The sequence below is a fragment of the Sphaerisporangium sp. TRM90804 genome (assembly GCF_029846175.1).
Taxonomy (GTDB): Bacteria; Actinomycetota; Actinomycetes; order Streptosporangiales; family Streptosporangiaceae; genus Sphaerisporangium.
Map to the genome: position 1 here is coordinate 1 of NZ_JARWAC010000026.1, position 57,290 is coordinate 57,290.

Annotated in this window: 45 protein-coding genes and 1 riboswitch (1 of these 46 running past the window's edge); of the genes, 26 read left to right on the forward strand and 19 right to left on the reverse strand. The window is 73.6% G+C overall.

Translation table 11 applies throughout. The features are described from left to right. The first annotated feature begins 237 nt into the window (after positions 1-237). Entirely contained in the window at positions 238-528 is a 291-nt protein-coding gene (locus tag PYR91_RS28815) for a YiaA/YiaB family inner membrane protein (RefSeq protein ID WP_279784786.1), read from the forward strand. Between the two features lie 7 nt (positions 529-535). Here PYR91_RS28815 and PYR91_RS28820 read toward each other — a convergent pair whose 3' ends face one another. Then, positions 536-1,183, reverse strand: a complete 648-nt coding sequence (locus tag PYR91_RS28820; RefSeq protein WP_279784787.1) for a response regulator transcription factor — start codon at positions 1,181-1,183, stop codon at positions 536-538. Continuing rightward, positions 1,180-2,358 carry a DUF5931 domain-containing protein gene (locus tag PYR91_RS28825; protein ID WP_279784789.1) on the reverse strand — a complete coding sequence of 393 codons (1,179 nt, stop codon included), beginning with the start codon at positions 2,356-2,358 and terminating at the stop codon, positions 1,180-1,182. The genes PYR91_RS28820 and PYR91_RS28825 overlap by 4 nt, the downstream gene beginning before the upstream one ends. 344 nt (positions 2,359-2,702) lie before the next feature. On the opposite strand from PYR91_RS28825, the gene PYR91_RS28830 reads away from it, so the two are divergent. After that, complete coding sequence (locus PYR91_RS28830) at positions 2,703-3,926, forward strand: glycosyltransferase (protein ID WP_279784791.1); 1,224 nt, start codon at positions 2,703-2,705, stop codon at positions 3,924-3,926. A 138-nt stretch (positions 3,927-4,064) separates the two neighbouring features. Here the strand turns inward: PYR91_RS28830 and PYR91_RS28835 are convergent, their stop codons facing one another. Continuing rightward, the gene (locus PYR91_RS28835) at positions 4,065-4,958 is read right to left on the reverse strand and encodes a phosphorothioated DNA-binding restriction endonuclease (protein ID WP_279784793.1); all 894 of its coding nucleotides are present in this window, start codon (positions 4,956-4,958) and stop codon (positions 4,065-4,067) included. Between the two features lie 180 nt (positions 4,959-5,138). Beyond that, on the reverse strand, positions 5,139-6,131 hold the full coding sequence (locus PYR91_RS28840; protein ID WP_279784795.1) for a WYL domain-containing protein: 993 nt from the start codon (positions 6,129-6,131) through the stop codon (positions 5,139-5,141). A gap of 95 nt (positions 6,132-6,226) precedes the next feature. Between PYR91_RS28840 and PYR91_RS28845 the strand changes: the two genes are divergently transcribed. Continuing rightward, positions 6,227-6,805, forward strand: coding sequence for a DinB family protein (locus PYR91_RS28845; RefSeq protein ID WP_279784797.1), 579 nt, complete (start codon positions 6,227-6,229; stop codon positions 6,803-6,805). Between the two features lie 69 nt (positions 6,806-6,874). Here the strand turns inward: PYR91_RS28845 and PYR91_RS28850 are convergent, their stop codons facing one another. After that, complete coding sequence (locus PYR91_RS28850) at positions 6,875-7,930, reverse strand: methyltransferase (protein ID WP_279784799.1); 1,056 nt, start codon at positions 7,928-7,930, stop codon at positions 6,875-6,877. Positions 7,931-8,246: 316 nt separating this feature from the next. On the opposite strand from PYR91_RS28850, the gene PYR91_RS28855 reads away from it, so the two are divergent. Next, positions 8,247-9,068 carry a hypothetical protein gene (locus PYR91_RS28855; RefSeq protein WP_279784801.1) on the forward strand — a complete coding sequence of 274 codons (822 nt, stop codon included), beginning with the start codon at positions 8,247-8,249 and terminating at the stop codon, positions 9,066-9,068. Between the two features lie 95 nt (positions 9,069-9,163). Here the strand turns inward: PYR91_RS28855 and PYR91_RS28860 are convergent, their stop codons facing one another. Next, positions 9,164-10,180, reverse strand: coding sequence for a LacI family DNA-binding transcriptional regulator (locus PYR91_RS28860; protein ID WP_279784803.1), 1,017 nt, complete (start codon positions 10,178-10,180; stop codon positions 9,164-9,166). A 188-nt stretch (positions 10,181-10,368) separates the two neighbouring features. On the opposite strand from PYR91_RS28860, the gene PYR91_RS28865 reads away from it, so the two are divergent. From PYR91_RS28865 to PYR91_RS28880, 4 genes are read left to right on the forward strand one after another with little or no spacing between them, the layout of a single operon-like run. Then, on the forward strand, positions 10,369-11,883 hold the full coding sequence (locus tag PYR91_RS28865) for an alpha-N-arabinofuranosidase (protein ID WP_279784805.1): 1,515 nt from the start codon (positions 10,369-10,371) through the stop codon (positions 11,881-11,883). Between the two features lie 3 nt (positions 11,884-11,886). Continuing rightward, a complete protein-coding gene (locus tag PYR91_RS28870; protein ID WP_279784807.1) occupies positions 11,887-13,227 on the forward strand; it encodes a substrate-binding domain-containing protein in 1,341 nt (446 codons plus the stop codon). Beyond that, positions 13,224-14,162, forward strand: a complete 939-nt coding sequence (locus tag PYR91_RS28875; protein WP_279784809.1) for a sugar ABC transporter permease — start codon at positions 13,224-13,226, stop codon at positions 14,160-14,162. The genes PYR91_RS28870 and PYR91_RS28875 overlap by 4 nt, the downstream gene beginning before the upstream one ends. Then, positions 14,159-14,998 (forward strand): carbohydrate ABC transporter permease, encoded by an 840-nt coding sequence (locus PYR91_RS28880; RefSeq protein WP_279784811.1) that lies wholly within the window; start codon positions 14,159-14,161, stop codon positions 14,996-14,998. Before PYR91_RS28875 ends, PYR91_RS28880 begins: the two co-directional genes overlap by 4 nt. 63 nt (positions 14,999-15,061) lie before the next feature. On the opposite strand, the gene PYR91_RS28885 is transcribed toward PYR91_RS28880, so the two are convergent. Next, on the reverse strand, positions 15,062-17,722 hold the full coding sequence (locus tag PYR91_RS28885) for an exo 1,3/1,4-beta-D-glucan glucohydrolase (RefSeq protein ID WP_279784812.1): 2,661 nt from the start codon (positions 17,720-17,722) through the stop codon (positions 15,062-15,064). Positions 17,723-18,105: 383 nt separating this feature from the next. On the opposite strand from PYR91_RS28885, the gene PYR91_RS28890 reads away from it, so the two are divergent. Next, positions 18,106-18,600, forward strand: a complete 495-nt coding sequence (locus PYR91_RS28890) for a lytic polysaccharide monooxygenase (protein WP_279785105.1) — start codon at positions 18,106-18,108, stop codon at positions 18,598-18,600. A gap of 121 nt (positions 18,601-18,721) precedes the next feature. Then, complete coding sequence (locus PYR91_RS28895; protein ID WP_279784814.1) at positions 18,722-19,897, forward strand: oxidoreductase; 1,176 nt, start codon at positions 18,722-18,724, stop codon at positions 19,895-19,897. A gap of 200 nt (positions 19,898-20,097) precedes the next feature. On the opposite strand, the gene PYR91_RS28900 is transcribed toward PYR91_RS28895, so the two are convergent. Then, positions 20,098-20,709, reverse strand: coding sequence for a helix-turn-helix domain-containing protein (locus PYR91_RS28900; protein WP_279784816.1), 612 nt, complete (start codon positions 20,707-20,709; stop codon positions 20,098-20,100). A gap of 130 nt (positions 20,710-20,839) precedes the next feature. On the opposite strand from PYR91_RS28900, the gene PYR91_RS28905 reads away from it, so the two are divergent. After that, positions 20,840-21,673 carry a class I SAM-dependent methyltransferase gene (locus PYR91_RS28905; protein WP_279784818.1) on the forward strand — a complete coding sequence of 278 codons (834 nt, stop codon included), beginning with the start codon at positions 20,840-20,842 and terminating at the stop codon, positions 21,671-21,673. An 88-nt stretch (positions 21,674-21,761) separates the two neighbouring features. Here the strand turns inward: PYR91_RS28905 and PYR91_RS28910 are convergent, their stop codons facing one another. After that, a complete protein-coding gene (locus PYR91_RS28910) occupies positions 21,762-23,087 on the reverse strand; it encodes a HAMP domain-containing sensor histidine kinase (RefSeq protein ID WP_279784820.1) in 1,326 nt (441 codons plus the stop codon). Positions 23,088-23,313: 226 nt separating this feature from the next. Then, positions 23,314-23,808: a hypothetical protein gene (locus PYR91_RS28915; protein ID WP_279784822.1), complete on the reverse strand. Its 495-nt coding sequence runs from the start codon at positions 23,806-23,808 to the stop codon at positions 23,314-23,316. Positions 23,809-23,966: 158 nt separating this feature from the next. Here PYR91_RS28915 and PYR91_RS28920 point away from each other — a divergent pair, with 158 nt between their 5' ends. The 6 genes from PYR91_RS28920 (at position 23,967) to PYR91_RS28945 (ending at position 30,878) form a co-directional block, all read left to right on the forward strand. After that, the gene (locus PYR91_RS28920; RefSeq protein WP_279784823.1) at positions 23,967-25,178 is read left to right on the forward strand and encodes a hypothetical protein; all 1,212 of its coding nucleotides are present in this window, start codon (positions 23,967-23,969) and stop codon (positions 25,176-25,178) included. A gap of 234 nt (positions 25,179-25,412) precedes the next feature. Next, positions 25,413-26,531 carry an LLM class flavin-dependent oxidoreductase gene (locus tag PYR91_RS28925; RefSeq protein ID WP_279785107.1) on the forward strand — a complete coding sequence of 373 codons (1,119 nt, stop codon included), beginning with the start codon at positions 25,413-25,415 and terminating at the stop codon, positions 26,529-26,531. A gap of 28 nt (positions 26,532-26,559) precedes the next feature. After that, positions 26,560-27,222, forward strand: coding sequence for an FMN reductase (locus tag PYR91_RS28930; protein ID WP_279784825.1), 663 nt, complete (start codon positions 26,560-26,562; stop codon positions 27,220-27,222). A gap of 138 nt (positions 27,223-27,360) precedes the next feature. Beyond that, on the forward strand, positions 27,361-27,819 hold the full coding sequence (locus PYR91_RS28935; RefSeq protein WP_279784827.1) for a nucleoside deaminase: 459 nt from the start codon (positions 27,361-27,363) through the stop codon (positions 27,817-27,819). A gap of 325 nt (positions 27,820-28,144) precedes the next feature. After that, positions 28,145-30,013, forward strand: a complete 1,869-nt coding sequence (locus PYR91_RS28940; RefSeq protein ID WP_279784829.1) for a glycoside hydrolase family 9 protein — start codon at positions 28,145-28,147, stop codon at positions 30,011-30,013. 115 nt (positions 30,014-30,128) lie between these two features. Further along, the gene (locus tag PYR91_RS28945; RefSeq protein WP_279784831.1) at positions 30,129-30,878 is read left to right on the forward strand and encodes a ribonuclease HII; all 750 of its coding nucleotides are present in this window, start codon (positions 30,129-30,131) and stop codon (positions 30,876-30,878) included. Between the two features lie 175 nt (positions 30,879-31,053). Here PYR91_RS28945 and PYR91_RS28950 read toward each other — a convergent pair whose 3' ends face one another. Then, complete coding sequence (locus PYR91_RS28950; RefSeq protein WP_279784833.1) at positions 31,054-31,752, reverse strand: STAS domain-containing protein; 699 nt, start codon at positions 31,750-31,752, stop codon at positions 31,054-31,056. A gap of 216 nt (positions 31,753-31,968) precedes the next feature. On the opposite strand from PYR91_RS28950, the gene PYR91_RS28955 reads away from it, so the two are divergent. From PYR91_RS28955 to PYR91_RS28965, 3 genes are all read left to right on the forward strand, one after another. After that, a complete protein-coding gene (locus PYR91_RS28955; RefSeq protein WP_279784835.1) occupies positions 31,969-33,006 on the forward strand; it encodes a chemotaxis protein CheB in 1,038 nt (345 codons plus the stop codon). A 9-nt stretch (positions 33,007-33,015) separates the two neighbouring features. Beyond that, positions 33,016-34,854: a CheR family methyltransferase gene (locus PYR91_RS28960; protein ID WP_279784837.1), complete on the forward strand. Its 1,839-nt coding sequence runs from the start codon at positions 33,016-33,018 to the stop codon at positions 34,852-34,854. 186 nt (positions 34,855-35,040) lie between these two features. Continuing rightward, positions 35,041-35,799 carry a DUF2071 domain-containing protein gene (locus tag PYR91_RS28965; protein WP_279784839.1) on the forward strand — a complete coding sequence of 253 codons (759 nt, stop codon included), beginning with the start codon at positions 35,041-35,043 and terminating at the stop codon, positions 35,797-35,799. 131 nt (positions 35,800-35,930) lie between these two features. On the opposite strand, the gene PYR91_RS28970 is transcribed toward PYR91_RS28965, so the two are convergent. Both PYR91_RS28970 and PYR91_RS28975 read right to left on the reverse strand, forming a co-directional pair. Next, entirely contained in the window at positions 35,931-37,424 is a 1,494-nt protein-coding gene (locus PYR91_RS28970; RefSeq protein WP_279784841.1) for an amidohydrolase family protein, read from the reverse strand. A 134-nt stretch (positions 37,425-37,558) separates the two neighbouring features. Beyond that, complete coding sequence (locus PYR91_RS28975) at positions 37,559-38,680, reverse strand: MBL fold metallo-hydrolase (protein WP_279784843.1); 1,122 nt, start codon at positions 38,678-38,680, stop codon at positions 37,559-37,561. Positions 38,681-38,866: 186 nt separating this feature from the next. Here PYR91_RS28975 and PYR91_RS28980 point away from each other — a divergent pair, with 186 nt between their 5' ends. After that, positions 38,867-39,568: a hypothetical protein gene (locus PYR91_RS28980; protein WP_279784845.1), complete on the forward strand. Its 702-nt coding sequence runs from the start codon at positions 38,867-38,869 to the stop codon at positions 39,566-39,568. Positions 39,569-39,771: 203 nt separating this feature from the next. Beyond that, a complete protein-coding gene (locus tag PYR91_RS28985; RefSeq protein ID WP_279784846.1) occupies positions 39,772-43,077 on the forward strand; it encodes a BTAD domain-containing putative transcriptional regulator in 3,306 nt (1,101 codons plus the stop codon). On the opposite strand, the gene PYR91_RS28990 is transcribed toward PYR91_RS28985, so the two are convergent. The 4 genes from PYR91_RS28990 to PYR91_RS29005 all read right to left on the reverse strand — a co-directional run bounded on the left by PYR91_RS28990 (position 43,065) and on the right by PYR91_RS29005 (position 51,338). Next, positions 43,065-45,908, reverse strand: coding sequence for a LuxR C-terminal-related transcriptional regulator (locus PYR91_RS28990; protein ID WP_279784848.1), 2,844 nt, complete (start codon positions 45,906-45,908; stop codon positions 43,065-43,067). The genes PYR91_RS28985 and PYR91_RS28990 overlap by 13 nt on opposite strands. 87 nt (positions 45,909-45,995) lie before the next feature. Beyond that, the gene (locus PYR91_RS28995; protein ID WP_279784850.1) at positions 45,996-48,830 is read right to left on the reverse strand and encodes an AAA family ATPase; all 2,835 of its coding nucleotides are present in this window, start codon (positions 48,828-48,830) and stop codon (positions 45,996-45,998) included. 96 nt (positions 48,831-48,926) lie between these two features. Further along, positions 48,927-49,796, reverse strand: a complete 870-nt coding sequence (locus PYR91_RS29000; protein WP_279784852.1) for an NAD(P)-binding domain-containing protein — start codon at positions 49,794-49,796, stop codon at positions 48,927-48,929. Positions 49,797-50,156: 360 nt separating this feature from the next. After that, positions 50,157-51,338 (reverse strand): monodechloroaminopyrrolnitrin synthase PrnB family protein, encoded by a 1,182-nt coding sequence (locus tag PYR91_RS29005; protein WP_279784854.1) that lies wholly within the window; start codon positions 51,336-51,338, stop codon positions 50,157-50,159. 823 nt (positions 51,339-52,161) lie between these two features. On the opposite strand from PYR91_RS29005, the gene PYR91_RS29010 reads away from it, so the two are divergent. Further along, complete coding sequence (locus tag PYR91_RS29010) at positions 52,162-52,704, forward strand: GNAT family N-acetyltransferase (RefSeq protein WP_279784856.1); 543 nt, start codon at positions 52,162-52,164, stop codon at positions 52,702-52,704. 210 nt (positions 52,705-52,914) lie between these two features. Next, the gene (locus PYR91_RS29015) at positions 52,915-53,493 is read left to right on the forward strand and encodes a hypothetical protein (protein WP_279784857.1); all 579 of its coding nucleotides are present in this window, start codon (positions 52,915-52,917) and stop codon (positions 53,491-53,493) included. Positions 53,494-53,503: 10 nt separating this feature from the next. On the opposite strand, the gene PYR91_RS29020 is transcribed toward PYR91_RS29015, so the two are convergent. Beyond that, on the reverse strand, positions 53,504-54,355 hold the full coding sequence (locus PYR91_RS29020; protein ID WP_279785109.1) for a tetrahydrofolate dehydrogenase/cyclohydrolase catalytic domain-containing protein: 852 nt from the start codon (positions 54,353-54,355) through the stop codon (positions 53,504-53,506). Between the two features lie 25 nt (positions 54,356-54,380). Then, positions 54,381-54,464, reverse strand: a riboswitch (ZMP/ZTP riboswitch). 169 nt (positions 54,465-54,633) lie between these two features. Between PYR91_RS29020 and PYR91_RS29025 the strand changes: the two genes are divergently transcribed. Beyond that, positions 54,634-54,999, forward strand: a complete 366-nt coding sequence (locus PYR91_RS29025; RefSeq protein WP_279784860.1) for a hypothetical protein — start codon at positions 54,634-54,636, stop codon at positions 54,997-54,999. 148 nt (positions 55,000-55,147) lie between these two features. Then, on the forward strand, positions 55,148-56,146 hold the full coding sequence (locus tag PYR91_RS29030) for an RNA polymerase subunit sigma-70 (protein WP_279784862.1): 999 nt from the start codon (positions 55,148-55,150) through the stop codon (positions 56,144-56,146). 107 nt (positions 56,147-56,253) lie between these two features. On the opposite strand, the gene PYR91_RS29035 is transcribed toward PYR91_RS29030, so the two are convergent. Next, positions 56,254-57,290: the 3' portion of an acyl-CoA dehydrogenase family protein gene (locus PYR91_RS29035; RefSeq protein WP_279784864.1), read on the reverse strand. Its footprint extends 190 nt past the window's final position; 1,037 of the gene's 1,227 nt are visible here — the last part of the coding sequence; the start codon falls outside the window, past its right edge — the gene reads right to left on this strand; its stop codon occupies positions 56,254-56,256.

Consider the following 57,290-nt stretch of genomic DNA (forward strand, 5'->3'; position numbering starts at 1 on the left):
GCAAGCCCTCCACCACGGCGAACCGCCCCACCGGCCAGAGTGCCCACCCCTCGGCCAGGCGCCCGCCCCCACGACACAGAACCCGCCCCCTGTAGCCGATCCCTGCGCGCCCGCGCGGGGGCGAGCATCCCAGGCCGAGCGTCAGCACCCCGCTCAGGCCGTCTCGGGACGGTACTCAGGCGGGGTCGGGTAGGCGTACTCAGGCGCGCGGACCGCGAGCACCGCATGCTCGAAGCCATGAGCAAGCCTGTGCAGCCGACGATGACCACCGCGTACTTCCTCCAGTGCGTCATCTCCTTCGGGGCCGCCCTCACCAGCGTCGCGATCGGCGTCTACCACCTCCCGGTCGACGGCTGGGTTCGCGCGTTCCTCACCGTCGCCGTGCTGTACGCGGTCACCTCCTCGTTCGGCCTCGCCAAGTGCGTGCGCGACCGGCAGGAGGTCGAGAACATGTCGAGCCGCATCGACCAGGCGCGCCTGGACCGGCTGCTGTCCGAGCACGACCCGTACAAGACCGAGGCCGCCTGAGGCAGGCCTACTCGTCGTCGAGGCCGCGTTCGATCGCGTACCGGACGAGCTCCGCCCTGTTGTGCAACTGCAGCTTGTTCAGCGTGTTCTGCACGTGGTTCTGCACCGTGCGGTGGGACAGCACGAGCCGCTCGGCGATCTGCCGGTACGAGAGGCCCTTGGCGACCAGGCGCAGCACCTCGGTCTCGCGGTTGGTCAGGCGCGGGCCGTCGTCCGGCGGGGTCTGCTCGGCGAGGCGCCGGTACTCCCCCAGCACCAGCCCGGCCAGGCCGGGCGTGAACACCGGCTCGCCCTCGGCGGTGCGCCGCACGGCGTCCAGGAACTCCGGCCTGCTGGCCGACTTGACGAGGTACCCGGACGCGCCCGCCTTGACCGCCTCCAGCACGTCCTGCTGCTCGCCGCTGGCCGTCAGCACGAGCACGCGCGGCGGGTGCGGAAGGGCGGCCAGCGCCCGGGCGACCTCGACGCCGGGCAGGTCGGGCAGCCGCAGGTCGAGGATGACGACGTCGGGGCGCACGGCGCCGGCGATCCGCAGCGCCTGACGGCCCTCGCCCGCCGTCGCGACCACGTCGTACTCGGCCTCGCCGAGGTCGCGGGCGATGGAGTCGCGCCACATCGGGTGATCGTCTACCACCATCACACGCGGCCCGCTCATGACGCCCCCCGCGTGCCGAGCAGCCGGGTGACGGCCGTGCTCACGGAGCGGGGACGGCCCGCGCGCGGCGTGACGGGGACGCTGAGCTCGACCTCGGTGCCCTGGCCGGGAACGGACAGGAAACGCACCGTGCCGCCCACGTTGGCGAGCCGGCCGCGCATCGACTGGGCGACGCCGAGCCGGCCCGCGGCCCGCGCCTCTTCCAGGCGTCCCGGCGGGATTCCGGGGCCCTCGTCGCGCACGGTCACGGTCACGGCGCCGGTGTCGCCCTCGACGAGCACCCAGGCCCTGGTGCCCGAGGGGCAGTGCCGTCGTACGTTGTCCAGGGCCGCGCCGGCCGCCGCCTCCAGCTCGCGCGCGTGGTGCGCGGGCAGCAGCAGCGGCTCAGACGCCGTCACCGTCGAGACGGTGACGGCCTCCGACTCGAACCGTCGCAGCAGGCGCGCCACGTCGGCCGAGCCGTCCTCCGACGGGCCGATGCCGGCCGGTTCGCTCCGGACCAGTTCGCGCAACGCCCTCTCCTGTTCCCCCGCGAGCCGCCCCAGCTCGGCGGACTCGCCGCCGATCTCCATGCCGCGGCGTTGCACCATCGTCAGCACCTGGAGCACCGAGTCGTGGATGTCGCGGGCGAGCCGTTGGCGCTCACGCCCGGCCGCCTCCATCTCGGCCACCCGCTGCAGCCGTTCCTCGGCCTGCTTGACGAGCTGGACCACATGCCCCACCGCCACGCCGGCCAGCACGAGCAGGACGGCCCCGTTCAGCGGGACGAACCGGTCGAACCCCCGCAGCCACAGATCGGCCGCCGCCACGACGATCGCCGTCACCCCGGCCGCGCGGCGCCCGGCGTAGACGGCCCAGGCGAGGACGGGGCCGCCGACCCAGGTGGCGGTGACCGGCATGACGCCCGCGGGCCCGGCGTCCGGGCCCTGGACGTACGTCGACGACAGCAGGCAGCCGACGGTGACGAGCACGTCGAGCACCAGCACGCCCCTGCGGTATCCGAGCGAGTACGCGAAGGTGCTGACGGCCGTCCAGGCGGCCATCACGCCGATGACCAGCCATCCGAGGACCGGCCGCTCGTAGCCTCCGGCGTGGGCCAGCAGCATCGCCGCGTAGACCAGGGACGCCGCCTGGTACACCGCGACGGCGCGCCAGAACGGCCGTTCGATGCCCATGCAGCCCCATCACCGCTCGTGAGCGCCGGTCTCCTGACGAGTCCGGCGTCGATCCCCGCTCCCGACTATAGGAGGAAGCGCGCGTGGATCAGGAGGGGTTTCGGCCCCTGGCCGGAGCGGACGTTCTCAGCCCCGCGGAACGACGGGACCCGTGCCGGACGCGACACCCGATCTCCCCGCCACCTTCAACGTATGGCACAGCCCGGGGCTTGTGGCAAGCCCCCGGTGCTGGTCCACAATTCGGGGCCGGAAGCCGACCGGGGGCCGGCGAAACCGAGGCCGGCGGGAATGCGGGTGCCCGTTCACCATGCCCTGGGCCGACCGTGACGAGGAGGATGGTTTCGATGCGTGTGCTGCTGTCGACGATCGGGTCGCGTGGCGATGTGCAGCCGGTGGTGGCGCTGGCGGTGCGGTTGAGGGCACTCGGCGGGGACGTCCGCGTGTGCGCGCCGCCCGACTTCGGGGACTGGATCGGCGATCTCCGGATCCCGTTCGTCCCGCTCGGCCCCGAGCTGCGCGGCACCGGGAAGGCCGCTCCGACGGCGGCCCCGCCCTCGCCCGAGCAGCGGCGTCAGATGGTGACGGCCACGGTCGCCACCCAGTTCGAGACGCTGTCGGCGGCGGCGGAAGGCTGTGACGTCATCGTGACGGGCGGATACCTGGTGCCGGCCGCCCGCTCGGTGGCCGAGCGCAGGGGCGTCCGCTACGTCTTCGCCGGTTACTGCCCGGCGGCCCTGCCCTCCCGGCACCACGCCCCGCCCCCGCTGCCGATGCTGGGCGATCCTCCGGTGGAGGACGCCGACAACGGCGCGCTCTGGGCCCGGGACGCGCGGCGCTGGAACGACACGTGGGGCGAGGCGCTCAACTCCCACCGGGCGCCGCTCGGCCTGCCGCCGGTCACCGACGTCCGCGGCCACCTGTTCACCGACCGGCCCTGGCTCGCCGCCGACCCGGTACTCGGCCCCTGGCCGGAGCCCGGGGACCCGCGGGTGCTGCAGACGGGCGCGTGGATCCTGCCGGACGAGCGGCCGCTGTCCGCGGAGCTGGAGGCGTTCCTCCGGGCCGGCGAGCCACCCGTCTATTTCGGCTTCGGCAGCATCCGCGCCCCGCACGACCTCGCCAAGACGATGGTCGAGGCGGCCCGCGCGCTCGGCCGCCGCGCGATCGTGCTGCGCGGCTGGGCCGACCTGGCGCCGCTGGACGGCGAACCCGACTGCCTGTCCATCGGAGAGGTGAACCAGCAGGCACTCTTCCGGCGCGTCGCGGCGGTCGTCCATCACGGCGGCGCGGGCACCACCACCGCCGCCGCGCGGGCGGGCGTGCCCCAGGTCGTCATCCCCCAGCACTTCGACCAGCACTACTGGGCACGACGCGTGGCCGGCCTCGGCGCCGGAACCGCGCACGCGCCCGGCGCCCCGACCACCGCCTCCCTCACCGAGGCCCTCCGCCACGCCCTCCAGCCGGACGTGGCCGCCCGCGCCACGGCCCTCGCCGGCGAGATCCGCACCGACGGCGCGGACGCCGCCGCCCGGCGGCTGCTCGCCCCGGACTTCCGTCGCTCCTCCTGAACGGCTCTCCAGCGATTCTCCGGCGGGCGGGCCGCGCACCGCTCCCCGGGTTCGGCGACGGGAAGCGCGCGCGGGCCCTCGGCCCAGCACCAGACCTTGTAGTCGAAGCCCGGCGCGCACGGGTGCACCGGCTGATGCTCAGGCGCCGCGGGCGGGCGTGCGGAAGACCTGCCGGCCGTGCCAGTCGATGTGGCCGGGCTCGACGGCGTCCATGCCCGGCTGCGGAGCGCGCAGCGGCCGTCCGGCCAGGGACAGCACCATCTCCCTGGCCGAGGCCGATCGGCCGACGAACCTGGCCGAGACGGTGATGGTGCGATCGGACGTCATGCCCAGCACGCCCTTGTCGAACAGCTTGTGGTGGATGACGCACAGGCACAGCCCGTTGGCCAGGTCGTCCGGCCCGTCGAAGGCCCACCAGCGCACGTGGGCCGCGTCCAGGCCGACGGCCACGCCGTCCAGCCAGCCGTCGTAGGCGCAGAACGCGCAGGCGTACTCGTACGCCATGAGCACCTTGTCGCGGAAGGCCGGATCACGGCGCGCGGGCCCGACGGCGGCCGGCTCCACCGGGGCCGTCTCCAATGCGTCCAGGTCGAGCCCGGCCATCCGGCAGATCTCCTCGTGCAGCGAAGGCGGGAAGTTCGTGTCCAGCAGGAAGCGGGCGATGCCCGCCGCCAGCCGGGGATCCTCCGTCAGATCCCGCGCGAGGTCGGGGTGCAGACGCCCGGCCGCCCGGCCGTCACGCAGGAGCCCCAGCCCGGACCCCGGACTGCCGGGCCCGTCGGCGGTGTCCACCAACCACAGCCCGTCGCTGGTCAGGTGGTGGAACGGGTATCCGGGGCTGGTCTCACGCGACGGGCCGTACTCCTTGAGCAGCCGCCTGAGATCGGCCTCCGCGCCGCTGAACGAGATCGGCACGTTCCCGTCCCGTTGAAAGCGCCCCAGCACGTACAGCAGCAGAAGCGGCTTGTGCGGCGCGCGCTCCCCACCCCGGGCCCAGCGCCGAATCCCAGCGATCCGGGCAATCCACTCCATGGCCGCCCAGTGTAGGGCGATCATGCCCGATGCCGTTTCCACGGAACGGCCGGGCCCGCGACCTCGGCCGGGACGAGTGACAGCGGTCGCTCCCGGCGTCCCCTGCCGCAGAACACGCGAAATCGTCCGAGGCGGGCACGGGCGTCGTCTCGCGGGGGCGGCGTCGATCGCTCGGACCGCCTACTCGGTGTCCGAGCCGGTCGCGGCGCGGGCGTAGCGGCGGGCCAGGTGGGCGTAGGCGTCCCTGAGCTCGGCCGGGCCGACGACCTCGATGTCGGCGTCGAACCTGCCGATGGTGGCGGCCAGGCCGTGCCAGGACCACGAGCCCAGGACGAGCCGGCAGCGGCCGGGGCCGAGTTCCTCGACGATTGCGTCCCAGGTGTGGCGGGACACGAACGCGGCCGGGAGGTCGAGGATCACCTCGCCGCGGCAGGGCCAGTCGCCGCCGTCGGTGCCGCGGAACCTGCCGGCCACGAAGGCGGCCACGTCACCCCCGGGCAGCTCGCGCGGGGTGAAGCGGGGCCCGGTGGGGGTGCGCGGGGTGATCCGGTCGACGCGGAAGGTGCGCCAGTCCTCGCGTTCGAGGTCCCAGGCGACGAGGTACCAGCGCCCGCCCCAGGTGACGAGGTGGTGCGGCTGCGCCCGGCGCGGCGGGGCCGGCGCGCCGTCGTCGTCTCCCACCGGCGCGGACGCGGGGGTGTAGTCGAAGCGCAGCACCTCGCGGGCGTGGACGGCGGCGCTGAGTGCCATGAGCACGCCGCTGTCGACCTGCGGGCCCGCCCGGTGCCGCGCGACGGCGGTGACCTGCAGGGTGTCGATCCGGTGGCGCAGCCGCGCGGGCATGACCTGCCGGACGGTGTTCAGCGCGCGCGCCGCGGCCTCGCCGATGCCCGCGCCGGTGGCGGTGGCCATCTGCAGGGCGATGGCCAGGGCCACGGCCTGCTCGTCGTCGAACAGCAGCGGGGGCAGCTCGCTGCCGGCGTCGAGCCGGTACCCGCCGTCGGGCCCCTTGAAGGCCACGATGGGATAACCGAGCTCGCGCAGGCGGTCGACGTCACGGCGCACGGTGCGCGGGCTGATGTCCAGCCGCTCGGCCAGCAGCGCCCCCGGCCAGTCGCGGCGTGCCTGGAGCAGCGAGAGCAACGACAGCAGTCGCGCTGAGGTCTTCGGCATGTTCCCCATACTGCCTCCAGAAGCGGTCACAACCTGGCCGCTTCTCCTGCGATCGTCATCGCGTACCCGAGAACGACCGGAAGGACCCGCACGCGATGACCATCAACACCTCGACGTCCCCGACCCTCGACGCCGAGCGGGCCGACCTGCTCGACCAGCTCGCGGCCGTGCGGTCCGGCCTGCTCACCACCGTGCGCGGGCTCGGCGACGAGCAGGCGGGCGAGCGTCCGACGGCCTCGGCGCTGTGCCTGGGCGGTCTCGTCAAGCACGTCGCGTCCATGGAGGCGCAGTGGCTGAGGTTCGTGCTGGAGGGCCCCTCCGCCATGAACTATGACCTGCCCGAGGGGGTGACCTGGGAGGACTTCGCGTCGGGCACCGCCCGTGAGTACCCGAAGTGGGCGATCGATCATCAGAGCGACTTCCAGATGCTGCCCGGCGAGACGCTGACCGGCATCCTCCAGCGCTACGAGCAGATCGCCGCCCGCACCGCGGAGATCGTCGCCACCGTCCCCGACCTGTCCGCCACCCACCCGCTGCCGGCGGCCCCCTGGCACGAGCCGGGGACGGCGTACAGCGTGCGCCGCGTGCTGACCCACGTCATCGCCGAGACCGCCCAGCACGCCGGCCACGCGGACATCCTGCGCGAAACCCTAGACGGCCAGACCTCGACCTGAGCGATGCCGAAGTCGGGGGCCGGACCGGCCACCGTCCCGGCCGGTGTCCCCCGGTGATGAAGCTCGTGGTCAGTCGCCCGGTGGGGTGCAGTCGAGGATGACGTGCCCGAGCGGGGTGGTGTGAACGCCGGCGACGTCGAGCCCGGCTTCGGTGGCGATGGCGACGTAGTCCTCCGCTGCGCGCTCGCGGCCGCCGCTGAGCACGAGCATGCGCAGGTTCATCTCGGCGAACATGGCGGGGTCGTCACCGGAACCCCCGGGGGTCTCGATCACGACGACCCGTCCGTGCCGCCCGGCCGCCTCGGCGCACCGGCGCAGGACCCACCGGGCGTCGTCGTCGCCCCAGTCGTGCAGCACCCGCCGGAGCACGTACACATCGCCCCCGGTGGGCAGCGGTTCGAAGAAGCTCTGCCCGGCGAACTCGCACCGCGTCTCCAGGCCACGCTCGGCCAGGTACCGCCGGCCCCGCTCCACCGTGTCCGGCAGATCCACGAGCGTGGCCCGGACGCCGGGGTTGGCGCGCAGCACTTCGGCGAGCAGGGCGCCGGCGCCGCCGCCGACGTCGACCACATGCCGCGCACCCGACCAGTCGTACCCCTCGGCCGCGTCGGCGACGTAGTCGGCCCCGTCGGCCATCATCGCGTCGAACGACCCGCTGATCTGCGAGTTGAGCGCGAGATACCGCCAGAACGGGGCGCCGAAGACCGTCTCCCAGGCCGGTTCCCCGGTGCGGACCGTGTGCAGCAACCCCGTGAAGGCCAGATCCATCCGCCCGCCGAACCCGTCCAGGTCGAGCCGCGCCCGCATCCCGGAAGGATGCCCGGCCGCCAGCAGCGCGGCGGGCTCGTTGACCGCGAACCTGCCCGGCTCGGGCTCGACGAAGACTCCGTGGCACACCAGGTGCCGCAACACCCGCCCCAGGGCGTCGACGTCGGTGACGGACCGCCGCGCCAACTCCTCGACGCTCACCACGTCGTCGCCCATCAGATCGCTCAGCCCCAGCGAGGCCGCGACCCGCACCGCCATCGGCGTGACCAGATCCGTCACAGGCGCCAGCACCTCCCACGCCGCCTCCCAGGCCGACGCCCGCCCCCGCTCCCCGCGCCCGCCCTCAGCACTGGTCAAGGCCAATCCCCCTCCCCGCACCGGATGCTGGCCGAAAGCTACCACGCGCTCAACCGCCCGGACCCGAACGAACGAGACCCCAGCCGCCTTGCGGCCGATCCACCCGCTCGGCGCGATCAGAGCGGCGTCCGGGTCGTCCGGCATCCGCCCACGGTCAGACGTTCGCATCCGTCTGGGGACGGAACACTCACCCGTGGATGGCGGCCAAGATGCGTCCCGGGCCAGACGCGCTGACACGGCACCGCCCAGCAGCATGTTCATGCGTCCGGCGAATCTCGCCGAGACGCGTCGGCACCGACACTGCGGGTGGGCATACATGAACGTTGAGACCGGCGGGCGGATCGCGCGATGGCGGCAGGCCGGCGCTGAGCGGCGGGCCGCCAACGCCGCTGCCAACCTGGGGCGGCAGCCTCCGTTTCCCGGGCGGTGGGTGAGCGGCGTGGCGCTGATCTGCGGGCCCATTCTGCTCATGACCGGGATTCTGCTGCGCTCACAGTTCCACTACTTCTTCCCGGACCAGCTCGCCGCCTACACCCGGCACCCCACCCTCATCACCGTCTCCTACGCCTGCTTCGCCTCCGGGGTCGTCCTGCTGTGGCCGGCGGTCATGACACTGGCGCAGCGGATCGCCGCCACCAGCCCGCTGTGGGGGATCTGGGGCGGCTGCCTGGTGATCGTCGGGCTGTTCACCCGCACCTTCCAGTTCGGCACCGACCATCTGGCCTTCCACCTCACCGACAGCCTCGGCCTGCAAACCATGATCAACGCCATCGACGCCTACTACCTGGCATGGCGCGACACCCACTGGCACCCGTTCAGGTCGCTGTCCGGACCGGCCTTCTTCGGCTGGATGGTGCTGGCCATCGGCGCCTACCGCTCCGGCGCTCTCGGGCTGGGCCGGTCGATCGCGCTCGGCCTGATGTCGGCGCTCGCCATCGGCACGCTCAAAGGCACCGAACCGCAGTCCGTCATCGCCGCGGGCGGCCTCTGCGTCGCGCTCATCCCCCTGGGCATCTCGCTGCTCCGCAGCGGCCCCCCGCCGAGCAGGCGTGCCATCATCTGGATCATCGTCCTCGTCGCATGGCTCGTCTTCGGCGCGACCCTCGGCCCGACCCTGGCCCCGTTCACCCGAGGCTGACGACGGCTCGCCCTCACCGGGTACACCGGAACAGACCCCGCGCGGTGACCTGGAGATCTGCGGTCCAGGAGGTCTGGAACTGGAGAAGGCGCTGGTCAGGGGGTGGGGGGCGGGGTGGGGACGGTGCTTTCTCTGATGAGGAGGCGGTAGTCGGCGCGCATTTCCCAGGGGGGGCGGTGGATGGAGCCGTCGACTCGCTGTTTGAGGAGGTTGACGGCTATCTGGGCCAGCTGCGCCTTGTCGGGGGCGACGGTGGTGAGGGTGGGGGTGCTGAACCTGCCGTCTTCGATGTCGTCGAGGCCGGCCACGGCGATGTCCTGGGGGACGCGCAGGCCTGACGACAGGATGGTGCGCAGGGCGCCCAGGGCCAGCAGGTCGTTGAAGCAGAAGACGGCGTCGGGGGGGTCGCCGGAGGCGAGGACGGCGGCCATGGCGGCGGCGCCGTCGGCGCGGCGGTAGCGGTCGACCTTGATGACGTGCTCGGGCAGGCCGTGGGCGCTCATGGCCTCGCGGTAGCCGGCCAGGCGCAGGGGGGCGGTGCCGCTGTCGGCGTTGTCCTGGGCGCCGAGGGCGACCACCCGGGTGCGGCCGAGGTCGATGAGGTGCTCGGTGACGTCCCGGGCGGCGCGCACGTTGTCGATGGCGACGTGGTCGGCCGGGCCGTCGTGGATGCGCTCCCCCAGCAGCACCAGCGCCGTGTCGTCGGTACGCCCGGCCAGCTCGTCGGCGCCGATGGCGGCCGGGCTGAGGATGAGGCCGTCGACGCGGTGGTCGCGCACGCCGTCGATCACCTGGCGTTCGCGGGCCAGGTCGCCGCCGGTGCGCTCGATGACGACGATCCAGCGGTGCTCGGCGGCGGCGTCGATCACGAAGCGGGACAGCTCGGCGAAGTAGGGCTCGTCGATCTCCGGCAGGGCGAGCGCGATCACGCCGGTGCGGCCCTGGCGCAGGTTGCGCGCCGACAGGTTGGGCCGGTAGTCGAGCTTGGACAGTGCCTGCTCGACCTTGGCCCGCGTGACGGGTGAGACGTGGGTGTAGCCGTTCACCACGTTGGAGACGGTCTTCACCGAGACGCCGGCCAGGTTCGCGACGTCGCGCAGGCTGGCTCCCACCGCGCCCCCTTCCCTCGAACACCCGGCCACGCGGCGGCGCCGGGCGGGTCATACCCCTGCTCAACGGCCGGAACAGGCCGCGGCATCGATCGTAACGTGACGGTCTCGCTCCTCGTCCACCGGTTTACAACGTTGAAACAACGTTGTACAAAGCAGAACAAACGTCTCACGACAGGATGGTCCAGGCCTTGGCCACAACAGCTCGCCTCACCCTTGATCCCTCGTTCCGGATCGGCCGGGTGGAGCCGCGCCTGTTCGGCTCGTTCGTCGAGCACATGGGCCGCAGCGTCTACACCGGCGTGTTCGAGCCCGGACACCCGCTGGCCGACGCCGACGGCTTCCGCACCGACGTGCTGGAGCTGACCCGGGAGCTGGGCGTCACGCTGGTGCGCTACCCCGGCGGGAACTTCGTCTCCAACTACCGCTGGGAGGACGGCGTCGGCCCGGTGGAGGAGCGCCCCGAGCGCCTGGACTTCGCCTGGCGCAGCCGCGAGGACAACAGCTTCGGGCTCAACGAGTTCATGGCCTGGGCCGCCAAGGCCGGCGTCGAGCCGATGATGGCGCTCAACCTGGGCACCCGGGGCGTGGCCGAGGCGCTGGAGCTGGTGGAGTACGCCAACTACCCCGGCGGCACCCGCCTGTCGGAGCTGCGCCGCTCGCACGGCGTGGACAAGCCGCACGACGTCCGCCTGTGGTGCCTGGGCAACGAGCTGGACGGCCCCTGGCAGATGGGCCACAAGACGGCCGCCGAGTACGGGCGGCTGGCCGCCGAGACCGCCAGGGCGCTCAAGCGCTTCGACCCCGGCCTGTCGCTGGTGGCCTGCGGAAGCTCCAACAGCGGCATCGCCACCTTCGGCTCCTGGGAGGCCGAGGTGCTGGAGGCCACCTACGGGATGGTCGACTACATCTCGCTGCACGCCTACTACGACCCCTCCGACGGGGACGTCGACTCCTTCCTGGCCAGCGGCGCCGACATGGAGCACATGATCAAGTCGATCGCGGCGACCGCCGACCACGTCGGCGCCAAGCTGCGCGACCGCAGGAAGATCATGTTGTCGTTCGACGAGTGGAACGTCTGGTACCAGAGCCGCTTCGGCGGGGAGTCGTCGCTGGAGTGGTCGCGGCACCCTCGGCTGATCGAGGACGCCTACGACGTCACCGACGCCGTCGTGGTCGGCAGCCTGCTCATCACGCTGCTGCGCAACGCCGACCGGGTGGGCGTCGCCTGCCAGGCCCAGCTCGCCAACGTGATCGCGCCGATCATGACCGAGCCCGGCGGCCCGGCGTGGCGGCAGACGATCTTCCACCCGTTCGCGCTGACCGCGCGGCACGCCCGGGGGCGGGTGCTGCGCGTCGAGCCCGACTCCCCCACGATCACCACGGGCAGGTACGGCGACGTGCCCGCGCTGTGGGCGACCGCCACACACGACGAGGCGACCGGCGAGATCACCCTGTTCGCCGTCAACCGCGACCGGCACGGCCCCTGTGAGGTGGAGATCACCCTCCCCGGCGGCATGCGCGTGGCCGAGCACCTGGAGCTGGCCGACGACGACCCGACCGCACGCAACTCCGCAGGTCAGCCCGACCGTGTCGTCCCCCGGGCCGGTGCCGGCACGAGCCTCGACGGCGGTCGCGGCACGCTCCGCCTTCCGCCCGTTTCATGGAGTATCGTCCGTTTCGCTCCCCTTGTCCCCCAGGAGTAGCTCATGACCAGCCCACTGTCCCGCCGCTCGTTCCTCGGCATGTCCGGCGCCGTCGGCCTCACCGCGGCCCTGGCCGCCTGCGGCGGCGGCTCCAAGATCGGGGCCGGCTCCGGCGCCCCCGCCCCGGCGGCGCCCACCTTCTCCGGCGGCGAGTACGCCGGGCCCAAGGTGAGCCTGGACTTCTGGAACGGCTTCACCGGCGGGGACGGCCCGCACATGCGCTCCATGCTGGCGGCGTTCAACAAGGAGTACTCCGGCCGCATCGAGGTGCGCAACGTCACCCGGCGCTGGGAGGACCTCTACCCGGCGATGCCCACGGCCATCAGCGCGGGCAAGGGCCCGGACGTCGCGGTCATCCACAACGACTGGATCGGCAGCTTCGCCGCCCGCCAGGTGCTCACCCCCCTGGACGACGTCGTGTCCGCGCTGAAGCTGACCGAGTCGGACTTCATCCCCGCCGTGTGGCAGGCGGGCGTCTACGGCGGCAAGCGCTTCAGCGTCCCCCTGGACGTGCACTGCCTGGGCGACTACTGGAACGCCGCCCACCTGGACAAGATCGGCCTCAAGGAGGCCCCCGCCGACAAGGCGACCTACGAGCAGGCGCTCGGCGAGCTGACCGAGGCCGGGATCGCCGACCCGTTCTGGATGCCCAGCAAGTGGCCAGCCCACCTGATGTTCATGTCGCTGGTGTGGCAGTTCGGCGGCGAGCTGTACAGCGAGGACGGCGCCAAGGCCCTGTGGGGCTCGGAGCAGGCGACGGCGGCGCTGTCGTGGATGGTCGAGCAGATCGACAAGGGCAACAGCCCGGGCAAGGTCGCGATCGACACCCAGTACGCCGCCTTCAAGAACGACAAGACCAGTTTCACCTGGGACGGCATCTGGCAGATCAACGACCTGAAGACCAACGCGCCCAACCTGCGCTGGGGCCTGTCGCCCATCCCGGTCATCGGCGAGAGCGCCGCCGTCTGGAGCGCCTCGCACAACTTCGTCATGACCTCCCAGACGGCCCGCAGCGCCGACAAGATGCAGGCCGCGAAGTTCTTCGTCGACTACATGAGCCGGCGGTCCACCGAGTGGGCCAAGGCCGGCATGATCCCGGCCCGCAACTCCGCGCGGCAGGACCCGGCCGTCGCCGACCTCCCGCAGATCAAGCTCGCCCAGGACCTGACCGCGTTCCACTTCCTGCCCGCGCTTCCCGGCGTCGGCGACGTGCAGTCCAAGGCCCTGGAACTGGCGGTCGCCAAGGCCGTGCTCAAGCAGGCGAGCCCGGCCGACGCGCTGCGGGACGGCGTCGCGAGCGCCGACAAGCTGCTGGCCGAGAACAAGAGGAAGTACGCCCGGTGAGTCTGCTCACCCGGCCCGGCGGCGTGGAGGAGGTGGCCTTCGCCGCCTCCTCCGGGACCTCCGCCCGCCGGATGAACCGGTGGACGCCGTACGCCTTCCTCGCCCCCTACCTGGTGCTGTTCGCCGTCTTCATGGTCCTTCCCATCGGTTTCGGCTTCTGGACCAGCCTGCACGAATGGGACATCACCCTGCCGTCCAAGCCGTTCGTCGGGCTCGGCAACTACGCCGACCTGTTCGACCCCTCCAGCGTGGACGGCTCGCGCTTCTGGACGGCGATGCGGGCGACCGGGATCTTCACCGTGGCGTCGGTGCCGCTGCTCATCGGGCTGCCGCTGCTGGTGGCGCTGCTGATGAACGGCCGGTTCGGCGGCCGCAACGTGTACCGGGCCGTCTACTTCGCGCCGTACGTGCTCGGGGTGGCCGTCGTCGGCTTCGTCTGGCGCTACCTGCTGGACGGCAACATCGGCCTGGTCAACCACTACCTGGGCCTGGACGTGCAGTGGACGACCGACCTGCCGGCCGCGTGGGTCGCGCTGGTGGGCGTCACCGTCTGGTGGACGCTCGGCCTGAACGCGGTCATCTTCCTCGCCGGCCTGCAGGACATCCCACGCGAGCTGTACGAGGCGGCGATGGTGGACGGCGCGGGCCCGCTGGCGCGGTTCCGCTCGGTGACGCTGCCCGGCCTGCGGCCGGTGAGCGTGTTCGTGGTCAACGCCACCATCCTGGCCTCGGCCAACATGTTCGGCCAGTCGTACCTGCTCACGTCGGGAGCCCCCGCCGACCAGACCAAGACCGCGATCTACCTGATCGCCGAGACCGGCCTGCGGCAGTTCGACATGGGCACCGCCTCGTCGATGAGCTTCGTGCTCGCCGGGTTCCTGATGTGCGCGAGCGCCCTGGTGTTCGCCGCCTTCCGCGACAGGGGGCGGCGATGAGCGCCCCGTCGGCCGTGCGGGTGCGGCGCGCCCTGCTGCACCTGGTGCTGGCCGTGGTCGCCGCCCTCTACATCAGCCCGCTGGTGTACATGGTGACCACGTCGTTCAAGACACGCGAGGGGGCCGGGTCGACCACCCCGCAGTGGATCCCCTCCCCCGCCACGACCGGGGCCTACCGGGAGATCCTCGACAGCGCCGACAGCCCGATCATGACGTGGTTCGCCAACAGCCTGATCGCGGCGACCGGCCACGCCGTGCTCGTGCTGGCGACCGCCGCCCCGGCCGCGTACGCGCTGGCGCGCCTGAGCTTCCGCGGCCGTTCGACGATCTTCACGGTGGTGGTGGCGACGCTGTTCGTGCCGCCGGTGGTGCTGCTGGTGCCCAACTTCCTCATCGTCAACGAGCTGGCCTGGGTGGACAGCCTGCCCGCGGTCATCGTCCCCGCCGCGGCCGGCGCCTTCGGGGTGTTCTTCCTGCGGCAGTTCTTCCTCACGCTGCCCGCCGAGCTGGAGGAGGCCGCCGAGCTGGACGGCTGCAACCGGTGGCAGATCTTCACCACCATCGCGCTGCCGCTGGCCAAGCCCGCGCTGGTCACGCTTTTCCTGCTGTCGTTCCTCACCAACTGGAACGACTTCCTGTGGCCGATCTACGTGCTGCTCAGCCCGGACGCGCTGACGCTGCCCGCCGGCCTGGGCAACTTCCAGAGCGCCAACACCATCCGCTACGACCTGCTGATGGCCGGCGCCGTGATCGCCAGCGTGCCGGTGATCCTGCTGTACCTGGTGGCCCAGCGCTGGGTCATCGAGGGCATCTCCCGGTCGGGCCTGAAGGGCTGACCGGAAAGGCGAGGCCCCGCACCGGTGCCGGTGCGGGGCCTGCCGCCGTTCAGCGGTGCGGGGTCAGGGGGAACAGCTCAGGGCGTCGGCGTCCTTGCCCGCCTGGGGCACCCAGCGGACGTTGGCGAACGACGCCGAGAACGTGCCCTCGGTGTAGACCAGGAACGGCGTGTTGACCACCTCCATGTCCAGGCCGCCCGCCGCGAAGCAGGACACCGGGATCTTGACGGTCGACTTGGCGCCCACCGGCAGCCCCCGCAGCGCCGACGTCACGTCGAGCTCGGCGAGACAGGGGTAGACGCAGTGCGCGCTGACGACGGTGCGCGCCGCGGGCGGCTGGTGCACGATCGTGTCGAACACGAGCGCGGCGTCGGCGTTGAGGTAGCCGCGCAGGTCGGTGCCGCCGGCCGGGTTCTGCATGTAGAGCTGCGCGGGCCCGGCGCCGGTCCAGGTGGCCTTCAGGCCGTCCTGCTGCACGTTGACGTCGGCCGGCACCACGGTGATCTCGGCGTGCGCGGCCTCGCCGTCGACGCCGATCTCGGTGCCGCCCCAGTTCTCCGGCGAGCCGATGAAGCTCTTGTACGGCGCGACGTCGGTGCGGTTGAAGACCTCCAGGTCCTCGGTCGCGGTGCCGCCGCCGCCGGTCTGGCCGCAGTTGAACTCCGGCGAGGTCTCGTCCAGCGTGCCGACCGACCCGCTCTGGCCGTAGCGCAGGCCGTAGCCCAGCGGGAACAGCGGGTCGTAACCCTCCTGGCCGGGGTTGAGCGGGGTCTGGCAGGCGCTCTTCGGCCAGGAGTACGACAGCGTGCCGGTGTAGCCGGAGGCGCCGAGCCCGCCGCGCACCAGCAGGTCGGCGACGCCGCCGCCCTCGGTGCCCGGCAGCCACGCGACCACGAAGGCGTCGGAGCGGTTGAGCTCCTTGTTGACGTACATCGGCCGCCCGGTGACGTACACGGTGACCACCGGGGCGCCCTTGCCGCGCACCTTGTCGAGCACCGCCAGGTCGCCGGGGTACAGCTTGGCCGCCTCCAGGGTGCGCCGCGACAGGTCGCCGACGCCCTCGGCGTACGGCGTCTCGCCGATGACCGCGATGACCGCGTCGAAGGCCGAGGGGTCGACGCCGTCGGCCGTCTCGCTGAAGGTGACGTTCCCGGCCCCGAGCACCTCGCGAAGGCCGCCCAGGATGGACGTGCCGTTGGGGAAGTCGGCGTTGGTGTTGCCGGTGCCCTGCCAGGTGAGCGACCACCCGCCGGTCTGGTTCTGCAGGCTGTCGGCGCTCTTGCCGACCACGAGCACCTTGGACCTGGGCGACAGCGGCAGCACCTTGCCGTTGTTCTTGAGCAGCACCTGCGAAGCGCGGACGGCCTCGCGGGCGAGCTTGCGCGCCTCCAGCGCGCCGGCGGAGCCGGCCTTGTGCCGGGCCGAGGGCTTGCGGGCGTCGAACACGCCGGCCCGCAGCTTCACGCGCAGGATGCGGGTGACGGCGTCGTCGATGCGCGCCATCGGGATCTCGCCGCTCTCGACCTGGGCGACGGTGTTGGCGATGAACGCCTTCCAGTCGTTGGGCACCATGACGACGTCGATGCCGGCGTTGACGGCCCGGGCGCAGCCGGCGTTGGTGCAGCCGGCCACCTGGCCGATGCCGTTCCAGTCGGAGACGACGACGCCGTCGAAGCCCATCTTGCCCTTGAGGATGCCGCTGAGGGCGCGCTCGCTGCCGTGCAGCTTGCCCTCGCCGATGCCGAGCTCCTCGTTGGTCCAGCTGTTGAAGCTGACCATCACGCTCTGGGCCCCGGCGGCGAGCGCGCCGTAGTAGCCCTGGCCGTGCAGGTTGATCATCTCGGCCTCGGAGGACGGGTTCACGCCCTGGTCGGTGCCCTTGAGGGTGCCGCCGTCGCCGATGAAGTGCTTGGCGGTCGCGATGACGCCGTCGCGGCCGAGGCGGCGGGAGTCGCCGTCCTGCAGGCCGCGGACCGCCTCGTAGCCGTAGGCGCGGACGATGCGCGGGTCTTCGGAGTAGCCCTCGTAGGTGCGGCCCCAGCGGTCGTCCCTGACGACGGCGAGCGTGGGCGCGAACGCCCAGTCCTGGCCGGTGGCGCGCATCTGCCCGGCGGTGGCCTCCCCGATGTCGCGCACCAGGCAGGGGTCGTGCGCGGCGCCGAGGCCGATGTTGTGCGGGAAGATCGTCGCGCCGTAGACGTTGTTGTTGCCGTGGACGGCGTCGATGCCCCAGATGACGGGGATCTTGGCGCGGGTGGCGAGGGACGCCTCCCAGTAGGCGTCGGCCAGGGTGAGCCACGCCTGCGGCGAGGCGTGCTTGTCGCGGCCCGGCCAGGAGCCGCCGCCGTTCAGCACCGACCCGATGCCGTACTGCCGGACCTCGTCGGGCGTGATCGCGGCGATCTCCGGCTGCGTCATCTGCCCGACCTTCTCGGCCAGCGTCATGCCGGCGAGGATCTTCCTCACCCGCTTCTCGTCGGCGGGGTTCTGCTTGATCGCGCTCTTGACCCTGGGCCACTCGGCGAGGGTGGGCAGCCGCTTCTCGATGCGGGCGCAGCCGTCAGGCCCGGTCGCGGGCTTGCCGATCACCGGCTGCCCGCCGCCCCCGGCGGTCTCGGCGCCCGCGCCCGGGATCGCGGCCGCGCCGGTGGCCAGGAGGGCGAGGCCCGCGATCACCGCGCTCGCGCTCAGGCGGGCCCGTGAGCGGGCGAAGGGTCGTGTCATCGACGAGTCCGTTCTCGAGGCGCGCAACGATCACCCCGGCCAGGGGGGCGCGCTTGGCCGATCTTTGCCCTGTAACGCTGCGGAGTCAAGAGCCTCACTAGAGCGCTCTCCCTCCTGGGAGGCGCGGCGGCCTTCGGGGCCCTGACGTCGATCTCCACGCTGATCATGGGGATGGCGAACCCGCCCGGCACCCCTTGGCCGCGGCTCTCCGGACGACCAGAGAGCGCTCTCCGCCCTCGGCCCGCCCCTCTCGACCGTCAGGAGCGGGCCGAAGTTCTTGACATCGCGCCGAGAATCTTGTCAGTGGACCATTTACTGTTAAGAAACTTTCTTTCAGAATAGGAGCACCCCCCCAGCAAAGGAGCAAGGACATGCGAAGAGTCATGACCTTCCTGTCGACGGCGGTGATCGCCATCGGTGCCACCCTGTTCATCGCCTCGCCGGCCCAGGCGCACGGGTACATCAACTCGCCCGCGAGCCGCCAGTACGTGTGCGCCCAGGGCAGGGTCGCCAACTGCGGCGACATCATCTACGAGCCGCAGAGCGTCGAGGGGCCCAAGGGCCTGCGCTCCTGCCACGGCGGCGTGGGCCGCTTCGCCCAGCTCAGCGACGAGAGCAAGCCCTGGCCGGCCACCCGGGTGGGCAGCAGCGTCACCTTCAACTGGACGCTGACGGCCCGCCACGCCACCAGCACGTGGGAGTACTACATCGGCAGCACCCGCATCGCGGTGTTCAACGACGGCGGCCGCCAGCCCGGCGCCACGGTCTCGCACAACGTGAACCTCGGCAGCCGGACCGGCCGCTTCAAGGTCCTGGCGATCTGGAACATCGCCGACACCGCCAACGCGTTCTACAACTGCGTCGACCTGCAGAGGTAGGCGGGAAGGACGCGTCGCGGCACACGCGCGGCTCATCGCCGGCGACCGGCCCGCGGATGGACCGGTCGCCGGCCCGGCGCGACCGTGGACGACGGTGATCTTTACGGCTAGTTTGCCCGGTATGAGGCTCCGATCGGTATTCGGCATGATCTCGGCGGCGGGTGTGCTCCTGGCCGCCGCCCCCGCGGCCGCACAAGCGCACTCCGCGCCCGTCGCGGACCCGCCGCCCACGGCCCCCGCGCGGACGCCGCCCTCCGCTTCCACCTCCGCCTTCGAGAGGTCGCTCTCGGCCGGCGGCGGACCACCGGCCGCCTCCGTGCTCACCTGGGAGCCCCGGCCCACCGGCGTGACGGCGCGCCTTCGCGGCCTGTCCCCCGTCAGCCGGGACGTCGCCTGGACCTCCGGCAGCGCGGGCACCGTGCTGCGCACCACCGACGGCGGGCGGCGATGGCGGAACGTCTCCCCTCCCGGCGTCGCCGACCTGCAGTTCCGCGACGTCGAGGCGTTCGACGCGCGCACCGCCGTCGCCCTGTCGATCGGCGAGGGCGAGCTGTCACGCGTCTACCGCACCGACGACGGCGGCGGCACGTGGGCCGAGACCTTCCGCAACGACGAGCCGCGCGCCTTCTACGACTGCCTGGCCTTCTTCGACCGCCGGCACGGGCTGGCGATGAGCGACCCGGTCGACGGCAGGTTCCGCATCCTGTCCACCGACGACGGCGGGCGCACCTGGCGGGTGCTGCCCTCCTCTGGCATGCCGGAGGCCCTTCCCGGTGAGGCCGGGTTCGCCGCCAGCGGCCAGTGCCTGGTCACGGCCGGCCGGAACGACGTGTGGATGGCGACCGGAGGCGCCGCGCGCTCGCGTGTCTTCCACTCCGCCGACCGCGGGCGCACCTGGACGGTGGCCGACACCACGATCCCCGCCGGCGACCCGGCGCGCGGGGTGTTCGCGCTGGCGTTCCGCACCCCCCGCGACGGCATCGCCGTGGGCGGCGACTTCCAGCCGGGCCTGCCCTCCCCCGACGCCGCCGCCACCACCGCGGACGGCGGCCGGACGTGGCGGACGGCCGCCACGCCGCCCGAGGGCTACCGCTCGGGCGTGACCTGGCTGCCGTACCTGCCGTTCGCGGCCATCGCGGTCGGGCCCACCGGCAGCGACCTCACCCTCTCGGGCGGGCGGCACTGGCAGCGCTTCGACACGGGGTCCTTCGACACCGTGGCCTGCACGCCCGACCTGAGCTGCTGGGCCTCCGGCGAGCAGGGCCGCGTCGCCCGCCTCGCCCTGCGCCTGCCCTGAGCGGGACGCGGCCACCCACCCGGGAGCCGCCTCACGGGGAGTGCGGCCCCCGGGAGCGGCCCTCGGGGAGTGCGCCGCCCGGGAGCGGCCCGCGGGGAGGGTGCGACGCCCTCGCCGGGACCGCGGCCGCGGACGCCTGAGCAGAAGACCAGCGGGCCGGCCGTGACCGCGCCGCCTCGGCCGGCCCGCTGCAACGGCCGTCAGGTGCCGGCCGGGTCTGTCGGGCCCGCCTCCCCCTTGAGGCTCGGGTGCAGCGCGACGACCACACGGTGCGCGCGACCCCCCTGGGCGTTCTCGTCGTGGTACTTGGCGACCAGCCTGACCACCGTGTTGCCCAGTTCCTCGGCGAAGGCCGCGCGGTCGGCGGCGCTGGCGAAGCGCACCTCGCCGTCCATGGCGAACGTCGCCACCCGCTTGTCGGCCTTGGCGGCGCCCGTGATCAGCGCGCCGACGTCGCGGACGAGCCTGGCCGCCACGGCGAGCAGCCAGCGCGCCGACAGCCGGTCGGGTGACTGCGCCGGGTCGGGCTGCACGGCGGCGAGGGCGGTCGGCGAGATGACGTAGGAGGCCGCGCTGGCCTGCATTAGCCGCTCGTTGACGTTGCCCTTCCTGCGCTCCTCCACCAGGCTGACGAGCCCGTGCCGCTCCAGCGCCTTGAGGTGGTAGTTCACCTTCTGCCTGGGCAGGCCGACCCGCGAGGAGAGCATCGTGGCCGAGGCGGGCTCGGCCAGCTCCGCCAGCAGGCGGGCGCGCACGGGATCCAGAGAGACCTCGGCCGCGGCCGGGTCCTCGATCACCTCCACATCGAACATGTTTCCAGCGTGACACCGACAACTATTATTGTCAATAGTGCTCGAGTTGTCGGCATGGTGGCCTGCGGGGCACCCCACGGTGGCCGGAGGGCAGAATTGACCGCGGGAGCCGGGCGACAGGAGGATCTCCGTGGTCAACACCAGCCAGATCGAGGAGTGGAACGGCGAGGGCGGGAGGTACTGGGCCGCGCACCAGGAGCGCTACGACGTGATGCTCAGCCGCTTGACCACCCACCTCGTCGCCGCGATGGAGCTCGCGCCGGCCGACCGCGTGCTCGACGCCGGCTGCGGGTGCGGGTTCACCACCCGGGTGGCCGCCGCCCGCGTGACCGAGGGCTCGGTGCTCGGCGTCGACCTGTCCGAGCCGATGCTCGCCCGGGCCAGGGAGAGCGTGGAGCGCGAGGGCCTGCGCAACGTGCGCTTCGAGCGGGCCGACGTCCAGGTGCGCGACTTCCCCGAGGCCGCGTTCGACGTGGTGATCAGCCGTCTGGGCCTGATGTTCTTCGACGACCCCGAGGCCGCGTTCGCCAACCTCTTCCGCGCGCTGCGCCCGGGCGGGCGCCTGGTGTTCCTGTGCTGGCAGGAGATGGCCGCCAACGAGCACCGCGTCGTGCCGCTCTCGGCCATGAGCCCGTACCTCTCGACGCCGCCGCGCCCGTCGACCGCTCCCGGCGCCTTCTCCCTCGGCGACCCCGAGCGCCTGCGCGGCCTGCTCGGCGGCGCGGGCTTCGCCGACGTCGTGCTCACGCCGGTGACCGAGCCGGTGCTGGTCGGCGGCGACGCCGCCGACGCGGCCGACTTCCTGCGCCGCCTCCCGTCGATCCGCACGCCGCTGGAGGAGGTCGACGAGCCCACGGCGGCCAAGGCCGTCGACGCCATGCGCGACGCCCTGGCGGCGTACGAGACGCCGCAGGGCGTGCAGCTCGGCTCGGCCGCCTGGCTGGTCCGCGCGCGACGCCCCTAGCGGAGCCGGCCGATCGTCCACCGAGGCCTCCGAGCCGCCGCGGACGCCCCGGCGTGGGGCCTCGGGCCGCCGGGGCGCGCCGGCCGGGTCACGCCGGAGGCAACCGCAGGACGAACCGGGCGCCCCGGGCGCTGGGCGCCAGCGTGAGGGTGCCGCCGGTGGCCTCGGCGATCTGCCGCGCGATCGGCAGCCCGAGGCCGGTGCCGTGGGCGTCCCCGCCGACCGCGTCGGGCAGGCGGGTGAACCGCTGGAACACCAGGTCCCGCTTGTCGGGCGGGATGCCGTCGCCGTCGTCCAGGACCTCCAGGACGGCGGCGCCCTCCGGGAAGGCCGGGTCGCCCTCCACGCGTTCGGCGTACACCTTGACGGTCACCTCGTGCCCGGCGTGGCGCTCGGCGTTGTCCAGCAGGTTGCCCAGTAGCCGGGCCAGCCGCATCCGGTCCCCCACCACGAGCACGCCGTCCGCAAGTTCTCGCCGGACGGCCTTGGTGAAGCGCCGGTCGCGCAGCTCGTTGTCGACCAGGGCGCCCAGGTCGACCAGGTCCTGGGAGCCGGGCAGGCCGGCGTCCAGCCGGGCGATGGTGAGCAGGTCGGACACGATGCCCTCCAGCCGGTCCAGCCCTCCGAGCAGCGAGGCGCTCATCGTCTGCACGCTGGTGGCGCCGGGGAGCATCAGCGCCTCCTCCACCTGGGCGCGCATGGACGTGATCGGGCTGCGCAGGTCGTGGGAGGCGTCGGAGGCGAACCGGCGCTGCTGCTCCACCGCGGCCTGCAGCCGCTCCAGCGTGTGGTTCACGCTGGAGGCCAGGTCGTGGAACTCGTCGGGATGCCGTCGTACCGGCACCCGGCGGTCGGGGGTGGTCTCGTTGATCTCCTCCAGCTCCTCCTGGATGGTGTGCACCGGGTTCAGCGCCGCGGTGACCACCCGGTAGCTGCTGTAGGTCACGACGGCCACGAACAGCACCGTGCTGGCGGCCAGCAGCACCACCAGCCCCGGATGGAGCAGCGGCGGCACCTCGGAGGAGGCGCTGTAGATCGTCCAGTTCTGACCCGAGTGGTAGACCTGCCGCGCCACCACGATGTGGCAGCCCTCGCCGGGCAGAGCGGTGTCGCACAGCACCGACTGGGTGTAACGGTCGCCGTCGGGCGGCACGAGCTCGGTCATCGGCGGCCGGCCCTGCAGGCGCGCGGTCGCCGCGACCACCCGGCGCCCCGCGTCCAGCACCTGCATGTCGTGGATCTGCCCGTCGGTCAGCGGGTTGACCAGGGAGCCGCGTTCGAGGTCCATGGCCACCCTGCCGCCGGCCGCCGACACCTCGTCGCCCAGGTACTCGGTGACGAGCTCGCGGAAGGTGAACAGCAGGATGGCGGACGCGAACATGCACAGTCCGGCCGTCACCGCACCGGCGATCACGGCCAGGCGGATCCGTATGGGCCACCGCCGCCACGCACGCACCTTCAACGCCCCCAGCAACCGTCCGGCCGATGTCGCGCGCCGTCCACGCCGGCGGGCGCCGCTCCGCGCCGTCCGGCCCTACGGACGGGGTCATCGGATACCGGATGTCCGTTACCGGTTATAACCGCATCTAAGCGATGGGAATCTGTTTCCCCGGCAAACACCTAAAAATGGGGGCCGGGGATCAACTCGCGCGGGCGGTCATCTCGGCCGCCGTGGACGGAGAGGCGAGATCGAGGGCCTTGGCGATCTCGGGGGTCTGCCGCAACACCGCGCACACCACCGGGTCGGTCTTCTTGAGGAAGGCCAGGTGGCGGATGGCGTGGGTGACGACGTTCTCCACCTCAAGGACGTCGGGGGCCGGGGTGGCGGGGGCGCCGCCCCTGGCCAGCCGCAGCTCGGACATCACCGTGGCCGCGAGGCCGGGCTCGGGGTCGGGGCACACCGCGTAGGTCAGCACGATGCCGCCGTCGGGCTCGTAGCGCCAGCTCGTGGAGTGGACGACCGCGCTCACCGCCTCGGACGTCACGCCCGCCACCCGCCGCGCCGCGGCGTCGGGCGTCTCACCGGGACGCCTGGCGGTGACCACGCGGCGATACGACCAGCGCCCGGAAGCGTCCGCTCGCAGCAGCAGGGTCTCGACCGAGACCGGTGCCAGATTTACGGTGGGCTCTTCCACGTGCCTGTCCTGTCCTGTTCCTCGTCGGCCATGGTCGCGTCGAACGCATTCCTCTCTTGCAAATAATATGCAACAACAGTTCGCGAGCATCAAAGCCTTTGGGATGAGAATTTCGACGCCGGTCTGCTTGACTGAGACGGCGCGAGGAGGCGGGTGCGATGCCGGGACGACCGGGAGTGCTGGTGCTCATCGGGTCGGGCGAGACCAGCCCGACCATGGTGGAAGTCCATCGGTCCATCGCCCGGAGAATCGGCGGCTCGCCCAGGGCCCTGCTGCTGGACACCCCCTACGCCTTCCAGGAGAACTCCGCCGACATCTCCGCCCGCGCCCGGCGGTACTTCGCCACCAGCGTCGGCCTGGGCGTCGAGGTCGCCCGCGAGACCGCCTCCCTCGGCGAGGCCGACTGGGTGTTCTCCGGCCCAGGCAGCCCCACCTTCGCCCTGGAGCGCTGGGCCGCCACGCCGATGGGCGCCGAGCTGCGGGCGCGCGTCCAGTCGGGGCAGGGGGCCACCGTGCTCGCCTCGGCGGCGGCCTGCACGGCGGGCGTCGTGGCCGTCCCGGTCTACGAGATCTACAAGGTCGGCGCGCCGCCGCACTGGCTCGAAGGCATCGACCTGCTCGGCGCGCTCGACCTCCCGGCGGCGGTGATCCCCCACTACGACAACACCGAGGGCGGCACGCACGACACCCGCTACTGCTACCTCGGTGAGCGCAGGCTGTCGGTCATGGAGCGCGAGCTGCCCGAGGACACCGCGGTGCTCGGCATCGACGAGCACACGGCGATCATCCTGGACTTCCGGGCCGAGACCGTCGAGGTGTGCGGGCGCGGCGGGCTGACGGTGCGCCGCAGGGAGGGGCAGACCGTCCTGCCCACCGGCACGACGATCGGCCTGGCGGAGCTGCGCGAGCTGGCCAAGGGCGCGGGCGGCCTCGCCTCCCCGGCCCCCGGCGCGCCGGCCGCCGCCGCGCCCGCGCCGTCGAGGGCGACGCTGGCCGAGAGCGCCCGGGCGTGTGAGGCCGGCTTCGAGGCCGCCGCCGGGCGGCGTGACACCGAGGGCCTCGTCCAGGCCGTGCTCGACCTCGAAGCGGAGATCACCCACTGGGCCGCCGACACCGAGGAGGACGAGGGCGGGGTCGAGCAGGCGCGCACACTGCTGCGGCACCTGGTCTCCCGCCTCGGGCGCATGGCCGACCCCCGCGAGCCCGCCGAACGCCTCGCGCCCCTGGTCGAGCCGTTCGTCGCGCTCCGCTTACGCCTTCGCGAGTCCGGCGCCTACGAGCTCGCCGACGCCGTGCGCGACGCCCTGGCCGCCGGAGGGGTCACGGTGGAGGACACCCCCGCGGGCCCTCGCTGGGACGCCCGCGCCTGACCTCCGCGCCCCTCTCCCCGCTCCCCCGCGTCCCTCCCGTCTTCCGGCGGCGCCGCGTCCGCTCACCCGGCCGAGAAGCCTTTCCTGCCCCGCCCCAGACGGCCGTCCGGGCCCGCCCGCCCGGCGCCCGTCCCGTGGCCGCAGGTACCGTCTGATGAGGAATAAGCGCGGGGGCCGCCGCGCTAAGGTAGTTGAAATTTCAATCGACAGGGAGGGCGGATCCGGATGACCGCGATCCAGTTCGGGATCTTCACCGTTGGCGACGTCACCACCGACCCCACCACCGGCACGACGCCGAGCGAGCGCGAGCGGATCAAGGCGATGGTCGCCCTCGCCCTGAAGGCCGAGGAGATCGGCCTGGACGTCTTCGCGACCGGTGAGCACCACAACCCGCCGTTCGTGCCGTCGTCGCCCACCACCATGCTCGGCTACATCGCCGCGCGCACCGAACGGCTCCTGCTGTCGACGGCGACCACCCTGATCACCACCAACGACCCGGTGAAGATCGCCGAGGACTACGCGATGCTCCAGCACCTGGCCGACGGGCGCGTGGACCTCATGCTGGGCCGGGGCAACACCGGGCCGGTGTACCCCTGGTTCGGGCAGGACATCCGCAACGGCATCGCACTGGCCATCGAGAACTACGCGCTGCTGCGCCGGCTGTGGACCGAGGACGTCGTCGACTGGGAGGGGCGGTTCCGCACCCCGCTGCAGGGCTTCACCTCCACGCCCCGGCCGATGGACGGCGTCGCGCCGTTCGTCTGGCACGGCTCGATCCGCAGCCCGGAGATCGCCGAGCAGGCCGCCTACTACGGCGACGGCTTCTTCGCCAACCACATCTTCTGGCCCAAGGAGCACACCGAGCGCATGATCACGCTGTACCGGCAGCGGTTCGCGCACTACGGCCACGGCACGCCCGAGCAGGCGTTCGTCGGGCTCGGCGGGCAGATCTTCATGCGCAGGAACTCCCAGGACGCCGTCCGCGAGTTCCGCCCCTACTTCGACAACGCGCCCGTCTACGGCCACGGCCCGTCGCTGGAGGAGTTCACCGAGCAGACCCCGCTCACGGTCGGCAGCCCGCAGCAGATCATCGACAAGACGCTGACCTTCCGGGAATACGTCGGCGACTATCAGCGTCAGCTCTTCTTGGTGGACCACGCGGGCCTGCCCCTGAAGACCGCGCTGGAGCAGCTCGACCTCCTCGGCGAGGAGGTGCTCCCCGTGCTGCGCAAGGAGCTCGCCGTGAACCGGCCGAGCCAGGTTCCCGACGCGCCGACCCACCAGGCGCTGGTCGCCCGCCGCGACGCCGAGGCGGGCAGGGAGCCGACCGTCGCGGCCGGCTCCGCCTCCTGACCGCCCCACCCCGTATCTGGAGAACAGCATGACCCCTCTGAAGCTGGTCGCCGTCACCGCCGGTCTCAGCCGGCCGTCGTCGACGCGCCTGCTGGCCGACAGGCTGGCGGAGGCGGCCCGGCTGCGGCTGGCCGAGGAACACGAGGTCGAGGTGCGCGTGGTGGAGCTGCGCGACCTGGCCGTCGACATCGCCAACAACCTGGTCACCGGGTTCCCCGCCCCGGCGCTGCGTGACGCCGTCGAGGCCGTCGCCGGGGCCGACGGCCTCATCGCGGTCACGCCCATCTTCACCGGCTCCTACAGCGGGCTGTTCAAGTCGTTCTTCGACGTGATCGACAACACGGCGCTGGCCGGCAAGCCGGTCGTGCTGGGCGCCACCGGCGGCACGGCGCGCCACTCGCTGGCCCTGGAGCACGCGCTGCGCCCGATGTTCTCCTACCTGCGGGCGATCACCGTGCCGACCGCCGTCTACGCCGCCTCGGAGGACTGGGGCACGAGCGGGGACGCCGGCGTCGACGGCCTGGCCACGCGCATCACCCGCGCCGCGGGCGAGCTGGCCGGCCTGATGGCGCGCCGGCCGCCCGCCGTTGAGCCGGCCGCCGCCGAGCCGGCCGGGACGGCGGCGCCCTTCGAGAACGTGGTGCCGTTCGAGCGCCAGCTCGCCGCGCTGCGCCCGATCAACGGCCGCTGACCCGGGGCGCCGCCGCGCGAACGTCGGGTCGGTCACGAGTGGCCTGGCGGCGCGTGGACGCGCCTGCCGGGCCGGGCGGCGACCTCACAGGCCGTCCGCCGGGTTCTGCAAGCCCTCCCACGCGGGGATAGTCGCTGTATGAGCGAAACCGTGACTCCCGAGCAGATGCTGGCCGTGGCGCTGGAGGAGGCCAGGAAGGGGTACGCCGAGGGCGGCGTCCCGATCGGCGCCGCGCTGTTCGGCGCGGACGGGCGGCTGCTGGGGCGCGGCCGCAACCGCCGCGTCCAGGACGGCGACCCCTCCGTCCACGGCGAGACGGCGGCGTTCAGGGACGCCGGCCGCCAGCGCACCTACCGGGGGACCACGATGGCGACGACTCTGTCGCCCTGCTGGTACTGCAGCGGCCTGATCAGGCAGTTCGGCATCACCGGCCTGGTGGTCGGCGAGAGCCGCACCTTCGGTGGGCAGCACCGGTGGCTGGCCGAGCACGGGGTGCGGGTGGTGCTGCTGGACTCCGAGGAGTGCGCCGGGCTGATGACCGCGTTCATCGCCGCCAACCCCGCCCTGTGGAACGAGGACATCGGACAGGCCCCGTGAGATCTGTCCCGATCAGTCGGTCCCGATCGGCGAGGTCGTCCGCCCGCCCGTCCTCGCGCCCGGCCGCCTCCCGGAGAAGCCGGACCCGTCACGGTCTGACGCCCCCCCGGCGGCCTCCCGGAGAAGCCGGGAGCCGTCACGGTCTGACGCTCCCCCGGCGTCGCGACGGCGAGGAGGGCCACGGAGCGCCGCGGCCGGGCCCGGCGGCCCGAGCGGCATCGGCGTGCCGCCGGGGCCGAGGGCTCTTGACCCCGCGCGCCCCCTGTGACTAGCTTGCCTCCCAGAACGTTAGGAAGGTTTCCTAACTCTTCCCGCAGGAGCGCCGATGCGACGTACTCTCGCCGCCCTATCCGTCCTCGCACTCCTGGCCTCCGGGAGCCCCGCCGCGGCGGAGTCCGTGTCCGGCCACGTGCGGGTCGACCAGGTCGGCTTCACGCCGTCCGAACCCAAGCAGGCGTACCTGATGACCACCGGCCCCGCGGCCGGCACGCCGTTCGCCGTGGTCGACCGGCAGGGCCGGGAGGTGCTGCGCGGCCGGGCCGGGGCCGACCTCGGCGCCTGGAGCCCCAGCTATCCGCACGTCTACGCCATCGACGTCAGCCGGGTGCGCGCGCCCGGCGACTACCGGGTCCGCACCGCCCTGGCGACCTCTCAGCCGTTCACGGTCGCGCCCGCCCGGCAGTTCGCGGCCCCCGCCGCGAACATCGTGACGTTCTTCGGCTCGCAGCGCGACGGGGCCGACGTGGTGCCCGGCGCGCTGCGGCGGCGCCCCAGCCACCTGAACGACCGCGCCGCCGCCGTCTACGAGTGGCCCACCTTCACCGGGCCCGACACCGACCAGCTCGCCGGCGACCTGACCAGGATCGGAGGGAAGGTCGACGTCGAGGGCGGCTGGTTCGACGCCGGCGACTACCTGAAGTTCACCCACATCATCGCCTACGCGCAGACCCTGCTGCTGGCCTCCCGGCGCGACGGCGGCCCCGCGGCCGACCCGCGCCTGCGCGCCGAGGCCGCGCACGGCCTGAAGTGGCTCGACAAGATGTGGGACGACACGTCCAAGACCCTCTACATCCAGGTGGGCATCGGCGCGGGCGACGCCGCGGGCACGTTCGCCGGCGACCACGACGTCTGGCGCCTGCCCGAGGCCGACGACCACAGCACCGGCGAGGAGAACCGCTACATCCGCCGGCGCCCGGTCTTCCGCGCTGCCCCGCCCGGCCACCTGATCAGCCCGAACCTCGCCGGCCGCACCGCCGCGGCGTTCGCCCTGGCGGCGGAGGTCGAGCCCGACCGCGACGAGGCCCGGAGGCTGCTGGGCAAGGCCGCCTCCGTCTACGCCCAGGCGCGCACCGAGGACGTCGGCCGGCTCGTCACCTCCCTGCCCTGGGCCTTCTACCCCGAGTCCGTGTGGCGCGACGACATGGAGCTGGGCGGCGCGGAGCTGGCCCTGGCGGCCCAGCGGCTGGGCGACCCGCGGGCCGGCCAGTGGCTGCGGCAGGCCGCGCACTGGGCCGCGCAGTACCTGCGGCACGACGCCGGGGGCGACACGCTCAACCTGTACGACGTCAGCGCCCTCGGCCACGCCGACCTGGTGCGCGCGCTGCGCTCCGGCGGCGCGGGACGCCTGGCGGTGGACGAGGCCGCCCTGCTCGGCGATCTGAAGGCCCAGCTCCGGATCGGCGCCGAACGCGCCGCCGCCGACCCGTTCCGCGCCGGGGCCGTCTACGACGGGTTCGACGCCGTGCCGCACGCGTTCGGGCTGGCCGCCACCTCGCGGCTGTACCGGTCGGTGAGCGGCGACCGCGCCTTCGACGCGTTCGGCACCCAGCAGCGCAACTGGACCTTCGGCGCCAACGCCTGGGGGGTGTCGTTCGTCGTCGGCGCCGGCGAGAACTTCGAGCGCTGCCCGCACCACCAGATCGCCAACCTCAACGGACGCCTCGACGGCCGCCCCCCGGTGGCGACCGGCGCCGTCGTGAACGGCCCCAACAGCGAGGACCTGTTCGCCGACGGCCTCGGCGACCACATGGACGGGATGCGTCCCTGCCCGGCCGACGGCGTGGACCGCTACGAGCCCTTCACCGGCCGCGGCTCGCGCTACGTCGACGACGTGCGCTCCTGGCAGGCGTCCGAGCCGGCCGACGACTTCGCCGCCATAGCCCTGTACGCCCTCACCCTGATGTCCAACGACTAGCCCGACGCCCCCGTCCTCCACGGCGGGGCGGGGACGGCCGGAGGGCAGGCGCCGGACCGGCGCGGAGGCCGGGGAACACGGCGTGGCGAGGGCGGGGCACTGCCATGATGGCGCGATGACCGACGCGCTTCCGGGACTCGACAAGGCGGCGCCTCGGCGGGCGCGCCGGCCGGCCGACTACGAGATCGAGCGGGAACTGCGCGACGCCGGGGCGGTGCGGATCGCCGGGGTGGACGAGGTCGGGCGGGGGGCCTGGGCGGGGCCGGTGGTGGTCTGCGCCGCCGTCACCGATCTCGGGCCGCCGCCCGAGCTGGCCGGGCGCGGCGGGCGGCCCGTCCGGCTCACCGACTCCAAGCTGCTTTCCGCCGCGCACCGCGAGGGCTTCGCCGAGGTGCTTCCCGGCTGGCTGGCCGGCCACGCGATCGGCGAGGCGAGCCCGCGGGAGATCGACGAGGTGGGCATGACCGAAGCGCTGCGGCGGGCGGCGGTGCGGGCGCTCGAAGCGCTGCCGGAGCGTCCCGACCTGGTGATCCTCGACGGCGACCAGGACTTCCTCGGGCGTTCGTGGCGGGTGCGCTGCGAGATCGGGGCCGACCGGCGCTCGGTGACGGTCGCGGCGGCGTCGGTGCTGGCCAAGGTGCACCGCGACCGGCTGATGGCCGCCCTTGAGCCCGGCCATCCGGGGTACGGGTTCGCCACCAGCGCCGGCTACCCCTCGCCGGTCCACCAGCGGGCCCTCGCCGAGCACGGGCCCACCCCGCACCACCGGCTGTCGTGGTCGTACCTGGACGACCTGCCCCGGTGGCGGCACCTGAGGAGACGCCGCGACCCCCTGGCCGGATCCGGCCAACTCTCCCTGCTCTGACCCGCCCTCCGCACGCGACCCGCGCCGACCGCCCTGCCGAACCGCCGCCGTGCCGAGCCGACCTGAACCACCCGGCCGTACGGGTCGGCGCCGCCGCCTCGCTCGCGATCCGCGCCGGGCCGCACCCCCGCTCGCGGAAGGAGAGGCGACGCCCGGGCGAGCGGAGGCGTGGCGGTTACTGGGAGACGGAGTAGTCGGCGGCGCGGCGGCGGCACTCCTCGGCCTTGCGGTGGTGGGTCTCACCGTCGCAGGGGAGGCCGCAGGCCGCGCCGGAGCCGCCGCTGGCCGGCAGCCTGCCGTGCAGGCCGGCGAGCCGGTCGTGGACCTCGGCCATCGTGGACAAGACGATCTCCGCCTTCTCCCGCATGATCTGGAGGCGCGCCTCCGCCTGCCGCCGGAGCCGCCTCGAACGCTCCAAAGCGTCCTCCGGCGGCTCGGGGCGGCTCGTCGCCCGCCGGCCCGCCGCCTGCCGTGCCGGGGGGCGCGGCCGTTCGACGCCGCGGAACACGGGAAAGTGACGCTTCGCCGGAAGGCGGATGAGCGTGGTCGTCGTCTCGGAGGGGCCCGCCTTGAGCACCCTGGGGTGCGCTGGCGAGTCCACCGGCCACAGCATGCCGAACAACCGGCACACCATGGGTTGGGCCAGCACGACGAGCCCGCCGCCCTCCAGCCGCAGCCTGGCGTGCACCGTGACCAGGGTGCGGGCGCCCGTGACGTCGCAGAAGCGCAGCTCGCCGGCGTCCAGGAGCAGGTTCGCGCACCCCTGGCCCACCAGGTGCTGCAGTACGCCCTCGACGAGGTGACTGCCTGAGGCGTCCAGCTCGCCGGCGACGGCCACCGTCGCGGAACGTGGCCGGCGTTCGACCACTCGCACCGAAAGATCCATCCTGAGCCCTACCCTTGCCTGGACCGAGGCCCGCCGCGCGAGCCGCCGACACTTTCCTTCGAAGGGCGAACGCCCAGGGACTTGCGGTTTCTCGGACGTTACCTCACCGATATTCTCAGCGTTGGAGAACCAGTCTTCCAGGGAAGGTCCCGGATATCTCACCCTCCAGGCATGAGCCCGCGGTTTGTGGAAAGAGGAGCCCACGTGGCAGACGTTCCCGGGCGGGACCTAGTGGTCGTCGCGGCCTCGGCCGGTGGGGTGGAGTCCTTGCGGGCGCTGCTGACGGAGCTGCCCGGTGACCTGGAGGCCGCCGTGCTGGTGGTCCTGCACCTGTCGCCGCGCGGGGGAAGCGCCCTGGCCGGCATCCTCGACCGGGCCGGGCCGCTGAGTGCCTCCACCGCGGAGAACGACGAGGTCCTCAAGCACGGACGAATCTACGTCGCGCCCGCCGACCGCCACCTCCTGGTGGACGGTCAGGGCGAGCGGGTCGTCCTGACGCGGGGTCCGCGGCACAACGGGCACCGGCCCGCCGCCGACCCGCTGTTCTTCAGCGCGGCCCAGGGCGGTGGCCCTCGGACGGTCGCGGTGGTCCTGAGCGGGACGCTCGACGACGGGGCGAGGGGATGCGCGGCGGTGGAGCGCCGGGGCGGTGCGGTGGCGGTGCTGAATCCCCACGACAGCGCGTTCGACGGCATGCCGAAGGCCGCGTTGGCGGCGGCCGGGCGGCCGATGGCGGGCACGGTCAAGGAGATCGCCGAGTGGATCGCCCGTCAGGCCCGTACGCCGGTCGGCACGGCCGAGATCGATACGGTGGATCCGGAGATCGCACGGGAAGTGTCCGTGTACATGTCAGGCGGCCCCGACGGCTTGCCAAGCGGCCGTTTCAGCACGTTCACCTGTCCCGAGTGCAACGGGCCACTCTACGAGGACGAGCGCGAGACGGTGCGCTACGAGTGCCTGGTCGGGCACTCCTGGTCCTTGGACGGCATGGCCGACGGGCAGGCGGAGGCGGTGGAACGGGCCTTCTGGGTCGCGATCCTGAGGCTGGAGGAGCGCCTCCGCGTCACGCAGCGCATGATCGCATCCTTCGAGCAGCGGGGGCAGAACCACTCCGCCCGCCGGTTCCGCGAGCAGGCAGACCAGGATGAGGAGGCGCTCGCCACGCTGCGCGTCCTGCAGACCAAGATCGGCGTCCCAGGTGACGATTCGCCACCGCACGACAACGCAACGCATCGGCGATAAGGTGTTCGGGTGAACGCGGGCGCGGAACGCGACTTCGACGACCTCTTGATGATGCTGAAGGAGACCCGGGGCTTCGACTTCACCGGGTACAAGCGGACGACGCTCCAACGCCGCATCGGCCGGCGGCTCGAGACGCTCAGGCTCCAGCACTACAGCGAGTACCGCGACTACCTGGAGATGGAACCGGAGGAGTTCGGCAGGCTCTTCGAGAGCCTTCTGATCAACGTGACCGCGTTCTTCCGCGATCCGCAGGCCTGGCAGGTTCTGCGCCGCACCGTGATCCCCTCGCTGATGAACGCCAAGGGCACCGGAAAGATGATCCGGGTGTGGAGCGCGGGCTGCGCCACCGGTGAGGAGGCCTACAGCCTGGCGATGGCTTTCGCCGAGGAGCTCGGCGTGGAGGAGTTCGGCGAACGGGTCAAGATCTACGCGACCGACCTCGACGAGAAGGCCCTCCAGATCGCCCGTGCCGCCGTCTACTCCGAACGCCAGCTCACCGACGTGCCCGATTCCCTGCGCGAGAAGTACTTCGAGCGGGTCGAGGGCGGGCTGGCCTTCCGCCGCGACCTTCGCCGCCAGCTCATCTTCGGGCGCAACGACCTCACCAGGGACGCCCCGATCTCCCGGGTCGACCTGCTGCTGGCCCGCAACACCCTGATGTACTTCAACACCGAGACACAGCTGAGCATCGTCCGCAGGTTCCACTTCGCGCTCACCGACCTCGGGTATCTGTTCCTGGGCAAGGCCGAGATGCTGCTCAACCACGCCGACCGGTTCGAACCCGTCGACCTTCGCATCCGCTTGTTCAGGAAGATCGGGCCGCGGGCCGGAGGGCGGGTCGCCTGGCCGCCGGACACCGGACAGCGTGACACCGTCGAGGAGCTTCGCGCCGCCGCCCTGGCCGCCGGACCGGTGGCACAGATCGCGCTGGACGGCACCGGGCGGCTGAGGTTGATCAACTCGCGCGCCGAGGCCCTGTTCAACCTGAACGTCCGCGACGCCGGTCGCCCGTTCCAGGATCTCGAGGTGTCCTACCGGCCCGTGGAGCTGCGGTCGGTCATCCAGCGGGTGGAGCAGGAGCTGCGCCCGGCCGAGCTGCGGGACGTCTCCTGGCACCGGCCGGGTGCCGCCAAGGCCGATATCTTCGACATCCTCGTCGTGCCCTTGCAGAGGCCGGGCGGTGAGCTGGTCGGCGTGATCATCAGTTTCCACGACGTCACCCGCTACCGCATGCTGCGCGACGAGCTGGAGCAGACCAATAAGGCGCTGGAGCACGCCTACGAGGAACTGCAGTCTCTGAACGAGGAGCTCGAGACCACCAACGAGGAGCTCCAGTCGACCAACGAGGAGCTCGAGACCACCAACGAGGAGCTCCAGTCGACCAACGAGGAGCTCGAGACCATCAACGAGGAGCTCCAGTCGAGCAACGACGAGCTGCAACACATCAACGACACGCTGAACTCCCGCAGCAGCGACCTCGACCGGGCCAACAGTTTCGTGGCGTCGGTGGTGCGCTCCCTCGGCGACGCGGTGACGGTGGTCGACGACGAGCTGCGCGTGCTGATGTGGAGCCCGGGCGCCGAGGAGCTGTGGGGGGTGCGGGCCGAGGAGGTGACGGGGCGCCATCTGTCGGCGCTCGACATCGGCCTCCCCGTGGACAAGATCATGGGCGACCTGCGGCGAGGCATCGACGGCGGCCCGGACGCCGAGGGCGACCAGATCGTGCGGATCACCGTGGACGCCGTGAACCGGCGGGGCAGGGCGGCGAAACTCGACGTCGACGTCTTCACCCTGCGCAAGGACGACGCCTCGGTGCACGGCCTGATCCTGGTGATGAACCTGCTGTGACCGCGGGCGCCGGGGCCCACGGGCCGGTTCAGCGCAGGAACATGTTCACCAGGATCGTGAGCAGCACGGATGCCGCGATCGAGAACAGAATCATCATCAGGCACCCGGCGGCGCCGCCGGCGGGGCGGATCGTGTATCTACGCTCCATGGTCGGGCCCCTACCCAGATCGGGGTAGGGCCCCGACCATGCGTGTCTCACATTCCCCGGGGGTGGCCCGGCCGGTCATGCTCCACCGCTGGTCCGACATGACCTTCGTCCACTGGCGCTACTCGCCCGCCGCCGTCCAGCGGCTGCTGCCGGACGGCCTCACTGCCGAGACCTTCGACGGCTCCGCGTACGTCGGGCTCACCGCGTTCCGCATGGAGGACGTGCGCGCCCCCGGGCTGCCGGCCGTGCCGTGGCTGTCGCGCTTCCCCGAGACGAACGTGCGCACGTACGTCACGGACGCCCACGGGCGCAGCGGGCTGTGGTTCCTGTCGCTGGACGCCGGCCGCCTGGCCGCGGTCGCGGGGGCCCGCGCCGGGTACGGGCTGCCCTACCACTGGTCGGCCATGTCGGTCCGCGCCGAGGGCGAGCGGTTCGTGTACCGGTGCCGGCGGCTGGGCCCCGGCACCACCGGCGCCCGCGCGGACGCCGACGTCGAGGCCGGGGAGCCGCTGGCGCCGTCGCGCCCCGGCGAGCCGGAGTTCTTCCTGACCGAGCGCTACCGGCTGTTCACCCGGGTCGCCGGCAGGCTGGCGACGGCCCGGGTGGAGCACCCGCCCTGGCCGCTGCGCGCCGCCCGGCTGCTCGGCCTCAGGCAGCACCTCCTTCAGGCGGGTGGCCTGCCCGCCCCCGGCGGCGACCCGATCGTGTACGCCTCCCCCGGCGTGCCGGTCCGGGTGGGCATGTGGCACTGGGCCGGCCCGCCCGCGACGCCGCCCGACCCCACGACCGCGAGCTGACCGGCGCGGAACCCGAGGGAGCACGCGCCGAGCCCGCCCCTGCCGCCCACACGGGCCCGTCCAGCCGCCGTTCCAGGGCGGGGCTCCGCACCGGGAGTCGGCCTGGACGCCCCGTCAGGCGGCGCAGGCGCTCACGACCATCCGTCGGCCACGTAGGTCGGGCGGCCGGCCAGCAGGGTCGCCACGATGGGCAGGTGGGGCAGCTCGGCCGGGGGCACCCGGCGGGGGTCGGCTCCGGTCACGACCAGGTCGGCGCGGTCGCCGGCCCGCACCCGGTCGCGCCCGGCGCTGGCGGCGGCCAGGGCGGCCTCCACCGGGATCGCCTGCTCGGCGTGCCACGGCGGCCGTTCGTCCGCCGTCCGGGTCACCGCGGCGGCGATGCCGCGCCAGGGGTCCAGCGGCGACACCGGGGCGTCCGAGCCGATCTCCAGCCTGGCCCCGGCGGCGAGCAGCGCGGCGTAGGCGAACGCCCGCCCGGTGCGACCCGCCCAGTAGCGGTCGGCCACGTCGCGGTCGTCGGGCGCGTGCGCGGGCTGCACGCCGGCCGTCACGCCCAGCTCGGCGAAGCGGCGCACGTCGCCCGGGCTGAGCAGCTGCGCGTGCTCGATGCGGCCCCGGCAGCCGACCTCGGCGAACGCGTCCAGCGCGATGGCGGCGGCGAGGTCGCCGATCGCGTGCACGGCGGGGAGGACGCCGTGGCCCGCGGCCCGCCGCATCAGCGCGACCAGCTCCTCCGGCGCCGTCACGAGCTGCCCGGTTCCGTCCTCGCCGGGGTAGGGGTCGTGGCAGTAGGCCGTCCGGGTGTTGAGCGACCCGTCGACGAACAGCTTGAACGGGCCGACCTCCAGCAGGCCCGCCGACCCCGCGACCGGGTCGCCGGTGCGGTGCCCGCGTTCGATCGCGGCGTCCAGCACCGGCCTGGCGACGGTGCACGCGACCCGCACGGACGGCGTCCCGGCAGCCAGGCGCCGCGTCCAGTCCACGACGGTGTCGGTGTACTCGAAGTCGATGACGCCGGTCACGCCGCGGGCCGCCGCCTCGTGGGTCGCGTCCAGCACCCACCGATCCTGCGTCTCGGTGGAGGCCTGCGGCAGCGCGGCGGTGATCTCCATGCACTCGGTGTCCACGAACACGCCCGTGGGGTGGTCGCCGCGCCCGACCAGGGCGAGGGCCGCGGGGCTGAGCCAGCAGGCGTGCAGGTCGTTGCTGAACAGCGCCACCGGGTGGCCCGGCACGGCGCGTTCGAGCAGGTCCTTGTGTGGGCGGTCGGGCCACAGCCCGTCGCTGAAGTGGGCGCCGAAGACCACCGGGCCGCGGCCGTCGCCGGCGGCCGTGCCCACCGCGGCGGCCACCAGGCCGGCGGCCTCGGCGGCCGACCCGGCCGCGGCCAGGGAGACCCTGCGCCGGGCGGCGGCCCACTGGGCCATGTGCGCGTGCGCGTCGACCAGGCCGGGCAGCAGCGTCCCGCCGCGCCCGTCGACGACCCGGGCGCCGTCCGCCGGCTCTCCCGCCGGGCGGATGGAGGCCACCCGCCCGCCGGAGAGCCGCACGTCGCACATCGGGCCGTCCGGTTCGACGCGCACCTCACGCACCAGCGTGTGCGCGGCGTGCGCGGGTTCCGCCAACGTCCCCACCGTCCTCCGGGCGCTCGCCCATCGTCTGCCGGGCGCCTGCGCCCCGCAGCAGATAGACATATCACCTCAAACCCCGCTTATGCCCGCGCGCCTTGCGCGGAGCGGGGAGGCGGACCCGGCCGGGCTCAGGCCAGGGTCTCCCACCAGCCGTCCACCGCCGGGGGCGCCCCGGCGTCGACGCGGTCGCCCGGGCGGGGGACGACGACACGAACGTCGCGGGCCTTGGCCTCGCGCCACAACCGGTCGACCGGCTCACCCCACGGGTGCAGGGCCAGCGTGAACGTCGCCCAGTGCACCGGCAGCATCAGCTCACCGCCGAGCCGCACATGAGCCTCGACCGCCTCCTCGGGGTCCATGTGGATGTCGGGCCAGGCGGGGCTGTAGGCGCCGACCGGCATCAGCGTCAGGTCGAACGGGCCGTGGTCGGCGCCGATGCGGGCGTAGCCGTCGAAGTAGCCGGAGTCACCGGCGTAGAACACCCGCCGGTTCGGGCCCGCCACCGCCCACGAGCCCCACAGGGTGTCGTTGCGGGAGAAGGAACGGCCGGAGAAGTGCCGCGCCGCCGTCGCGGTGAACCGCAACCCGGCGACCTCGGCCTCCTCCTCCCAGTCGAGCTCGATGACGCGGTCACCCGGCACGCCCCACCTCGAAAGGTGCGCGCCGATGCCGAGCGGCACCAGGAACGGCGCCTGCTGGGCTCGGGTGAGGGCCCGCACCGTCGCCAGGTCGAGGTGGTCGTAGTGGTCGTGCGAGATGACGACGGCGTCGACCCGGGGCAGCGCGGCCAGCGCCACCGGCACCGGGTGCAGCCGCCTGGGCCCCACGAGCCGCGTCGGCGACACCCGCGTGCTCCACACCGGGTCGAACAGGACGCGCCGCCCCTCGATCTCGACCAGCGTCGAGGCGTGGCCGAACCAGACGACCGCCAGCCCGTCGGCCGCCGGCCCCCCGAGCCGCGGCGCCGCCAGCGGCACCGGCCCGGACGGCCTGCGCCCCTCGCGGCCGGTGAGCAGCTCCCGGAAGAAGCGCGGCGGCGGCCCGGACGGCACCCTCGTCTCCCCGGGCATCGGGTTGCGGAACACGCCGTCGGCGAACTGCGGCGAGCGCCGGATGCGGGCGGCCCGGGGACCGTCCTCCCGCAGGGGCCGCGCTCCCAGCTCGGCCGCGACGTCGCGCAGCGCCCATCCGGCCGCGGCCACGGCCGCGCCACCGGCCAGCACGCGCCGGGCCGTTCGGCTTCCCGTCATCCCCACCCCCGCAATCGGCTTCCTCCGGTCGAACCGCTCGGGCGGGCGCCGGTGTTCCCATCCTGCCGGTCGGGCGCCGCGGACGGCGCGCCGGACAGGCGGTCGCCGTCATCGCGGTGTCACGGCGTTCTCAGCGGGCGCTCCTAACGTCTGCCAGGACACACCCTCTCCCGGAAAGGCATTCTCATGAGAGCTCGGCACGCGGGGCGTACGGCCCTGCTGGTGACGCTGGCCGTACTCGGCCTGTCGCCCCTCGCCGGCGGCACGGCGAGCGCCCGGGCCGGCGCGGCCTCGGGCCCGGCCACCGTCTACCAGATCGAGGTCACGTTCACCGAGTACAGCCCCGTGTCGATCGACGACTGCATGGGCGAGAGCGCGTGCGACTACGCCGAGGTCTACGCCTCGCTCTCCGCGCAGGCCTTCGCGCCGGACAACAGCCACACGGGGGAGGTCCGGAACATCGCGCGCTTCGTGAACCCGGGCTCATGGTGCGAGACCTACCCGGGGGTGCCCTGGGACTCCGGCACCGGCTTCGGCGACAACTGTCTCAAGCGCGTCCACGACACCAAGATCTACAACTTCAAGGACGTGGTCATGTGCCCGTCGACCACCTACTCGGTCTGCGGCGGCCCCCACGGGAAGAACAACCACCGGATCGTCCTGTCCGTGCGCCCCGATGACCGGATCTACACCGGCGTGCACATCAAGGACTACGACGAGCTGTCCCCCGACGACGACATCTGCAAGGCCAACGTGACCACCGAGCCCTTCACCGAGGCCCAGCTCCAGACCCTGAACGACCCGCTGCCTCGCAGCATGTCGTGGTGGGGAAGCGGCGACGGCGGCTGTTCGATCAAGTACTCGTTCAAGAAGATCGGCACCGCCTGAGCCGGCCCCCGGCGGGCCGACCCCCCAATATCGCGCAAGCCCCTGACCTGGGTGAACGTCCCACCCAGAGGCGGCGGTCTAAGGGAGGCCCACGGTGGGATCCCCTTATGCCTAGGGGGGTCCTCCCGATGCGCGGCCTCCCCCGGCGCGCCCATTCTGGGGCGGGGCGAGGACGGGCCGCGCCCCGGGCGACGGGAGGGGTCATGGCGAGCAGTCTGGCGGTCCGCGAGGCCCCTCCGCCCACGCGCCGGATGACGGGCCCCGGGCCCGCGGCGGCGATCCCGCCGCGCGCCGCGTCCGCGAGCCTGGACCGCGAAGGAGTCGCGCGCCGCCTGGACGAGGCGGCCGCCCGGCGGCTGACCTCGGTCGTCGCGGGCCCCGGCTGGGGCAAGACGACCGCCCTGGCCCGATGGGCGGAGACCCGGGGGGCGTGCTGGCTGACGCTGCGGCCCGAGGACGGCGACCTGGGCAGCCTGGCCCGTGGCCTGCTCGCCTCGGTGCGCCGCCGGCTCCCCGCCGTCTCCCCCGGCCTGCCGTCGTACGGGTCCCTGGACACCGTGACCATGGGCCTGTGCGAGGAGCTGGACCTGCACCTCGACGGCGACCTCGTCGTCGTCCTGGACGACGCGCAGGAGCTGCCCGGCGGGAGCGCGGCGACGTCCCTCATCGAGCGGCTGGTGCACGCGGCTCCGCGCGGGTTCCACCTGGTGCTGTCGTCGCGGTCCGACCCGCCGTTCCCGGTCCACCGCCTGCGCGGCCAGGGGCACATGGCCCAGGTCGACAGCTCGACGCTGAGGTTCGGGCCGGAGGAGGTCGCCTCCCTGCTGACCGAGGTCGCCGGGCAGGACGCCGGCCGCGTCGCCCGGGAACTGTGGGAGACGACCTCGGGCTGGCCCGCGGCGGTCCGCCTGGCCGCCGAGTCGCTGCGCGGCCTGTCGTACCGGCGGTGCCGCCTGGAGCTGAAGCGGCTGCACCGGCCCGGCGGGCCGATCCTGGACTACCTGCTGGAGGAGGTGCTCGCCCGGGAGCCGGAGAGCACCAGGGAACTGCTCGCCGACCTGGCCGTCCTCGGCCCGGTCACCCCGCGGCTGTGCAGGGCGATCGGGATGGAGGCGGCGGAGGAGGCCGTCCCGAGCCTGGTCCGGCGGGGTCTGGTGGAGGCCGCGAACGACCCCGACGGATCCTGGTCGATCATCCGGCCGCTCCAGGACGTGCTGGCGGCGCGGCGTTCACCGGACGACGCGGTCGCCCTGCACCGCGCGGCGGCCGGCTTCCACGTCCGCGAGGGGAGGTACGGGGAGGCGGTACGGCACCTGGCCACCGCCGGCGAGCGTCACCCGCTCGTGCGCCTGGTCGCCGAGCACGGCCCGCGCATGATCGGGGACGGCCAGGTGGGGGCGGTGATCGCGGCGGCCGACGCCATCGGCGCCTTCGCGCACGACCCGCGCGTCCACCGCGTCATCGGCCAGGCGCGCCAGATCACCGGCGACTGGAACGGCGCGCTGGCGGCCTTCGGCCGCGTGGCGGGCGGCGACGGCGCCCTGGACGCCGACATCGCGTGGCGTATGGGGCTGCTCTGGCACCTGCGCGGCGACCTGGAGGAGGCGCTGCGCATCTACGAGCGCGGCACGCCCGGCGACGGCACCACCGCCGACGAGGCCCTGCTGCTGGCGTGGCACGCGAGCGCGCAGTGGTCGCTCGGCGACTTCGGGCAGGCCCGCGACAAGGCCGAGCGCGCGCTCACGGCCGCCGAGCGCTGCGCGGAGCCGGGCGCGCTGGCGACGGCCCACACCACCATGGCCATGGTCGTGGCCGCCACGGGAGACCGCGGCGCCAACGCCTGGCACTACTCCAACGCGCTGGCGTACGCCGAACGCGCGACGCGGTCGCTGGAACTGCTGCGCATCAGGGTCAACCTCAGCTCGCGCTTCCTGGAGGAGGGCCTGCCCGCGCGGGCGCTGGATGAGGCCGAGCACGCCATCTCCCTCGCCGAGCTCTGCGGGTACGAGTACTACCACGCGCTCGCCCTGACCAACCGGGGCATCGCCCGCAGGACGCTCGCCCGGTACGAGGGCGCGCTCGGCGACTTCACGCGGGCGCACGAGATCTACCAGCGCCTCGGCTCGGCCATGGCCTCCTACGCGCTGACCGGCCTCGGCGACGTCTACCGCGAGTCGGGCGAGGTGGCCCGGGCCAGGGGGGCGTACGAGCAGGCGCTGGAGGCGGCGGAGAAGTCCGGCGACCTGCAGAGCGTGAGCGGCGCGGTCATCGGGCTGGCGCGGGTCCGCGCGGCCGACGACCTGCCGGCCGCGCGGGAGCTGGCGGAGCGCGCGGTGCTGCTCGGCCAGGGGCTGCACCAGGTCCAGGCGCTCGTCACCCGCGGCTGGGTGGCGCTCCTCATGGACGACCGCGAGGACGCCGCCCGGGACGCCCGCGCCGCCGGCGGCCTCGCGCGGGCGAGGCGTGACCGGCTGGGGCTGGCGGAGGCGCTGGAGCTGGCCGTGCTGTCGGCGGAGTTCCCCTCCTCCGGTCTGCCGTCGCTGCGCGAGGCGCACGCCATCTACCGCGAGGTGCCCGACCCGATCGGCGAGGCCCGGGTGGAGATCCTGACGGAGTGGCTGGAAGGCGGGATGGGACGACCGGCGCTGGAGAGGGCCGAGGAGCGGCTGCGGCGGCACGGGGTGCGCACCCTGCAGGGCACCGTCGCCTCCTCGCTGGCCGTCATGGCCCGGGCCGGGGGCCCGGCCATCGAGGTCTACACGTTCGGCTCCCTGCGGGTCATCCGCGACGGCACGCCCATCCCCGCCGCCGAATGGCGGTCCAAGAAGGCGCGCGACCTGCTGAAGATCCTGCTCGCGAGGCGCGGCCGGCCCCTGTCCCGTGAGGCCCTGATGGACCTGCTGTGGCCGGGTGAGGGCGACGTCGCCGGCAACCGCCTGTCGGTGCTGCTGTACACCCTGCGGCGGGTGCTCAACCCGGCGCGCCAGGGGGCCGAGGGCCCGCTCGTGGCGACGCGGACCACCGTCCGGCTGGACGTGGCCGCCATGGAGGTCGACGCCGAGCGCTTCAGCGCGGCGGCCGACGCGGGCCTGCGCGCCTTCCGGCAGGGCGACCCCGGCGCGGGGCGGCTGCTGGCCGTGGCCGAGTCCGTCTACGGCGGCGAGTTCCTGGAGGAGGACCTCTACGAGGACTGGGCGGCCCAGCCGCGCGAGGAGTACGCGACGAGGTACGTGGCGGTCATCCGCGCCCTGGTGGAGCTGGCGGAGCGCTCCGGCGACGTCGACCGCGTCGTGGCCTGCTGCCTGCGCCTGCTGGCGCGCGACCCGTACGACGAGAGCGTCCACCTGCGCCTGGTGAAGGGCCTGCTGGAGGCGGGCAGGCACGGCGAGGCGCGGCGGCGCTACCAGGACTACTGGCACGCCATGCGAGAGATCGGCGTGGAGCCGGCCCCCCGCGACTGGCCCGCGCCGGAGGCCGGGCGGCGCCGCGACCCGGGTCAGGAGGCGTGAGACACCCTGCGGCCGGGCTCCAGCGCGGTCGCGAGCTTGCGCCGGGAGGAGACCTTGAGCTTGCGGTAGATGTTGGTGAGGTGCACCTCGACGGTCTTGGGGGTGACGAAGAGGGCCTGAGCGATCTCCCTGTTGGTGCGGCCGGTGGCGGCCATCTCCGCCACCCGCAGCTCCGAGGGGGTGAGGGAGTGCGGCCCGGAGGTGCGGGTGAGGCGGGGGCGGGCGCCCAGGATGCGCAGCTCGCCCGCCGCACGGTCGAGCACGGGCTGGGCGCCGCACACGTCGGCGAGGTCGGCGCCCTGCTGGAGGTACTGCCTGGCCTGGGTGCGCTGCCCGGCGCGGCGGTGCAGGGTGCCGAGGTCGATCAGCGCCCTGGCGTGCTCCAGCCGCGCGACCGACTTCGCGAGGATCTCGACCGCCTCCCGCAGCAGGGGCAGCGCCTCCTCGCGCTCGGCGACCAGGCCGGCGACGCGCAGGGCGCGGCCGAGGCTGTGCGGTACGCCGAAGCGGCGGGCGAGCCCCAGCTCCTCGCCCGCGTACTCCCGCGCCTCGCGCACGCGGCCCAGGGCGTGCAGGGACAGCGCCGCCTGGGACCGCCACGGCACGGTCGCCGGGTTGATCTGGTGGTGGGCGGTGGCGGCGCGACCGGCCTCCACGCAGATGTCCAGCGCGTCGGCGTGCTGGTCGCGCGTGCTGAGGATCTTCGACTCGACGTGCAGGTTGTAGAAGGGAAGGCCGGTCTTGGGCAGCGTCACGCTCCTGAGCGCCGCCTCGGCCTCGGCGATCTCGCCGCGTTCCAGCAGCGCGTCGGCGAGGAAGGCCGTCGCGATCGGCTCCAGCATGACCGAGCCGGTGGCGTCGACCAGCCGCAGCGACTCCTGGGCGTCGGTCTCGGCCTCGTTGAGCTGGCCCATGGAGAGCCAGCCCAGTGCGCGGTACATGTGGAACCCGGCCAGCGCGGTGGCCGAGCCCTGGCTCTGCGCCCGGGCGATCGCCCGGGTCGCGGTCGCCACGCCGTCCCCGGGGCTCGCCGTGACCAGCACCCACAGCGCCGAGAGGGTGGCGAGCTCGGAGGTGGCCTCCTCGACGAGCAGGCCGTCGCCCAGCGCCGCCCCGATCTCGGCGATCCCCTCCGGCTCCCCGGCGGCCACCCGGTGGGCCGCGAGGATGCTGGAGAGCATCCGGGCGCCGATGGTGTCGGCCGGGGGCAGGGCCCGCAGCTCCGGGAGCCGGTCCCACAGGTGGTCCCAGCCCACGGAGACGAAGGGCACGTTGAAGAGGTACGTCTCCAGGCGGCGGCGCACGTCGTCGTCGTCCGGCGGCAGCTCCTCCAGCGCCTTGGTGAACGCGGGGACCGCCTGGCCGACCCGTCCCATGATGTAGAGCGCCACGCCGTAGCCGCAGGCGAGCTCGGCGCGCAGGGTGGGGTCGCCGGCGAGCCGGTGGGCCTGCGACAGGTAGTCGGCGGCGTCGCTGAAGTTGAGCACGCGGGTGGTGGTGGCCAGGTCGCACAGCACGCCGAGCCGGTCGGCGTCGGGCGGCGGTTCGGTCAGGGCGCGGCGCAGGTAGATGTGTGCGCTGTCGGGCGAGCCGCGGCGCAGCGCGGCTCCGGCGGCCCGGCGCAGGCTGGTGACGGTGCCGGGGTCGCCTGCCGGGGCGGTGTGCAGGAGCTGCACGGCCACCCGCTCGGGGTCGGCGTCGGCGGCGGCGAGCAGCCGGGCGGCGCTGGTGTGCCGGGACTGCCGTGCCCCGAGGTCGAGATGGTCGTAGACGGCCGTCTGCACCATCGGGTGGACGAACCGCAGCGGGGTGTCGCGCTGCAGGATCTCGATGTTGATCAGTGCGGCGACGGCCTTGCCCGCGCTCTCGGCGTCCAGGCCCGCCAGGGCCGCCGCCTGGCCGAAGTCGGCCTCCCCGCCCAGCACGGCGATGGCCTGGGCCAGCACGGCGGCCTGGGGGATGACGCCGGCCAGCCGCACCCGCAGCATCTTCTCCACGGCGGAGCCCTCGATCTCCAGCAGCCGGGGGACGTTGGCCGTCGACGGGGCCAGGCGCTCGGCCTCGACGGTCCTGGCCACCGCGCGGACCAGCAGCGGGTTGCCGCTGGTCTGGGTGTGGATCGCCGCCGCGAAGCCCTCCTCCACCGTCTCGCCCAGCGCCTCGGCCAGCACCTGGCCGGTCGCCGACTCGCTGAGCGGCCGCGGCCGCACCACCCGCACCGCCTGCTCCCCGATGAGCGCCAGCAGCCGCCGGTCCCCGCCCCAGTCGCCGGGCCGGGCCGCCGCGACCACGGAGATCGGCACGCCTTCGATGCGCGGCAGCGCGTACACCAGCCAGCGCAGCGAGGCCTCGTCGCACCAGTGCAGGTCGTCCAGGATCAGCAGCAGGCCGTCGTTGGACATGTTGACCGCCAGCCAGTAGAGCCCGTGCAGCACGGCGAACTCCCCGGCCGTCCCGCCCACGTCGCCGCCGGCGTACGCGAACACCGACCGGGCGCCGGCGGCGGGGCCGGACCACCACTGCGCCGACTCCGCCTCCGAACCGGCCGCCACGATGGGCTCGAAGAGCTGGCGCACCGCGCCGAAGGCGAAGTCGCGCTCCAGCTCGGTGCAGCGCGCCGCCAGCACCCGCGCCCCCGCCGCCTGGGCCATGCCGCGCACCTCGCGGACGAGCCGCGTCTTGCCGATCCCGGCCGCGCCCTCGACCAGGAGCAGTCCCGCGCCGTCTCGCAGTCCGGCGGCGAAGCCGCGCAGCGCCGCCAGTTCCTCCGTCCGTTCCAGCAATGACGGGTCCACGGCCGCCACCCCTCCGCCATCGCTCTCGCCGGCCATCGTCACTCCTGAGATCAGCCCCTCGCTCAAAACGGCATTCGTCACAGTCTGGATCGATTGAGGAACGGTGAAAAGGCATGAATGTGGCTAACCGTCCACCAGTTCGGGAAGTGATCGAGCGAGGTGGGCGCGCCCCCGCACGCCGAGCTTGCGGTAGACGCTGGTGAGATGGACCTCCACGGTCTTGGGAAGGACGAACAGGGCTTCGGCGATGTCGCGGTTGGACGCGCCGGCGGCGGCCAGCCGCGCCACCCGCCGCTCGGTCGGGGTCAGCGCCCCCACGCCGGAGACGGCGGTGCGGCGGGGACGGGCACCGGTGCCGCGCAGCTCCTCGCGCGCCAGCTCCACCAGTGGGCGGGCGCCGCAGGTCTCGGCGTGCGCGGCCCCCTGCCGCAGCAGGTCCCGGGCCCGGGCGGACTCCCCCGCCCGGTGCAGCGCGGCCCCGAGGTCGACCAGTGCCTTGGCGCGCTCCAACGCGGCCCGCGAAGGCTCCAGCACGGCGACCGCCTCGCGGAGCAGCGCCAGCCCCGGCTCTCCGCCGGTGACCAGGCCCGCCACCCGCAGGGCCCGCCCCAGCGCCGGCGGCGCGTTCCACCGCCGCGCCAGGTCGAGCTCCGCCGCCGCCAGCTCGCGGGCCTCCCGCACCCGGCCCATCGCCCGCAGGCACAGCGCCGCCTCCGACCTCCAGGCGACCAGCGCCGGATTGCGCCCGCCGCTGGCGGCGAACCGCTCGCCCGCGGCCAGCGCCATCTCCAGGGCCTCGGCGGGACGGCCGCCGGCCCGCAGCACCCAGGCCTGCCCTTCTAACAGGAACCACGCGGACAGGCCTGAGCGCACCGAATCCGGTGCCAGCGCCCAGTCCAGCGCCGCCTGGGCCTCCTCCAGCCGGCCCTGCTCGACCAGCGTCATGGCCAGGCGTCCGGCGACCAGGGGCCGCCCGGCGTCCGTCCCGGTCTGCTCGACGCCGCGCATCGCCGCGCGCCCGTCGGACTCGGCCGCGGCCAGGTCGCCGCCGGTCAGCCGGCCGAACATCCGGTGCGCGTGGTAGGCGGCGGCGGTCGCGGTCATGCCGTGGGCGTAGGCGCCGGCCAGGCCGGCGTCCAGGGCCGCCATGGCCCCGTCCAGGTCGCCGACGAGCAGGACGAGGCAGCCGGCGAGGGTGGCCGAGGCGCCGCCGGCCTCGCGGATCAGCCTCCCGTCGGCCAGCGCGGCCCGGGCCGGCTCGACGCCGCCGGGGTCGGCGTCGAAGGCGTCCGCGCAGGCGATCATGCAGTCGAGCATCCGCGCGCCGAGCGTGTCGGCGGGGGGCAGCCGGCGCAGGTCCGGGATCGCGCCGAGCAGGTGGCGCCACCCGCCCACGCACAACGGGATGTTGAGCACGAGGGCGGCCAGGTGCCGGCGCACGTCGGACTCCTCCGCGGGCAGCTCGGCCGCGGCCCGGGTCATCACCGCCACGGCCTCCTCCGGGCGGGCCGAGAACCACAGGGCCGGCCCCAGGCCGGTGGAGATCCGGGCGCGCAGGCCCACGTCGTCCACCCGGTCCAGCGCCCGGGTCAGGTGGTCGGCGGCCTGCGCGACGTCCACGCCGGCGGCGGCCGCCCCCGCCTCCAGCAGCACCCCGAGCCGCTCGTCCTCACCCAGCGGTTCACGCAGGCACCGGCGCAGGTAGGCGGCCGCGCTCTCGGGCGCGCCCCTGCCCAGGGCGTCGGCGGCCGCGCGCCGGAGCACCGCGGCCGCGTCGTGCTCCTCGCCGGGCAGCGTGTGCAGCAGGTGCGCCGACACCTGCTCGGCGCCGGCGCCGGCCGCGGCCAGGAGGCGGCTCGCCCGGGCATGGCCGGTGGTCCGCGCGGCGGGGTCCATCGAGCCGTAGACCGCGGCCCGCACCAGGGGGTGGACGAACTCCCACCGCTCCGCGGCCCCGGTCGCGGCGGCCAGCCGCAGGATCTCCACGCCGCGCAGCAGCACCGCCGCCCGTCCCGCGTCCGCCAGCGGCATGTCCGCGAGGCGGGCCGCCAGCGCGAGGTCGGCGCCGTCCCCGAGGATCGCCATCGCCCGGGTCAGCCGGACGACCGGCGCCGGGAGCTGCGCCAGCCGGATCGCCACCCGCCGGGCCACCGCGCGCTGGCCCAGCATGCGGACGCGGCCCGCGTTCGCCGCCACCGGGGCGACGTCCTCGGCGCTCACCGCCCGGGTCAGCTCGCGCAGGAACAGCGGGTTGCCGCCCGCCGCCGCGCGGCACGCCTCCACGAACTCCTCGTCGGCGGCCTCGCCGACCGTGTCGCGCACCAGGCGCCGCGCCGCGGCGGGACTCAGCGGGCCCAGGCGCAGTGACCGGCACGACGGGTCGGTGACGATCTGCTCGACCACGCCGAGGTACGGGCCGGGCTCGTTGGGCCGCACCGTGGCGACCACCAGCGCCGGCATCCCGTCCAGCCGCGGCAGCATGTGCCCGAGGAACCGCAGGGACGACACGTCCGCCCAGTGCAGGTCGTCGGCCAGCAGCATCACGGGGCGCTCCCGGCACAGGCCGGCGACCAGCCAGTACAGGCCGTGCAGGAGGGCGAACTCCGCCACCGGCTCCACGGCGCCGCCCGACTCGCGAAGTCCCAGCGCCGACAGCGCGCGCACCGCGCCGGCCGGCAGGTCCCGTTCCCGCGCGGCCGACATCGTCCGCACCACCGGGGTGAAGAGCTGCTTCACCAGCCCGAAAGGGTATTCGCGTTCCAGCTCCCCGGCGCGGCCGGAGAGCACCAGGAATCCCGCCTCCTCGCCGGTCGCGGCGGCCTGGTCGAGCAGGCTCGTCTTTCCGAGCCCGGCGGTTCCCTCCACCGCCAGGAAACGCCCCTGACCGTCACGTATCGCCCGAATCGACGCCTCGAAAGCCGCCAGTTCGGCATTCCGCTCAAGAAACCGCCATGCCATTGCGATCACCTCATAGCCCCCCGACATTCTTCGGCTATACGGCTATCCCAACAAGCACCCCAACGAAGCGGGCATTCGTCCCGGCTTGTCAGAACGTCATGCTTCCCCCGGACTGATCACCTCATAGACGGCCGAGAAGTCCTTGTCCGCGAAACCCCGCTCCACGGCGCGGGAGAAGACGCCGCGCACCGCCTCGAAGGGCTCGACCGGCAGCCGCAGGCTCGCCAGGTAGGCGGCCGACATCTCGCAGGTCGCGGCGATCGTCGCGACCGTGGCGGCGGGAGCGTCATAGGAACGCGCGCCCACCCGTCCCAGCACGTACATTCCGACGCCGTTGGCGTGGAACGGGTCGTTCTCCCACAACGCCGCGACCGCCTGCTGAGGCACCCCTCTCCCCTCCAGGGCGCGAAGCGTGTAAACGGCGCCGACCACGGTGAACAGGGCGCCGAGGATGCAGGCGTTCTCCACCTCCGACGCGTTGCCCAGCGCGCCCACGTCGTGCACGCGGGCGAAACAGGCCCGCAGCGGCTCCGACCACGGCGCGAGGTCGGCCGGCTCGCCGGCCACGAAGGCCTGCGCCTTGCCCTGCTCGACCATCTCGGGCGTGCCGGCGACGCTGACCTCGACGAACGTCCCTCCATGCGCCCGCACGGCGGCGGCCAGGGCGCGCATGTCGTCGGGGGTGGCCGCGGTGACGCTCGCCACGCGCCTGCCCGCCAGAGCGGGCGCCACCTCGGGGCCGAGCAGGGTCGCGCGGAAGGCGCCGGCGTCCAGCAGGGCGACGACGACCGCGTCCGCGCCGTCGATCGCCTCCGCCGCCGTCGCGGCCACCTTCGCGCCCGCCGCGCCCAGCTCCGCGGCCTTGCCGGGGGTGCGGTTGTAGACGCTCACCTGGTACCCGGCCCGGAGCAGCCGCAGGCAGACGGCCGACCCCATGACGCCGGTGCCGACGACCGCCGCCCTCATCGGCCCGCTCCCTCGGAGGCCGGCAGCGCCGGCGTCGCCGGCCGGGTGGACGGCTCGCGGCGCGGCGCCGCGCCGTCCGGCCCTGGAAGGGGGCGGGGCGCGACCGGCGGGCGCGGGCCCGGCCGGGCGGGGGACGGCGGGGCGTGGAGCTGGCTCATCGATGCCTCCGTGACGAGGTGGTTACGCGAATGATGGTCACTCCATCGCGGTTCGCGTGCCGCGGCGTCAGGGCACCCCCCTTAACGGACCCCCAAACATCGGGGGAAAGCGCCCGCCCCGATCGCCCGGTGCCGGCGGTCGTACGGCGGGCACGAGCGCCCCGAGCTGGGCGAACGGGTGCTTCCCGTCCGGCCGTACCCCCTAGGCGGGGCGGCGTTCGGCGTGGTCCCGGGCGGCCGCCGCGGGCCGGGGGGCCGACCTGATGGCCTCCCCGGCGAGCGCGGCGCAGTCGCGGGTGACCGACAGCAGCTCGTCGATCACGTCCTGGCCCACCCCGCCGCTGCCGATCTGCGACTGCCGCTGTTCGTCGGTGTAGGCGGCGCGGACCAGGCGCCGGTGCCGTCCCCGGAAGGCGACCATCGCCTTCAGCGTCGTCAGCAGGGCCCGCGCGCCGACCATGGTGGTGACGGGCACGTGGGAGGAGCCGAGCGCGCGCACGGTGCGGGTGAGCAGGGAGTCCTCGCCGCGCAGCCCCTCGTGGCAGGCCGTCCACGCGGGGAGGCCGTAGGCGGCCAGGTCGGTCCGCAGTTCGGCGAGCTCGGGGTGGCGGGTGTCGTCGGCCGCCCAGACGGCCTGGTCGACGGCGTACAGCGGGAGATGGGCCGCCGCGGGCGCGTGGTAGGAGACGCCGTGCACGGTGAACGGGTCGAAGTAGGGGCGCAGGTGGCGGGTGAAGAAGACCGGGTCCAGGCCGGTGTGCTCCATGCGCACGTAGGCCGCCGCGTGCTCCAGCTCGCGCGCGGCCGTCAGGCACGTGGTCTCGAAGCGCTGCTCGCCCGGCTCGACGCCGTGCTCGACGAGCGCCGACAGGCCGCGCGCCGCCGTCTCCAGCGGGCCGGTCGCGGCGGCCGAGCAGTCGATGAGCGCGTACTCGCTCGGGTCGCCGGTGAAGGTGCGGCGCCGCCCGGCGTCCGCCGGGTTCCACACGCCGTAGTGCAGGATCGTCTCGCGGGGCACCATGCCGGTGCGGGCCACCGAACTCGCGAGGGCCGTCTCGACCTCGGGCGGGACGTCGGCCGTCGTCAGCCCGTGGCGCACCAGCGAGGCGACCAGCATGCCCAGGTCGCGCACCGCCGCCAGGACCTCCCAGGTCCGCATGCCGGGCAGGGCCTCCAGGGCGGGGACGACGGCGGTCAGGCCGCCCATGATGGCGCGGACGTCGCCGTCCCGGTTGAGCCCCGGCAGGCGGGCCATCAACGGGTCGAGCCCCAGCGGGTCGGCGCGGCCCACGCGGGCCGCGGGGACGTGGCCGGACCATCGGCCCGCGAGCGGGGCCGCGCCGTCCGGTGCGGGCCGGACGGGATGGGGGGTCAGGGTCGTCACAGTCGTTCTCCTCAGCAGGATCACCCTCGCGGCCGGGCGTTCTCGCCGCGGCGCGAAGGCGTTCGTCACGACGGTTTGCGTCTGTGCCGGGTACCGCCGTCCCCGCGCTCTTTGATAAGCGAACGCGAATGACGGGAAACAGGGCTTCGTAGACGTATGAAACTCTGGAGAATCCGCTTACGTTCAGTCCGAGCGGTTCCTTCCGACAGCGATTCCACCACCCCACCACCGCCCGCCGCCTCCAGGAGAACCCCCACACCGGCCCCCGCACCCTCCAGGCCGTTTACCTTGGGGGACCCCCCAAGGAAACGCGCGATCCCAGCTCACGGCCTGTTGTCACCGGGATGTCATGCCACCGTCACGCGGCCCCCTAGAATGCTTCCGCGCCACCGGAATACGCTTTTCCTGACGAACGTGAAAGTAATGTAATCCGGCAGGCGAATATCCATGGACTGTCACGGCCCATGTGTGAAGCTCACTGCCGGCGGCCGTCCCCGGCGGCCTGGGGACGCTTACCCGCGCGACGGCGGCGGGTGGGGCGAAGGGAGAATCACCCTTTGAGAAGGCTGCGCCGAAGGCACCGTTCCGAGGGGTGAGGGCCGGTTCACGGGCGGGCTCGTCATGCGGGAGGCGTTCGGCCGCGTGATCAGCCTGCCGACTTCGGCATCCAGTGAACGACGCCGGCCATCGCCGCGCTCCCCCGTCGCCTTCCGATCCCCTTCCCTCCTGGTCGGAGCCGTCGCCCGCGTCTCGACAGGTGTCCGGCGGAATCGGAGGGGATAACCGTTGGACAGGCTCGGGGCGCTGCACGACCATTCGCTCTGTGACAGATGAGCACCGACCCCCGGCCCGCACGGGCGCCCCGTCAGTACGGTTCGTAGAGCTGCCGGGCGTGGCCCTGGCGGCCCTGCTGGACGACGACCTCGCCCGGGCGGGCGCCGAGGCGGGGGTCGCCCTCGGCGAGTACTTCACCACCGACCGGGCGAAGTGGGTGTGGCGGTACCGGGTCGAGCAGTTGGCGAAGACGCCGGGCATCGAGGCGTGGCTCACCCGGGCCGTGGTGGCCGAGCCGGAAGGCGTCGTCGTCGGGTACGCGGGGTTCCACGGGCCGCCGGACGAGGACGGCATGGTGGAGATCGGCTACTCGGTGGCCCCCGCTTACCGTCGCCGCGGCTACGCCCGGGCGACGCTGGCCGAACTGGTGCGCCAGGCCGGCGCCGAGGCCGGGGTGAAGACGGTGCGGGTGACGATCAGCCCGGACAACACCGCGTCCCTGGCCACCATCTCCGGGTTCGGCTTCACGAGGGCCGGACAGCAGTGGGACGAGGTGGACGGCCTGGAGCTCATCTACGAGCTCCCCGCCTGACTCCGGTCGCGCGAGTACGTCCCCCGCCGGGCGCGACAGGTTCCCCGGCTTTCCACCCATGGTGGTCGCGGCCTGGAGCTCGTCTTCGCGCTCCCCGCCTGATTCCGGTCGCGCGAGTACGTCCCTGCCCCACCTGCCCTAGCCACCTCGGGCCGCGTGGATCCCCTGAAGCCGCGCCTCCCACCGGCGCCGACGGCATAATCGCCTTATATGAGGAAACGGGGATCGGTCTTCCTCGCGGGGATGCTCTGCCTGGCCGGGTGCGGCGCGAACGCCGCGATGAGCCAGGCCGCCATCGACCGCGCGACGGCCGACGGGGTCGCGCCCGGCCTGATCTACGCGATCGACGTGCCCGGCTTCACGCTCGCCGAGCAGTCCGTGGGCGTCGTCAACGAGAACGGTTTCGGCGGCGTCTACTTCGACGAGCGCGGCGGCAGGATCGAGATGCGCGTCGACCGGGGGCCCTACGACGACGACCGGTGCGCCAAGACGCCCATGATGGCGGGCACCGCCCCGGCGACGTGCGCCCGCGACGACGCGGGGTGGTACCGGACGGCGGGCGACGACCAGGAGTACGTCGGCGTCCGGGGCGACCACAGCATCCGCCTGATCACCAAGACCGCCACCGTCACCAGGCAGACCCTGAAGACGGCCCTGGCGAAGGCCCGCCCCGCCATCGGCGACGGCCGGACCCCGTCCCCGGCGTCCCCCCGCCCGGCCGTGACCCGAGGCGACCTCCCCACCAACGGCGACGGCGCCCCCCTCAACCCCACGGGCCCCGGCGGCTGACGCGCCCCGGCTACGCGCGCGCGGTCTGGCGCTCGGCGGCCGAGATCGCGTTGCGGAACAGCATGGCGACGGTCGTCGGGCCGACGCCGCCGACCCGGGGCGTGATGGCGCCCGCGACCTGCTCCACCGACTCGTCCACGTCGGGCAGCAGCCGCCGCCCCTCGTACCGGACCCCGCCGCCGACGACGACCGACCCTGGCCGCACGTGCTCGGGCTGGATGATGCCGGGCACGCCCGCGGCGGCGATGAGGATGTCGGCGCGCTGGGTGTAGCGCGGCCAGTCGGGCACGCCGGTGTGCACGACGGTGACGGCGGCGTTGGCGGTCGGCCGCTTCTGGCTCAGCAGCAGGGCGAGCGGGCGGCCCAGGGTGGCACCGCGCCCGAGGATGACCACCTCGCGGCCGGCCACCGGGATGTCGTAGTACGCCAGCAGCGCCTCGATGCCCGCGGGCGTACAGGGCAGCGGCCCGGGCAGCCCGAGCGCGAGACGCCCCATGTTGAGCGGGTGCATGCCGTCGACGTCCTTGTCGGGATCCATCGCCGCGAGCGCCGCGTCGTAGTCGAGATGACCCGGAATCGGGTACTGCACGAGCAGCCCGTGCACGTTCTTGTCGGTGTTGTAGGCCGTGATCGCGCCCAGCAGGTCGTCCTGGGTGGAGTCGGCGGGCAGGTGGGTGTGCGGCGACTCGAACCCGAGCTCCGCCGCCTGCCGCTGCTTGATGCGGATGTACCCCGCGCTGGCGTCGTCGTCGCCCACCAGGATGGTCGCCAGCGACGGCACCACCCCTCGCGCACGCAACGCGGAGACCCGCTCCGAGACGTCCTTCAGGATGCTCTCGGCCACGGGCTTACCCGGCAGCATCTGAGTCACAACGGCCTCCTCCGCTCACGGCAGCCCAGGCGGTCGGCTCCCGCGACGAACTCCCCGATGGTCGATTCCACCCTCGATGCCGCCAGTCGCACGCCCACCAGTATGCCCGCCCCCACCCCCACAAGCCCCCCACTCACCTCCCAAGCCCGCCCACCACCGACCACCGGCCCGCGACGACCGCGCCCGCTATCGTGAACCGCCATGCGGATGAACCGGGTCGCCGTCGTCCGCGAGACGACGCCATCTGATGCCGAAGGGAGACCTGAGCCATGAGCATCACGCACGACGGGGACTTCGGGGTGCCCGGGTCGCTCGGGCGGGCGTTGGGCGACGTCGGGGCGGAGCGGGTCGCGCAGGACATGCGGTGGGGGATCCGGGATCATCCCGACGGCACCGGGCCTCATGCCGGGGAGGCCGCAGAGCTGGCCAAAGGGGAGACGGCGGCGGCGTTCGCCGACGGTTCGCTGACCTGGCGCCACATCCTCATCGAGGAGGTCCTGGAGGCGTTCGCCGAGGACGACCCCGCCAGGCTGCGCGCCGAACTCGTCCAGGTGGCCGCCGTCGCGACCAAATGGATCCAGGCCCTCGACCGGCGCGGCCTCCCGGCTGAGACCGATGCGCGGCCTGCGGACTGACCGGGCCGCGCTGGTCGTGATCGCCGGCCTCGCCTTCGTCCAGAACCCGCGCCGCGCCCACCACGACCTCGGCGTCGCCGGTGATGAGTTGTCGCGCCCGCGGCCGTCATACCTACGACGGGATACGACGAGACGGAAGGGTGACGTGATGAGTGCGGACACGCGGCTGGAGGAACTGGGCGTGAGCGGGCTGGGCGAGGCCGACGAGCCGGCGTTCTCGGGGCTGGCGGAGCGGCACCGGCGGGAGCTGCACGTGCACTGCTACCGGATGCTCGGGTCGTTCGAGGACGCCGAGGACACCGTGCAGGAGACGTTCCTGCGCGCCTGGCGGCGCAGGGAGACCTTCGAGGGGCGCTCGACGTTCCGGGCCTGGCTGTACCGGATCGCCACCAACGCCTGCCTGGACCTGCTCGCCAAGTGCCGCCCGGAGCCCGCGACCGACGGCGAGGTGCCGTGGCTGCAGCCCTACCCGGACCGGCTGCTCGACGAGCTGCCCGCGGGCGACGCGGACGAGCCGGAGGCCGTCGCCGTGGCGCGGGAGACGATCGAGCTGGCGTACCTGGTCGCCGTCCAGCACCTCGCGCCGCGCCCGCGGGCCGTGCTGATCCTGCGCGACGTGCTCGGCTGGCCGGCGAAGGACGTCGCGGAGCTGCTGGGGGACTCCGTCAACTCCGTGAACAGCGCGCTGCAGCGGGCCCGCGCCGGCATGCGGGAGCACCTGCCCGCCGAGCGACAGGACTGGACCGGCGGCGAGGAGGACGCCGGGACGCGCGAGCTGGTGCGCCGCTACACCGACGCCAGCGTGGCCACGGACGTCGACCGGCTCGCCGCCCTGCTGCGGGAGGACGTCCGCTGCTCGATGCCGCCCACGCCGGGCCTGCAGATCGGCCGCGACACGGTGGTGAACGACTGGGTCGAGAGCGGCTTCGAGGGCATGCAGCATCTGCGCGCCGTCCTCACCTCCGTGAACCGGCAGCCCGCCGTCGCCTTCTACCAGTGGCGCAAGCCGGAGGGCGCGTACCTGCCGCTGACGATCGACGTCCTGCGAGTCGCCGGCGGAGCGATCACCGAGATCATCACGTTCCACGACGACCGGTTCCCGAGGCTCGGGTTGCCCGAGCGCCTGCCGGCGGACGGCACCGAGTAGTCCCGGTGTGGACGCCCGCGCCGCGCGCTGGCACGCGTGTCGCGGCGGCCTGTGCAGCGGCTGACGGTACAAGGAGGCCGGCGGACGATGCGGTTCGGCGGGGCCGGTCAGCGGACGGGGAGGCCGGTGACGGCTCGGCCGATTATGAGTCTCTGTATCTCGCTGGTGCCTTCGAAGATGGTGTAGATCTTGGCGTCGCGGTGGAAGCGTTCCACGGGGTGGTCGCGGGTGTAGCCGGCGCCGCCGAGGATCTGCATGGCCTGTTCGGTGACCCAGACGGCGGTCTCGCCGGCCACCAGCTTGCACATGGAGCCTTCGGCCTGGGTGAAGGGGCGGGTGTTGCGGGCCATCCAGGCCGCACGCCAGGTCAGGAGGCGGGCCATGTCGACCCTGGTGGCCATGTCGGCCAGCAGGAACGCCACGGCCTGGTTCTCGCCGATCTTGCGGGAGAACTGCTCGCGTTCGCGGGCGTAGTCGCGGGCGTACTCGTAGGCCGCGCGGGCGATGCCCACCGCCATGGCCGCGACGACGGGGCGGGTGGTCTCGAAGGTGCGCATGGCGCCCTGCTCGCCGCTGCGGCCGCCCTCGCGGACGCGGGCCAGGCGGGCGTCCAGCTTCTCCTTGCCGCCGAGCAGGCAGCGGCCCGGGACGCGGACGTCGTCCAGGACGACCTCGGCGGTGTGGGAGGCGCGGATGCCGTGCTTCTTGAACTTCTGGCCCTGGGAGAGGCCGCGGGTGCCGGGCGGGATCACGAACGACGCCTGGCCGCGGCTGCGCAGCTCGGGGTCGACCGTGGCGACGACGATGTGCACGTGGGCGATGCCGCCGTTGGTGGCCCAGGTCTTGACGCCGTTGAGCACCCATTCGTCGGTCGCCGCGTCGTAGACCGCGCGGGTGCGGATGGCGCCGACGTCGGAGCCGGCGTCGGGTTCGGAGGCGCAGAACGCGCCGAGCCTGGGGGCGTCGGCGGTGCCGAACATCTCGGGCAGCCACTCGCCCATCTGCTCGGGCGTGCCGCTCGACGACAGGGCCGCCGCCGCCAGGCCGGTGCCGGCGATGGACAGGCCGATGCCGGCGTCGCCCCAGAACAGCTCCTCGAAGGCCACCGGGATGCCGAGGCCGCTCTCCTCGAACCACTGCTGGG

What these genes read in the sequence shown, in the direction of transcription:
- PYR91_RS28980 (WP_279784845.1), top strand. Translation starts at nt 38,867, where the DNA reads ATGAGAGCTCGGCACGCGGGGCGTACGGCCCTGCTGGTGACGCTGGCC.
- PYR91_RS28935 (WP_279784827.1), top strand. Translation starts at nt 27,361, where the DNA reads ATGAGCGAAACCGTGACTCCCGAGCAGATGCTGGCCGTGGCGCTGGAG.
- PYR91_RS28920 (WP_279784823.1), top strand. Translation starts at nt 23,967, where the DNA reads ATGCCGGGACGACCGGGAGTGCTGGTGCTCATCGGGTCGGGCGAGACC.
- PYR91_RS29000 (WP_279784852.1), bottom strand. Translation starts at nt 49,796, where the DNA reads ATGAGGGCGGCGGTCGTCGGCACCGGCGTCATGGGGTCGGCCGTCTGC.
- PYR91_RS28900 (WP_279784816.1), bottom strand. Translation starts at nt 20,709, where the DNA reads ATGTTCGATGTGGAGGTGATCGAGGACCCGGCCGCGGCCGAGGTCTCT.
- PYR91_RS29015 (WP_279784857.1), top strand. Translation starts at nt 52,915, where the DNA reads ATGAGGAAACGGGGATCGGTCTTCCTCGCGGGGATGCTCTGCCTGGCC.
- PYR91_RS28985 (WP_279784846.1), top strand. Translation starts at nt 39,772, where the DNA reads ATGGCGAGCAGTCTGGCGGTCCGCGAGGCCCCTCCGCCCACGCGCCGG.
- PYR91_RS28890 (WP_279785105.1), top strand. Translation starts at nt 18,106, where the DNA reads ATGACCTTCCTGTCGACGGCGGTGATCGCCATCGGTGCCACCCTGTTC.
- PYR91_RS28835 (WP_279784793.1), bottom strand. Translation starts at nt 4,958, where the DNA reads ATGGAGTGGATTGCCCGGATCGCTGGGATTCGGCGCTGGGCCCGGGGT.
- PYR91_RS28895 (WP_279784814.1), top strand. Translation starts at nt 18,722, where the DNA reads ATGAGGCTCCGATCGGTATTCGGCATGATCTCGGCGGCGGGTGTGCTC.
- PYR91_RS28940 (WP_279784829.1), top strand. Translation starts at nt 28,145, where the DNA reads ATGCGACGTACTCTCGCCGCCCTATCCGTCCTCGCACTCCTGGCCTCC.
- PYR91_RS28815 (WP_279784786.1), top strand. Translation starts at nt 238, where the DNA reads ATGAGCAAGCCTGTGCAGCCGACGATGACCACCGCGTACTTCCTCCAG.
- PYR91_RS28965 (WP_279784839.1), top strand. Translation starts at nt 35,041, where the DNA reads ATGCGTGTCTCACATTCCCCGGGGGTGGCCCGGCCGGTCATGCTCCAC.
- PYR91_RS28995 (WP_279784850.1), bottom strand. Translation starts at nt 48,830, where the DNA reads ATGGCATGGCGGTTTCTTGAGCGGAATGCCGAACTGGCGGCTTTCGAG.
- PYR91_RS29030 (WP_279784862.1), top strand. Translation starts at nt 55,148, where the DNA reads ATGAGTGCGGACACGCGGCTGGAGGAACTGGGCGTGAGCGGGCTGGGC.
- PYR91_RS28975 (WP_279784843.1), bottom strand. Translation starts at nt 38,680, where the DNA reads ATGACGGGAAGCCGAACGGCCCGGCGCGTGCTGGCCGGTGGCGCGGCC.
- PYR91_RS28825 (WP_279784789.1), bottom strand. Translation starts at nt 2,358, where the DNA reads ATGGGCATCGAACGGCCGTTCTGGCGCGCCGTCGCGGTGTACCAGGCG.
- PYR91_RS29020 (WP_279785109.1), bottom strand. Translation starts at nt 54,355, where the DNA reads ATGCTGCCGGGTAAGCCCGTGGCCGAGAGCATCCTGAAGGACGTCTCG.
- PYR91_RS28870 (WP_279784807.1), top strand. Translation starts at nt 11,887, where the DNA reads ATGACCAGCCCACTGTCCCGCCGCTCGTTCCTCGGCATGTCCGGCGCC.
- PYR91_RS28855 (WP_279784801.1), top strand. Translation starts at nt 8,247, where the DNA reads ATGAACGTTGAGACCGGCGGGCGGATCGCGCGATGGCGGCAGGCCGGC.
- PYR91_RS28880 (WP_279784811.1), top strand. Translation starts at nt 14,159, where the DNA reads ATGAGCGCCCCGTCGGCCGTGCGGGTGCGGCGCGCCCTGCTGCACCTG.
- PYR91_RS28820 (WP_279784787.1), bottom strand. Translation starts at nt 1,183, where the DNA reads ATGAGCGGGCCGCGTGTGATGGTGGTAGACGATCACCCGATGTGGCGC.
- PYR91_RS29025 (WP_279784860.1), top strand. Translation starts at nt 54,634, where the DNA reads ATGAGCATCACGCACGACGGGGACTTCGGGGTGCCCGGGTCGCTCGGG.
- PYR91_RS28830 (WP_279784791.1), top strand. Translation starts at nt 2,703, where the DNA reads ATGCGTGTGCTGCTGTCGACGATCGGGTCGCGTGGCGATGTGCAGCCG.
- PYR91_RS28840 (WP_279784795.1), bottom strand. Translation starts at nt 6,131, where the DNA reads ATGCCGAAGACCTCAGCGCGACTGCTGTCGTTGCTCTCGCTGCTCCAG.
- PYR91_RS28930 (WP_279784825.1), top strand. Translation starts at nt 26,560, where the DNA reads ATGACCCCTCTGAAGCTGGTCGCCGTCACCGCCGGTCTCAGCCGGCCG.
- PYR91_RS28945 (WP_279784831.1), top strand. Translation starts at nt 30,129, where the DNA reads ATGACCGACGCGCTTCCGGGACTCGACAAGGCGGCGCCTCGGCGGGCG.
- PYR91_RS28990 (WP_279784848.1), bottom strand. Translation starts at nt 45,908, where the DNA reads ATGGCCGGCGAGAGCGATGGCGGAGGGGTGGCGGCCGTGGACCCGTCA.
- PYR91_RS28845 (WP_279784797.1), top strand. Translation starts at nt 6,227, where the DNA reads ATGACCATCAACACCTCGACGTCCCCGACCCTCGACGCCGAGCGGGCC.
- PYR91_RS28885 (WP_279784812.1), bottom strand. Translation starts at nt 17,722, where the DNA reads ATGACACGACCCTTCGCCCGCTCACGGGCCCGCCTGAGCGCGAGCGCG.